Origin of the sequence: Soonwooa sp., from assembly GCF_032062245.1 — a bacterium.
Taxonomy (GTDB): domain Bacteria; phylum Bacteroidota; class Bacteroidia; order Flavobacteriales; family Weeksellaceae; genus Soonwooa.
Map to the genome: position 1 here is coordinate 1 of NZ_DAMBQF010000001.1, position 57,671 is coordinate 57,671.

At 36.0% G+C, this 57,671-nt stretch carries 53 protein-coding genes (1 of these 53 running past the window's edge); 21 read left to right on the top strand and 32 right to left on the bottom strand.

Annotation, left to right across the window (positions count from 1 at the left end):
- Window positions 1–186: 186 nt before the first annotated feature.
- Window positions 187–1,782 carry a glycosyltransferase family 39 protein gene (locus tag RT037_RS00005; RefSeq protein ID WP_313026661.1) on the bottom strand — a complete coding sequence of 532 codons (1,596 nt, stop codon included), beginning with the start codon at window positions 1,780–1,782 and terminating at the stop codon, window positions 187–189.
- 99 nt (window positions 1,783–1,881) lie between these two features.
- Between RT037_RS00005 and RT037_RS00010 the strand changes: the two genes are divergently transcribed.
- From RT037_RS00010 to RT037_RS00025, 4 genes are all read left to right on the top strand, one after another.
- Window positions 1,882–3,507, top strand: coding sequence for a leucine-rich repeat domain-containing protein (locus tag RT037_RS00010; RefSeq protein WP_313026664.1), 1,626 nt, complete (start codon window positions 1,882–1,884; stop codon window positions 3,505–3,507).
- 246 nt (window positions 3,508–3,753) lie between these two features.
- Window positions 3,754–4,932, top strand: coding sequence for a nicotinate phosphoribosyltransferase (gene pncB, locus RT037_RS00015; RefSeq protein ID WP_313026669.1), 1,179 nt, complete (start codon window positions 3,754–3,756; stop codon window positions 4,930–4,932).
- A 161-nt stretch (window positions 4,933–5,093) separates the two neighbouring features.
- A complete protein-coding gene (locus RT037_RS00020; RefSeq protein ID WP_313026673.1) occupies window positions 5,094–5,546 on the top strand; it encodes a YciI family protein in 453 nt (150 codons plus the stop codon).
- 3 nt (window positions 5,547–5,549) lie between these two features.
- Complete coding sequence (locus tag RT037_RS00025; protein WP_313026677.1) at window positions 5,550–6,128, top strand: DUF1572 family protein; 579 nt, start codon at window positions 5,550–5,552, stop codon at window positions 6,126–6,128.
- 69 nt (window positions 6,129–6,197) lie between these two features.
- On the opposite strand, the gene RT037_RS00030 is transcribed toward RT037_RS00025, so the two are convergent.
- From RT037_RS00030 to RT037_RS00075, 10 genes are all read right to left on the bottom strand, one after another.
- Window positions 6,198–6,752 (bottom strand): DUF4252 domain-containing protein, encoded by a 555-nt coding sequence (locus tag RT037_RS00030; RefSeq protein ID WP_313026682.1) that lies wholly within the window; start codon window positions 6,750–6,752, stop codon window positions 6,198–6,200.
- 66 nt (window positions 6,753–6,818) lie between these two features.
- Complete coding sequence (locus RT037_RS00035) at window positions 6,819–8,090, bottom strand: DUF4252 domain-containing protein (RefSeq protein WP_313026687.1); 1,272 nt, start codon at window positions 8,088–8,090, stop codon at window positions 6,819–6,821.
- 30 nt (window positions 8,091–8,120) lie between these two features.
- Window positions 8,121–8,864: a hypothetical protein gene (locus tag RT037_RS00040; protein ID WP_313026692.1), complete on the bottom strand. Its 744-nt coding sequence runs from the start codon at window positions 8,862–8,864 to the stop codon at window positions 8,121–8,123.
- A complete protein-coding gene (locus RT037_RS00045) occupies window positions 8,830–9,348 on the bottom strand; it encodes an RNA polymerase sigma factor (protein WP_313026697.1) in 519 nt (172 codons plus the stop codon). Before RT037_RS00045 ends, RT037_RS00040 begins: the two co-directional genes overlap by 35 nt.
- Window positions 9,349–9,459: 111 nt before the next feature.
- Entirely contained in the window at window positions 9,460–10,620 is a 1,161-nt protein-coding gene (locus RT037_RS00050; RefSeq protein WP_313026702.1) for a GlmU family protein, read from the bottom strand.
- Window positions 10,621–10,740: 120 nt separating this feature from the next.
- Window positions 10,741–10,992 (bottom strand): type B 50S ribosomal protein L31, encoded by a 252-nt coding sequence (locus RT037_RS00055; RefSeq protein WP_079667302.1) that lies wholly within the window; start codon window positions 10,990–10,992, stop codon window positions 10,741–10,743.
- 361 nt (window positions 10,993–11,353) lie between these two features.
- Window positions 11,354–12,109: an enoyl-CoA hydratase/isomerase family protein gene (locus RT037_RS00060; protein ID WP_313026710.1), complete on the bottom strand. Its 756-nt coding sequence runs from the start codon at window positions 12,107–12,109 to the stop codon at window positions 11,354–11,356.
- 168 nt (window positions 12,110–12,277) lie between these two features.
- A complete protein-coding gene (locus RT037_RS00065; protein WP_313026715.1) occupies window positions 12,278–13,024 on the bottom strand; it encodes a LytTR family DNA-binding domain-containing protein in 747 nt (248 codons plus the stop codon).
- Window positions 13,015–14,937, bottom strand: a complete 1,923-nt coding sequence (locus RT037_RS00070) for a histidine kinase (RefSeq protein ID WP_313026720.1) — start codon at window positions 14,935–14,937, stop codon at window positions 13,015–13,017. The genes RT037_RS00065 and RT037_RS00070 overlap by 10 nt, the downstream gene beginning before the upstream one ends.
- Window positions 14,938–14,999: 62 nt before the next feature.
- Window positions 15,000–15,860 (bottom strand): two-component regulator propeller domain-containing protein, encoded by an 861-nt coding sequence (locus RT037_RS00075; protein WP_409529534.1) that lies wholly within the window; start codon window positions 15,858–15,860, stop codon window positions 15,000–15,002.
- 101 nt (window positions 15,861–15,961) lie between these two features.
- Between RT037_RS00075 and RT037_RS00080 the strand changes: the two genes are divergently transcribed.
- Window positions 15,962–18,178, top strand: coding sequence for a LamG-like jellyroll fold domain-containing protein (locus RT037_RS00080; RefSeq protein ID WP_313026727.1), 2,217 nt, complete (start codon window positions 15,962–15,964; stop codon window positions 18,176–18,178).
- Between the two features lie 111 nt (window positions 18,179–18,289).
- Here RT037_RS00080 and paaZ read toward each other — a convergent pair whose 3' ends face one another.
- The 11 genes from paaZ to RT037_RS00135 all read right to left on the bottom strand — a co-directional run bounded on the left by paaZ (window position 18,290) and on the right by RT037_RS00135 (window position 31,129).
- On the bottom strand, window positions 18,290–20,338 hold the full coding sequence (gene paaZ / locus RT037_RS00085) for a phenylacetic acid degradation bifunctional protein PaaZ (protein ID WP_313026732.1): 2,049 nt from the start codon (window positions 20,336–20,338) through the stop codon (window positions 18,290–18,292).
- Window positions 20,339–20,431: 93 nt separating this feature from the next.
- Window positions 20,432–21,637, bottom strand: coding sequence for a 3-oxoadipyl-CoA thiolase (pcaF, locus tag RT037_RS00090; protein WP_312321814.1), 1,206 nt, complete (start codon window positions 21,635–21,637; stop codon window positions 20,432–20,434).
- A 43-nt stretch (window positions 21,638–21,680) separates the two neighbouring features.
- Window positions 21,681–22,835 (bottom strand): 3-hydroxyacyl-CoA dehydrogenase NAD-binding domain-containing protein, encoded by a 1,155-nt coding sequence (locus tag RT037_RS00095; protein ID WP_313026738.1) that lies wholly within the window; start codon window positions 22,833–22,835, stop codon window positions 21,681–21,683.
- A 30-nt stretch (window positions 22,836–22,865) separates the two neighbouring features.
- Window positions 22,866–23,354 (bottom strand): 1,2-phenylacetyl-CoA epoxidase subunit PaaD, encoded by a 489-nt coding sequence (paaD, locus tag RT037_RS00100; RefSeq protein WP_313026743.1) that lies wholly within the window; start codon window positions 23,352–23,354, stop codon window positions 22,866–22,868.
- A gap of 162 nt (window positions 23,355–23,516) precedes the next feature.
- Window positions 23,517–24,281, bottom strand: a complete 765-nt coding sequence (gene paaC / locus RT037_RS00105; RefSeq protein ID WP_313026748.1) for a 1,2-phenylacetyl-CoA epoxidase subunit PaaC — start codon at window positions 24,279–24,281, stop codon at window positions 23,517–23,519.
- Between the two features lie 209 nt (window positions 24,282–24,490).
- Window positions 24,491–24,778, bottom strand: coding sequence for a 1,2-phenylacetyl-CoA epoxidase subunit PaaB (gene paaB / locus RT037_RS00110; RefSeq protein ID WP_079666698.1), 288 nt, complete (start codon window positions 24,776–24,778; stop codon window positions 24,491–24,493).
- A gap of 1 nt (window position 24,779) precedes the next feature.
- Window positions 24,780–25,736, bottom strand: a complete 957-nt coding sequence (gene paaA, locus RT037_RS00115) for a 1,2-phenylacetyl-CoA epoxidase subunit PaaA (RefSeq protein ID WP_313026755.1) — start codon at window positions 25,734–25,736, stop codon at window positions 24,780–24,782.
- 269 nt (window positions 25,737–26,005) lie between these two features.
- Window positions 26,006–27,088: a 1,2-phenylacetyl-CoA epoxidase subunit PaaE gene (gene paaE / locus RT037_RS00120; protein ID WP_313026760.1), complete on the bottom strand. Its 1,083-nt coding sequence runs from the start codon at window positions 27,086–27,088 to the stop codon at window positions 26,006–26,008.
- A gap of 6 nt (window positions 27,089–27,094) precedes the next feature.
- Entirely contained in the window at window positions 27,095–27,679 is a 585-nt protein-coding gene (locus RT037_RS00125; RefSeq protein ID WP_313026764.1) for a TetR/AcrR family transcriptional regulator, read from the bottom strand.
- Window position 27,680: 1 nt separating this feature from the next.
- A complete protein-coding gene (locus RT037_RS00130; protein WP_313026769.1) occupies window positions 27,681–29,762 on the bottom strand; it encodes a thiamine pyrophosphate-dependent enzyme in 2,082 nt (693 codons plus the stop codon).
- A gap of 26 nt (window positions 29,763–29,788) precedes the next feature.
- Window positions 29,789–31,129: a phenylacetate--CoA ligase gene (locus RT037_RS00135; RefSeq protein ID WP_313026774.1), complete on the bottom strand. Its 1,341-nt coding sequence runs from the start codon at window positions 31,127–31,129 to the stop codon at window positions 29,789–29,791.
- 163 nt (window positions 31,130–31,292) lie between these two features.
- On the opposite strand from RT037_RS00135, the gene RT037_RS00140 reads away from it, so the two are divergent.
- From RT037_RS00140 to RT037_RS00180, 9 genes are all read left to right on the top strand, one after another.
- A complete protein-coding gene (locus tag RT037_RS00140; protein ID WP_313026778.1) occupies window positions 31,293–32,687 on the top strand; it encodes a hypothetical protein in 1,395 nt (464 codons plus the stop codon).
- Window positions 32,688–32,706: 19 nt separating this feature from the next.
- On the top strand, window positions 32,707–33,033 hold the full coding sequence (locus RT037_RS00145) for a nucleotide pyrophosphohydrolase (RefSeq protein WP_079666692.1): 327 nt from the start codon (window positions 32,707–32,709) through the stop codon (window positions 33,031–33,033).
- A 7-nt stretch (window positions 33,034–33,040) separates the two neighbouring features.
- Window positions 33,041–34,261, top strand: coding sequence for a 3-phosphoshikimate 1-carboxyvinyltransferase (locus RT037_RS00150; protein ID WP_313026782.1), 1,221 nt, complete (start codon window positions 33,041–33,043; stop codon window positions 34,259–34,261).
- Window positions 34,262–34,437: 176 nt separating this feature from the next.
- Window positions 34,438–35,232 (top strand): SDR family oxidoreductase, encoded by a 795-nt coding sequence (locus RT037_RS00155; protein ID WP_313026785.1) that lies wholly within the window; start codon window positions 34,438–34,440, stop codon window positions 35,230–35,232.
- A 30-nt stretch (window positions 35,233–35,262) separates the two neighbouring features.
- Window positions 35,263–36,870, top strand: coding sequence for a hypothetical protein (locus RT037_RS00160; RefSeq protein ID WP_313026788.1), 1,608 nt, complete (start codon window positions 35,263–35,265; stop codon window positions 36,868–36,870).
- A gap of 124 nt (window positions 36,871–36,994) precedes the next feature.
- Window positions 36,995–38,215, top strand: coding sequence for a LuxR C-terminal-related transcriptional regulator (locus RT037_RS00165; protein ID WP_313026791.1), 1,221 nt, complete (start codon window positions 36,995–36,997; stop codon window positions 38,213–38,215).
- 28 nt (window positions 38,216–38,243) lie between these two features.
- Entirely contained in the window at window positions 38,244–39,452 is a 1,209-nt protein-coding gene (locus RT037_RS00170; protein ID WP_313026795.1) for a response regulator transcription factor, read from the top strand.
- Window positions 39,453–39,568: 116 nt separating this feature from the next.
- Complete coding sequence (gene guaB / locus RT037_RS00175) at window positions 39,569–41,029, top strand: IMP dehydrogenase (RefSeq protein WP_312324596.1); 1,461 nt, start codon at window positions 39,569–39,571, stop codon at window positions 41,027–41,029.
- Window positions 41,030–41,211: 182 nt separating this feature from the next.
- Window positions 41,212–41,661, top strand: coding sequence for a DUF6759 domain-containing protein (locus RT037_RS00180; RefSeq protein WP_313026800.1), 450 nt, complete (start codon window positions 41,212–41,214; stop codon window positions 41,659–41,661).
- A 189-nt stretch (window positions 41,662–41,850) separates the two neighbouring features.
- Here the strand turns inward: RT037_RS00180 and RT037_RS00185 are convergent, their stop codons facing one another.
- The 7 genes from RT037_RS00185 to RT037_RS00215 all read right to left on the bottom strand — a co-directional run bounded on the left by RT037_RS00185 (window position 41,851) and on the right by RT037_RS00215 (window position 47,178).
- Window positions 41,851–42,540: a T9SS type A sorting domain-containing protein gene (locus tag RT037_RS00185; RefSeq protein ID WP_312322958.1), complete on the bottom strand. Its 690-nt coding sequence runs from the start codon at window positions 42,538–42,540 to the stop codon at window positions 41,851–41,853.
- 13 nt (window positions 42,541–42,553) lie between these two features.
- Window positions 42,554–43,153, bottom strand: a complete 600-nt coding sequence (locus tag RT037_RS00190) for a phage tail protein (RefSeq protein ID WP_312322959.1) — start codon at window positions 43,151–43,153, stop codon at window positions 42,554–42,556.
- Between the two features lie 17 nt (window positions 43,154–43,170).
- Window positions 43,171–43,650, bottom strand: coding sequence for a tail fiber protein (locus tag RT037_RS00195; RefSeq protein WP_312322960.1), 480 nt, complete (start codon window positions 43,648–43,650; stop codon window positions 43,171–43,173).
- A gap of 101 nt (window positions 43,651–43,751) precedes the next feature.
- A complete protein-coding gene (locus RT037_RS00200; RefSeq protein ID WP_312322962.1) occupies window positions 43,752–44,345 on the bottom strand; it encodes a phage tail protein in 594 nt (197 codons plus the stop codon).
- 142 nt (window positions 44,346–44,487) lie between these two features.
- Complete coding sequence (locus RT037_RS00205) at window positions 44,488–45,522, bottom strand: DUF4407 domain-containing protein (protein WP_312322963.1); 1,035 nt, start codon at window positions 45,520–45,522, stop codon at window positions 44,488–44,490.
- A gap of 192 nt (window positions 45,523–45,714) precedes the next feature.
- A complete protein-coding gene (locus tag RT037_RS00210; RefSeq protein WP_313026811.1) occupies window positions 45,715–46,659 on the bottom strand; it encodes a YihY/virulence factor BrkB family protein in 945 nt (314 codons plus the stop codon).
- A 3-nt stretch (window positions 46,660–46,662) separates the two neighbouring features.
- Window positions 46,663–47,178, bottom strand: coding sequence for a gamma carbonic anhydrase family protein (locus tag RT037_RS00215; RefSeq protein ID WP_079666678.1), 516 nt, complete (start codon window positions 47,176–47,178; stop codon window positions 46,663–46,665).
- Window positions 47,179–47,443: 265 nt separating this feature from the next.
- Between RT037_RS00215 and RT037_RS00220 the strand changes: the two genes are divergently transcribed.
- The 4 genes from RT037_RS00220 (at window position 47,444) to RT037_RS00235 (ending at window position 50,031) form a co-directional block, all read left to right on the top strand.
- Window positions 47,444–48,322 carry a NifU family protein gene (locus RT037_RS00220; RefSeq protein ID WP_313026818.1) on the top strand — a complete coding sequence of 293 codons (879 nt, stop codon included), beginning with the start codon at window positions 47,444–47,446 and terminating at the stop codon, window positions 48,320–48,322.
- A gap of 41 nt (window positions 48,323–48,363) precedes the next feature.
- Window positions 48,364–49,422 carry a ferrochelatase gene (gene hemH, locus RT037_RS00225; protein ID WP_313026823.1) on the top strand — a complete coding sequence of 353 codons (1,059 nt, stop codon included), beginning with the start codon at window positions 48,364–48,366 and terminating at the stop codon, window positions 49,420–49,422.
- A gap of 2 nt (window positions 49,423–49,424) precedes the next feature.
- Window positions 49,425–49,802, top strand: a complete 378-nt coding sequence (locus tag RT037_RS00230; protein WP_313026828.1) for a VOC family protein — start codon at window positions 49,425–49,427, stop codon at window positions 49,800–49,802.
- A gap of 88 nt (window positions 49,803–49,890) precedes the next feature.
- Window positions 49,891–50,031: a hypothetical protein gene (locus tag RT037_RS00235; protein ID WP_312322969.1), complete on the top strand. Its 141-nt coding sequence runs from the start codon at window positions 49,891–49,893 to the stop codon at window positions 50,029–50,031.
- A gap of 882 nt (window positions 50,032–50,913) precedes the next feature.
- On the opposite strand, the gene RT037_RS00240 is transcribed toward RT037_RS00235, so the two are convergent.
- Window positions 50,914–53,655 (bottom strand): pitrilysin family protein, encoded by a 2,742-nt coding sequence (locus RT037_RS00240; protein WP_313026835.1) that lies wholly within the window; start codon window positions 53,653–53,655, stop codon window positions 50,914–50,916.
- A 102-nt stretch (window positions 53,656–53,757) separates the two neighbouring features.
- Between RT037_RS00240 and ruvC the strand changes: the two genes are divergently transcribed.
- From ruvC to RT037_RS00255, 3 genes are read left to right on the top strand one after another with little or no spacing between them, the layout of a single operon-like run.
- The gene (ruvC, locus tag RT037_RS00245) at window positions 53,758–54,312 is read left to right on the top strand and encodes a crossover junction endodeoxyribonuclease RuvC (protein ID WP_312323618.1); all 555 of its coding nucleotides are present in this window, start codon (window positions 53,758–53,760) and stop codon (window positions 54,310–54,312) included.
- A gap of 12 nt (window positions 54,313–54,324) precedes the next feature.
- Window positions 54,325–56,457: a helix-turn-helix domain-containing protein gene (locus tag RT037_RS00250; protein ID WP_313026840.1), complete on the top strand. Its 2,133-nt coding sequence runs from the start codon at window positions 54,325–54,327 to the stop codon at window positions 56,455–56,457.
- Between the two features lie 8 nt (window positions 56,458–56,465).
- A complete protein-coding gene (locus RT037_RS00255) occupies window positions 56,466–56,909 on the top strand; it encodes a hypothetical protein (RefSeq protein ID WP_313026845.1) in 444 nt (147 codons plus the stop codon).
- Window positions 56,910–56,947: 38 nt separating this feature from the next.
- Here RT037_RS00255 and RT037_RS00260 read toward each other — a convergent pair whose 3' ends face one another.
- Both RT037_RS00260 and rfbD read right to left on the bottom strand, forming a co-directional pair.
- On the bottom strand, window positions 56,948–57,625 hold the full coding sequence (locus RT037_RS00260; protein WP_313026850.1) for a hypothetical protein: 678 nt from the start codon (window positions 57,623–57,625) through the stop codon (window positions 56,948–56,950).
- A 30-nt stretch (window positions 57,626–57,655) separates the two neighbouring features.
- Window positions 57,656–57,671, bottom strand: partial view of a dTDP-4-dehydrorhamnose reductase gene (gene rfbD / locus RT037_RS00265; protein ID WP_313026853.1) — the 3' portion only. The gene runs 851 nt beyond the window's last position; the window shows 16 of its 867 coding nt (coding positions 852–867); the start codon falls outside the window, past its right edge; it ends in the stop codon at window positions 57,656–57,658.

The following is a 57,671-nucleotide window of genomic DNA, read 5'->3' on the forward strand; positions in this document are numbered from 1 at the left end:
TTTTAAACCAATTTATGCTTATTTTTGAAGAAAGGCTCAGATTATAAAATCCAAGTCCTAACTTTTTAACTTACACACTTAACGGGATAGTGTCTTCAAAAAGGAAATATTTCTCTGTTTTCCTTTGCGATAAGATAATTTTATCTTAAATCAATTATTTGAAATATTGCTTATCCCGAGCTCAGATTATTTATACAACAGCTGTTGTTTTACATTTTTATTAAGTTGGAAATGCTTAATGTTTTCTAATAGTTTATCCGCCTCTTGTTTATTAATTGCATACAAAACAACTGTATCTCTTGCTGTTCCTCTGTTCTCAAAAATAGTCCAAGATGCAACTGCAATCCAATCTTTTGGCGGGTCATTTGGGAACCATCCAGGATAGATTATAGCAACTTTATATTGATTCTCTTTTGCATAGTCTTCTAAAAATTTGTGAAATTTATTATTAAATTCACTTTCTTCCAAACCTTTGTTATCAACAAAAAAATGAGTTACATCTGTAGATCCAAGCCCAACAATATCCAGCAAATCAACCTCAGAAAAATAAGAAATCGCACCAATGTCGTTTGCAATTACTTTTTGACCTTTGTAATAATCATGTAGAAAACGAGACATTTCCAATTGTTGTTCCTGAATATTTTTTGAAGCAACTCGCAATGCAAAATGAGAATAAAACACCAGATATACCCCAACTGCTACAAAACAAACGAAAGAACCGAAAAACAACTGTTGAATTCGACTCTGTTTTAATGTGATTTTCTTTGGGATTTTCAAGTATTTTCCCGATATCGAAATCACAACTACATACAACATTATCATGATGTAGTTTTCGTACCGGATTTTTATCAGTCCAAACAAGCTTTGCATCAATGCTACGGATACAACTAACCAAATAAAAACTTCGTTTTTTACAATCGCGAGCAATCCTTTGTTCTTATAATTATCAAACAGATAAAGAGCTATACAGATAAATGGAAATAAGAACAACTTGTAAAATGACACATTCATAAGAATTCCTTTTTTGAAAATCATCCAAATACTCATTAGAATATTACCATCCGGATAATTCCCTTTTATAAGGACAGAGTTGGGGAAAAAGTAACCGCCACATTGTATGGATATCAATCCAAAAACAACAATTGGAAGAAAACCAATCAATAGAACGCCTATGCCTTCTTTTATTCTTTTATTAATGATGAGAATAGCTGTAAGCGCAGTTACAAAAAACATGCTTTCAAAACGGACCATTCCCAGTAACAATATAACCAAAATCAGTTTCAAATAATCTTTTGCCGCATATCCACTTTGTTCATTCTGCTTGATATAATACAAGGCAATCACAGAAAGCATCATGTGAATTGTCTGCTCCATCCCAAGCAAAACCATCACATACAACATAGACAAGACACTGATAAACATTCCAATTTTCAATAGTTTTTCTGAGAAGAAATCTTTGAAAAACCTATAAACCCAAAACACAGTTCCATACCCCGCCAATACATTAATAATCATCGGATAATACAAATTATCTCCAAATAATTTTATAAGCAAACTTAGAATAAGCGTATAAAGTATGGATGACGATCCACTGTCAAAATCTCCGGGATTAATAGACCAAAAACCTTGTTCTCCAAAATTTTTCGCTATTGCCAAATGAATATAAACATCATCCAACGGATAAACCAGTGCGTTACCTTGAGTTATAGAAAAGCCATAAATGAAATAAAACCCAATAAAAACAGTGAAAATCAGTAAGTAATAAAATAGAATTTTTTGCATTATTTTTATTAACATTGCCAAAAATAATCATTAATTTTTAAAAAAACAGATTAACTAATTCTATTATCCATTATATTTGCGTTTTAATTTTATGAAGATTTGAAAAAAACTCTACTTTTTATACTGATTTCCAATTTTATATGGGCACAATGGAGCATTTCTAACGCACAAAGAAATGCTTTAGTAAGCTTATACGACAATACCAATGGACAAAATTGGAATCGAACTTGGGACCTATCAAAAGATCCTAGAACATGGTTTGGTATTACTGTCAAAAATGGTGATGTTGTCCAAATTTCACTCAACAACAATGCTTTAAAAGGTGTTTTCCCATCTAACTTGGCTTTGTTTACAAAACTTCAAAAATTAGACTTAGGAAATAATGAACTAAATGGTGAAGTTGCACCCAGCCTTTCTAGTCTAGCATCGTTAACGGTTTTAGACATTTCTAATAATAGATTATCAGGCGATCCCAGTACTAGAATATCAGGTTTGACAAACCTTGAAGATTTAAGTATTGGTGGTAACAATTTCGAAGTATCTGACCTTAACGCCAGTCTACAGAATTTCAGCAAATTAAAATCCCTGAATATTTCTCAGATGCAGCTAACAGAAATCCCTGCGAAGATTTCTACATTTTCTAATTTGCAACAACTTGACCTTAGCAACAACCAATTAACATCAGGTTTCGGTAGTTTAGCAAGCCTCACTTTGTTACAAGAACTTAACTTGTCTAATAACCAGCTTAATACCATTCCGGCTGAAGTTGCAACACTTATTAAACTGTTAAAACTAGACCTCAGCCATAACAATATTTCTAATTATTCTAACCTTGGTAATGCGCTAAGCCTAGAACAATTAAACATCGCAGATAACAAGCTAGAGCAAATTCCTAGTAAGATTACGACGCTTCCCAACCTTCTTAATCTTAACCTGAATCAAAATAATATTAAATCAGGATTATCAAATTTATCACAACTTAAAAATCTTCAACAGCTATCTATAGACGACAACGATCTTCGTGGTAGCTTTCCTACAGAACTTCTTAACATTCCAAGTCTTTTAATGTTATCACTTCGTGACAATCATTTGGAAGGCGAAATCCCAGCTAATATACCCGCAATTGCAGATGTTAGCAACAATAGATTTTCAAAGCAGGCTGTAGAAGCACAATTTACAAATCCTAACTTCAATTATGATAGTTTTTATTACTCGCCACAACGTTACGACGGGCCTGCAGAAGTATTGGGTGTAATTGGTCAGCCCGCAAGTCTTTATCAATCTTTAAGCGGAACAGATTACAGTTTTACATGGTATAAAAATTTGGACGAAAACATGAACATCGGGACCGAAAATCTTTTCTTTAACGAGGTCAAATCCGAAGATTATGCGACTTACACTGTCGAAGCTTTCACTTACAAAAAGATCGGCAACAATCTTATGCAATTATCACTTTTCCGTGAGCCGATTAAATTAACAGATAAATTGGGCGTTGAAGATCCATCAAGATCGATTAAGATCTTCCCAAATCCAACAACAGATTTCATCAACATACTTGCCACCAACAAAAGCATCGAAAAAGTCCTTATCTACGACCTTAGTGGCAAACAAGTTATGTCGACGACAGCTACAAGAATCAATGTTTCGCGACTGCCTTCAGGCGTTTATATGTTGAACATCAAAACCGAAAACGGCATCAAAAACTTAAAATTTATCAAACAATAATTTGAAACTACGATAATAAAATTTTTCAGGAGCATGGCAATTTGTCATGCTTTTGTCTTTTACACCCGCTGTCCGCTGTATCTTTAGGTTTGGCGCTCGGACGGCTCCGCTACGCTCCGCCGCCTCACGCCAACCCAAAGGATGCCGCTTCCATCGGGGCTAATTATTGAAGATTCCACATTCTTTTGACTAAAACTTATAACACAGAAAACGATAATTCAGTAGATTTGTATAAAACAAGCTTTTATGCAACATGTAAGACTAAAATCAATCCTAGATAACGATTTCTACAAAATAACGATGCAAAATGCCGTCGTAAAACTCTTCACCAACGAAATCGTCAAATACGAATTCATCAACCGAGGTCAACATAACTTCCCAGATAACTTTGCCGATGAACTTCGCAAAGCCGTTGACGACATGGCAAACCTAAAACTTACCAAAGAAGAAAAAGCCTATCTCCGCAAGACTTGTCCGTATCTTAGTCTTCCCTATCTGGACTTTTTAGAAGGTTATCAATACGATCCTAGCGAAGTCAAAATCGAACAAAATGGCAGCGACGTTAAAGTCAGCGTCGAAGGTTATTGGTACCGTACAATACTTTGGGAAGTTCCTATTCTAGCATTGATCAGCGAATTACATTATGAGATGAACCATTTCGAAAGACAGTCCAACCAAGAAGTCATTGATAAAACCGTCGAAAAAGGAAAGCATTTGACTGACCTTGGCGTTTCTTTCGCCGAATTTGGGACACGAAGAAGACATTCTTATCACGTTCACAATTTGGTAATGGAAGCACTTTTGCAAGACGAAAACTCAACTTTCATTGGAACATCGAATGTGCATTTCGCCATGAAATTTAATGTAAAACCAATCGGTACCCACGCCCACGAATGGTTTATGTTCCACGCGGCTGAATTCGGTTTCAAAATGGCAAATTCTTTAGCCTTAGAACATTGGATTGACGTTTATCGTGGTGATTTGGGTGTTGCATTGTCCGACACTTATACAACCGATGTGTTCTTCCAGCAGTTTGACAAAAAGTTTTCAAAACTCTTTGATGGCGTGCGTCATGACAGCGGTGATCCAATAGAATTTGCTGAGAAAACCATCGCGCATTATCAATCTTTGGGCATTAATCCGCTTTTCAAATACATTATTTTTTCGGATGGGCTTAACCTCGAAAAAGTGGACGAAATTACAAAAGCTTGTCGTGGAAAAATCGGAATTTCATTTGGGATTGGCACCAACCTTACCAACGATGTCGGCCTAAAACCTATGAACATCGTTATGAAATTAATCGGTGTACAAGCGCCCAATAAAGAATGGATACCGACTGTAAAACTGTCTGACGAAAAAGGAAAATACACGGGCGATCCAAAAATGATAGAACTTGCAAAAGAGTTTTTAAGAATCCAGGAATAATTACCCGTCATTTGCGTGAGGGCGAAGCGCATTGTCGGAGCTCGTTTTTTTTTCAAAAAAACAGCGACTGTGCGAAGACCGACCCGAAAGAGGAAATGGCGTGCGAGCGAAGCGAGCGCATAATTTCCGAATGAGGGACACGCCCAAAAATGTTAAAAGCTATGAACCAACTATTAACATTCGTATTCGGCATCTGCGCCGCAATAGGATTTGGACAGAATAAGAACTACGATAAAAAAATCGCAGATTCGCTGAGTGCAGATCAATACGGCATGCGTCCTTACGTTATCGTCATGCTGAAAACTGGTCCAACAAAAATTGACGACAAAAAGAAAATGTCAGAATTGATGCGCGGACATCTCGATAATATTGGGAAGCTTGCAAAAGATGGAAAACTGTCTGTAGCAGGACCTTTCTTTGATAAAAACGAAAGAGATTATCGCGGCATGTTTATCTTTAATGTTAAAACTATTGAAGAAGCAGATGCTTTAGTAAAAACTGATCCTGCGATTATGGCGGGTGTTTTTGCTTATGAAAGTTTCAAATGGTATGGATCAGCGGCTTTACCAATGTATCTGAAATATCACGAAAAAATTTCTAAAGAAAATCCTTAGATCATGGAAAGCAATTATCTCGAAAGCGTTAAAAAACAGTTCGAATATTACAAAAGTATTGGCGATAAAACCTTCGAGCAACTTTCGGATGACACTTTGTTTTGGCAATACAACGAAGAAAGCAACAGCATTGCAATTATCGTAAAACATCTTTGGAGAACTATGTTGTCGCGCTGGACAGATTTTTTGACAACTGATGGCGAAAAAGATAATCGCAATCGTGACTCAGAGTTTGAAAATGATATAAAATCTCGCACAGATTTATTAGAAAAATGGAATGCTGGCTGGAATTGTCTTTTTTCAGCATTGAATGACTTGACGAAAAATGACTTGGATAAAATCATCTACATTCGCAACCAGGGTCGTACGGTTTTGGAAGCCTTCAACAGACAATTGGCCCATTATCCATATCATGTTGGGCAAATTGTTTTAATAGGAAAAATGATTGCCGACAACAATTGGAAAAGTCTATCTATCCCAAAAGGAAATTCGAAAGTGTCTAATGATGAAAAATTTTCGCAACCGAAACATCAAGAACACTTCACCGAAGAAATGCTTAGAAAACTTGAAAATAATCAATAACAAAAAAACACTCGAAGATTCGAGTGTTTTTTGTTTGAAAAATATAGTTTTGAGTGAAAAATGTTTGAACTAAGATTTTTGGCTGATAAGTTTTGATTTTGAATTTTTAAAATTGATTTTCACTTTCGCATTTTGTCCTGCAGCCACCAATTTCGAAATATCATCCATTGTAAATTTGCCAGTTACATCGACAAATACGGCATCGCGATCTTGCGAGTTAACCACAATCATTAATTTTTTAATCGTATCATCTATCTGTTGCGCATTGATGTTGATAATATCACCTTCGCTGCGGATTGATGCCCATTCTTGAAACTTTTCATCATTAAGATAAGTCGTAAATTCTGACATTACTTTCGGACTCATATTCTCGGAAACCATCACTCGGATTTTAGAAACTTTCTTAACCAAATTAATAACTTCTTCGTTATCGCCTTCGTTTCGTAACTGATTTTTAAGATAAGTTTTTGCTAAAAAAGTAGGCACATTAATGCTCATGTAATTGGCTTGACCTCTATATTGTGGTGCATTAAAAAAGTCAACAGACGGCTTTTGCGAAACAATGCAAGATTGTAAACTTAGTAATGCAAAAGACAAAACGGGAAAGAATAGATATTTTTTCATGGGATAATATTTTATTTAATTTTTAAACTTAAAATCGTCTAAAAAAGTGATTGGTGAAAAGTAATATTAATTGATCTGAGTAATACTTGCACCCGTTATTTTCTTAACATCGGTCACAATATTACTAGGATTCCCTTTGTACTGAACCGACGCTGCAGAAGACACTTGTGCTGTCAAAGCATCGCTAACCGCTAGTTTTACACTACTTCCAGAAGATGCACTAACAGTCGCTTTTTTAGAAGTAAAACCAACTCCGTCCAAAGCTGCGCCGCTCGAAACGCTGTAGGCAACATTATCGCCAGAGCCGTTAAGTCTTACAAAAGAGCCACTTGATACATCGATCGCCAAAGCATTTGTTTTTAAATCCATTCTAATGTTAGATCCAGAGCTTGCTTGTAAAGCTGCTGAAGACGAAATATCAAACTTGCCATCGATACGCGATCCAGAAGTCGCTTCAACTGCTAAAGCACGATCCGTAATGGTATTCATCGCTTGGAAGCTCGCACCAGATTTCGTGACAATGCGATTCATCTTCGGAGCAGAAACAATTACCGTCAAATTTCTGATATTTAAATTTTTAACACCATTATTTCTGATGAAAACTTTTAGTACACCGTTTTCAACTTCGGTAATAATGTACTTTAGTTTATCAGGTTCTACATCTACAAAAACCGATTGATTGGCAGCTTGCGTAAATTTTACACTCACACCAGTTGATACTTCGATGCCATCAAAATTTGCAACCTTTCTTTCGCTTTTAGAATTCTCATCTGACGTCGAATTAATGCTCGAAATCGGATTAAGTGCTGTTACATTTTTAGTTTCTTGTATTAAATTAGAAACATCATCCATAGAGATTTTCCCATCCAACATCATCAAAATGGTGCTTTCATCAGTAGAAATATTTAATAACAAATCATTTAACACACCATCTTTTGCTTCTGAAGCTAAGAACTTGATTTTGTTATCACGACTATTGACAGTCATCAATTCTTCGTACTTCATCGCCTTAATCGCTGATAAAACACTATTTTTTTGGTTCTCATAATTCTGCAACGGAATTTTATTTTCCGCAGCCAACTCCGCTGGGAAAGTTGGTTTTTCCATGATCATGATATTAAGACCTTGGATTTTGCTTAACAAAGGTTTTATTTTACTCAACTCGGAGTCACCGATGTTAAGTTTGTTCAACATGCCGAACATTGGTTTAGCAATCTTTATCGTCGTGACACCTTGTGAGTCTTGATATTGCGTGAATAACTGATTCAGCTTTTCGGACTGACCATAAATATTGGTCGATAAGAAAAACAGGACGAGTAATATTGATAGTTTTTTCATTGTCTTAAAATTATAAAAATCAGTTCGTATTTACTTTACACTTTGCGCTTGGTCAACAGTCTGGCTAACATTACTTGCAAGATAGTTAAAAGCGTCTTCTGTTAGTGCCAAAGCTTCTTGCTCGTTGTATACAGGTTTTCCGTTGATCATCACGTAACTTGGGTTGTAGGCAACCTCGCTTTTGCTTGATGGTTTTGCCTGATTATTTTTTGCCGGGGAAGATGTCTCTGGTTTTGATGTCGTTGTCGCAACCTGATTCACCCTTGGGGTCTTTGTTTCAATTGTTGTAGGTTCAGAGATGTTTGCCTCTGTATCGTGCTTTGTTGGCTCTTCTATATCTTGAGAACCTAAATCTTTCGGTATAGTTTGTTCTGGTTCTGGTTCTACTGGTTCTGTATCTTGTTTAACAACGCTTTTCAAAGGTTTATTAAAATCACCATTTTCTTCATTAACAAAAAGGTAACCACCTAAAATACCCATAAACATTACTAAACTTGCTGCCATCCAATAATTCTTCAAACCGCTTCCGAATTTTGGTTTTGCTGTAACTAACGGAATAATTGGTGTCGTCTCTTCAACTTGCTTTTCTTCCGCAGCTTCTACTTTCGATAAAAAACTATCGAAATCCATCATCATCTTTTCCTGTTTCTCTTCTCTTAGAAAAGAAAAATAAGGATCGTCGCTTTCTTGTTTTAGAAGTTCTTCTTCTTCGGGCGACAGCTCCTCACCTTCAAAAAATCTATACTCCCAATCCTTGTATTTGTCGGTTTTCATACACGTGAAGTTTATTAATGGCTTCTCTCACCTTCTGACGGGCCCGCATCAGGTTAATTCTCACTGCATTTTCCTCCATTTCTAGAATCCCGGCGATCTCGGAAATGTCGTATTCCTCAACATCTTTAAGGTGGATGACCATCTTTTGTTTTTCGGGCAAATCATTGATAAACTTCAAGATTTGCTCTTTCAAATTATTGGTTTCTATTTGATAAAGTTCGGATCTTCCGTATTCTAATTGTGCGAAATTCTGTTTAACATCATGGTGCTTCAGCCGGTTGAGACACTCATTTTTCACACATCTTAATACATAAGATTTAAGATTATCTATAGAAAGTAATTCTTCTTTTTTCTGCCAAAACTTCATCAACAAGTCCATCGTTACATCTTCGGCTTCGTCGGCGCTCATAACAAACCTTTTCGCAAAACGATACATCTCATCTTTGAGTGTATATATCGATTCTTGAAATACTTCTTTAGTCATGTTATGTTTGCCGGTTTATAAGTAAGACACCTGTGATTACAAAAATATTACATTTAAAATAAAAAAAGCGTCTAAATAAATTTAAACGCTTGATTTTCAATAAAATAAAATTTAATAATTCTCGTAAATATATTTTAAAATATGTTTGTCATTTTCAGTTAAAGCTACTTTGCGACGTTCCATTACTCTCTCCGAAACTTCATAAGCTTTCTCGATTTTGAATTTTTCATCACCCTTCATGCCGCCCCAACTAAAATTCTCTACCAAATTTGGTGGAAAACCAGCTTTGAAAATATTAGCAGCAACGCCAACCACAGTTCCTGTATTTAGTTGTGTGTTAATCGCTGTTTTAGAATGATCTCCCATAATCAAACCACAGAACTGAAGTCCAGTATCTTCAAAACGTTTGGATTTGTAATTCCAAAGTTTGACAGAAGCATAATTATTTTTAAGGTTTGAAGAATTGGTGTCGGCACCAAGATTACACCATTCGCCAATCACAGAATTACCAACAAATCCGTCATGTCCTTTATTCGAAAAACCGAAAACTACAATGTTATTAACTTCGCCACCTACTTTAGAATGCGGGCCGATGGTGGTCGGTCCGTAGATTTTTGCACCAAGATTAAACTTAGAATGTTCGCACAAAGCAATTGGTCCTCGAAGGTTGCAACCTTCCATGACTTCAGCATCTTTACCGATATAGATTTTACCAGTTTTACAATTAACTGTTGCAAACTCTAGCACAGCTCCTTCTTCTATAAACAAGTCTTTTTTGTCACCTAAAAATCCACAAGTCGAAGACAACTCTTGCGACGTGCGACCTTTCGTTAACAATTCAAAATCGAAATCGATGGCTTTGTCATTATACGAAAACAAATCTGTAGGTTTTTTGAAGAACAAAATCTCTTCTGTAACATCGGTCATTTTCTCAATCTGGTTAAGAGAGAAGTTTTCCATATTGATGTTAGCCACCAAAAGTTCGTTGTCGTAGACTAGCGCTTCACCAGCTTTCAGATCTTTAATTTGTTGTAAAAGACTTTCTGATGGCAAGAAATTCGGAACAATAAAAAGGCTTTGTCCCGCAGCAGGTTTTTTATATTTTTCTTGTAGAAAATCTTCGGTGATGTAGAAAGAAGTTTCTATATCCAAAAGCTTTTTCCAGCGTTCCGAAAAGGTCAAAATCCCGACACGCATTTCTGCGACTGGTCGTGTAAAAGAAAGCGGAAGAAAATCTTCCCAATATTGTGCGTCCGAAAATACAAGTTGCATTTTTATAGAATTTAGATGTTAGATATTAGAAATCAGACTTTAAATCTTAAAGTTCAAATTTAATAAAAAAAGCTTCCGGAAAATCCGGAAGCTTTTATATTTTACGTTAATTCTCTAAAATTATTTAGCGAATTTTTTGTACTTGTTCATGAACTTATCAACACGTCCTGCAGTATCAACTAACTTAGTTTTACCTGTATAGAAAGGGTGAGAAGTAGAAGAGATTTCCATTTTGATTAATGGATATTCTTGACCTTCGTATTCGATAGTGTCTTTAGTATCAGCAGTAGATTTGCAAAGGAACATTTCATCGTTACTCATATCTTTGAAAACTACCAATCTATAATTTTCTGGGTGTATACCTTGTTTCATTTCAGAATTTTTTAAAAATTTTTGTTTAAATATGAGTTTCGGACGTAATGGCTTCCTACTACTCTGGTATTTGAGATTGCAAAATTAAACAATATTTTTTAATCTACAAATATTTCATTAAAATTATTTGGGCGTGTCCGCTTGTTTTTTTTTCCTAAACTTTGGCCATCCAAAAAAACAAGCGGGTCGCTACGTTCGCTCCTATCTTTTGTAATTGGCGCTGAGTGGGTTGGTTGATGAGCGGAGCCCAAACGCCAATTACAAAAGGATATCCGCTACCATCGCTCACGCGCGCGATTCCCTGTTACTACTATACTCTTTTGGCGCTCGCTTCGCTCGCGCCACCAAAGCATTTGTACAACTATTTCGCTTTAAACTTATTAATAGCATTAACCGTAAACTCCGACAATACCAATTGCCCACTAACCGCAGCACGTTCTGTTAAAAGAGAATCCCAACTTTCTGTACCTTTCCAGAAGATTTCTTTTAATTGGAACATCGCTTCAGGATTTGATTTCGCAAGTTTCTCGGCAAGAATTTCGATTTCAGCGTCCATTTCTTCTGTTGTCTCGTAGACATCTTGGAACATATTTTTCTCACGCGCCCACTCCGCCGAATAGAATTCGGTAGCATTGATTGCCAACTGTGCGAAAGCAGCCGTTCCGATTTTCTTTTCTACAACTGGACCGATAACAAAAGGACCAATACCAACCGCCAGTTCGCTCAACTTAACCGCAGCGTTTTCTGTTGCAAAAGTATAATCCGCAGCGCAAGCGATACCAACACCGCCGCCAACAGCTTTACCATGAATTCTTGCAATTATCAACTTTGGAGATTTGCGCATCGCGTTGATAACATTGGCGAAACCAGAGAAAAATACTTTTCCAGTTTCGAAATCTTTAATCGAGATTAACTCATCGAAAGACGCACCTGCACAAAAGGCTTTTTCTCCTCCACTTCTCAGAATAATGACTTTTACCTCATCATTTTTACTGAGGTTATTAATTTCTTCTACAAGATTCTTGAGTTGAGAACTCGGCATCGAGTTGCTTTGCGGATGGAAAAACTCGATGGTTCCAATTCCGTTTTCTATGGTTGACGTGACGTGTGCTTGCATTTTATTAAATTAAATTGACTGACTATACGTTGGTAAAGATATTGCTTTTCACATATCTGAGCAAACCTTGAAAACAGTTCGTTAAATTCTAAATTAAACCTGAGTAAAAAATGAAATTAAGCTATCCTTAGACATCATAAAAATTTCATCGATAGATTGTTAATCAACTTATCTCTTAATCAGAGCAATTTTTTCCATAATCAAATCAACTTTATCCAGAGAAACAGGAATGCAAATTTTATTATTAAATTCCAAATTTCCGCCGTTCGATTTATTATAAATAGTAACATAACTCAAATTAGCAATATATGATTTCTGAACTCTCAGAAAATTAGGATAACTGGAAAGTATGTCTTCAAAGTTTTTCAGATACCTGCTGCAAATCATTTTTTCACCATTGAGCAAAACAATTTCACAATAGGAACCTTCTCCTTTGATATATAAAATCTGATTGGTTTCCAGAAACACAATGCTATTGCCAGTTGGAACAGCTATTTTGTTCAGTTTATTCTGATTGATATTCTCTTTTAAAACTTTGATGTTTTCTGTTTTTATTTTTTGAAACCGCTTGACCGCTTCTACAAGTTCATTTGGATTAACAGGTTTCAGTAAATAATCAATCGCTGAAAATTTGAATGCTTTTATAGCATATTGACTATAAGCCGTGGTAAAGATGATGGAAAAATGGATGTCTTCTTCGTGAAAAAAATCAAACAATTCCAGTCCGCTATGACCAGGCATCTCTATATCCAGAAAAACCAAATTAGGTTTGTGTTTGTTGATTTCTTTTACTCCTTCGGCAAGCGTCTCGCATTGTTCAATGATTTTTACATCCGGGCAATATTCTTCAATCAGTAATTGCAATGCAACACGTGCTCTGATTTCGTCATCTATAATAATTGCTTTTATTTCCATCTGGCTGGTATGTTGATAATTACTTTAGGTCCTATTGACTCTTCAAATTCTAATTTGTCAAGATATTGAACTGTAATTTTATTGGTTTTATTTTTATTCAGAATTTCCAATCTTTTTGAAATAGCATTGGTTGCAAATGACATATGATTTTTTCTGTTGGTTGCATTTAATTCTACACTTTTCTTCCTGCCGATGCCGTTATCATCAATCCAAATTTCCAAAGCATTATTGTTCCTTCTGAAGTCGATGGTCAATAATTTCATTCCTTTCAAATGCAGCAATCCGTGCTTAATGGAATTTTCTACAAAAGGCTGCAAAAGCATTGTCGGAATTTTGATTAATTCTGCATCAATTTGTTCATCAACAGTGATGGTGTAATTGAAATCATTAAAAAAACGCGCTTTTTCCAGGTCGAGATAAAGTGTTATGGTTTTTATTTCTTGCTGAATGGAGATATAATTTTTCTCCGTTAATTCCAAAATCATTCTCGTTAATGAAGAAAATTTGTTGAGATAAGTAATTGCCTCTCTTTTTTCATTCGATAAGATGTAGGACTGGATTGTATTCAAAGCATTATAGAAAAAATGCGGATTCATCTGTGACTGGATTGCTGTGAGTTTTGACTCATTCAGACTATTTTCTAGAGAAATCCTGTTGACTTCGATTTGGTTTTTTTTCTGAATTTTCTTCAGTTTAGATTTATAAAGCAGGTAGAAAAAAGTCATTAAAATCAGGATGCAAAAAACAATAAAAACATAACTTTCCCAAAATGGTTTTTGAATGGAAAAATTGTAATTGATAATTTGATTTTCAGTTTTCTCAAGATTTTCAATTTTGAATTGTATCGCATAATCGCCCGCCGCAAGCGAAGAGAGTTTCAAGCTTCTTTGGTTGTCTTCCAGCACGACCCATTTACGGTTATTTATTTTATAGGAAATAGGGAATTTAGTATTCGGCAAGTAAGCCAGGACAGAAAAGTTGAAACTGAGGTTATTTTCATCAAAAGCTAAATTCTTAGATGCCGCCACTTTATCATTCACCAAGACATTATTCAGCCTAAATTTGGGTAATTTTTCATCACTTAAATTAGAATTGGATTTGATGATTAGTCCGTCTGATGTTGCTAAAATGGTTTTATCTGATAATGTTGTAATGTCGCTTACGGAAACATCCGGAGTAATAATTTGAATTTTGGTTATTTTTTTTGTCTCCAAATGGTATTGAAAAATCGCATTGTCTGTAAACAAAAACATTTTATCATCAATCAACCTGATATTTTTGATGTCATCAGTAATACCATTCGAGATATTTTCTTTAGAAATCTGATTGTTCTGATTGATTTTTAATAATTCATTTTTATTCGACAACAGGTAAATGGAATTCTTGTAATAATACATTTTTTGACAAAAAACAGATTGATTCTTGTAAAGAATTTCCGTTTGAGAATCCAGTTTTTGAGCATAAAGGCCAATGTTTGTAGCAAAATAAATGCTTTGGTTTGCAGAATTATAAGCAACGGCTTTCCCTCTGACGTTAACCAATAAACGCGCCTCACTAAAAGTTGTATTATTTTTATTGTAATACTGTAGATATAGAGCATCCCAAACCGACTTTTTTGCTGCATCCAAATAAAAAATACCACAAACACCACTTGCAGCAAACGCATAATATTTCTCATCAATTTTAACGATGTCTTTTACAGCATTGTTGATTTCGGTGGTTGATTTACCGATAATTTTAAAATTATTTGAAGTAATGAAGTAAGTATTCTTGTCTTTAAATATTTTATAAACCTCGTGATTCGACTTTCCGTTATAAATGATTTTTTCTTTAAATGTTGTACTGTTTAGTTCACTCAAAATATCATTTTCATAACCAATCGTAATTTTTTCATTATCAGAAAACAAAGTCACAGGTTTGGTTTTGCATTTCCACAAAATAGAATTGAAATTCGGAACATACAGCAGTCCGTTGTTTAGGTTAGAAATCCAAATTTGTTTTCGGCATCTTTAAATATGCTCGAGATATTATAGTTTTTAAAATAGTTGGTGAATTTAGAATCATCATATTCAAACAATCCACGTGTAGTTGCCAGCCATAGCTTATTATTTACAAAACTTAGATTTTGAATAATGCTGCCTTTTAAAACAGTTTTTTTAGTAAATAACTTGTTAGAATATTGGAAAAATTGTCCATCAGTTTTTGAAACAATGTATAAATCTTCTGCATTACTTTCAATCACCACAGATTTTGCATTCGTCAATTCAGGAGGAAGTTCTAAAGATGCTATATTTAAATCGTAATCATTTTTTAAAAGTTTGTCGGTAAAAATGTAAAAATATTTCCTTGATAAATGTGTAGCTTTCAGAGAGATATTATTAAATTTTATTTTACGAATGAGTTTTAGATTGTTCAGGTCGTAAACTTCTATCTGATTTTTCTGAATCGTAAAAAGCTTATCTTCAATAATTCCAAATTCATAATAGCCGATACTGTTTTCTTGTTTGAAAGATTTTAAATCATTATTTTCAATATAATATAGATAACCATCAAAATTGATATACCATATTCTTCCAAACTTATCCTGCAGAATGTTGGAGCCACTTTTACTTGTCTGTTTTTTTGAAAAATAGGTAGAAAACTTGGTGCCATCATATTTAGACAATCCTTCACCGGTTGCAAACCACATAAATCCATTTTTGTCCTGAAAAACATCATAAACCTCATTAGACGGTAAACCTACCGACTTATCAATAGCATAGGAATATGGGTCTTGAGCTCGAAGAACAAAACAGTTTAAAAATAGAATGCAAAAAAGTAGATAGCGCAGTTTCAAATGGTGGAATAGTTACTTTACAAATATACTTTAATAACTTTTTGTACAGTGATTTACAAATGATTTGAGAAATAAATTTCATCAACTCATAATCCTGTTTGATGAATTGGTCTCGTCAATATAAACCTGGTGAAAGTAGTTTTGATGTAGAATTAAAATTTACAGACATGAAAAAACTATTACACTTTTGTTTATTACTGATTGCAGCAAGTGGTTTTGCACAAACACCAATATACAAATGGGATTTCGACGAAAGTATGAACAATTCGGGTTCAGCTACAATTTCAACTTGGATTCCAAGTGGTTCCTCTTCCTCAGCTTATGTTTCCAATAGATTTGGAGAACCTAATAAAGCTATTCATATTCCAAATACTTTGGGATATTCCATTGATATTACAAATGGAGCAATGCCTACAGGAAATGCTTCAAGGACATTAACTTTTTGGGTTAAATTTGTCAATGATACAGACAATAAAAATTATCCTGTAGTAGGCTGGGGTAATGTCGCAAGCGGACAAGCGTTTGGGTTTTGGAGAACCGGCGTACAAAAAAGTTACTACACATATGGTACAGGAAATGATTATAATGTGCCACAGACAAATGCCCAAATACAAGCAACTAATAACGGTTGGATTCACGTTGCGATGGTTCATACGGGTTCAATGCTTTCTATTTATTATAATGGTGTATCGCAAGGAAATTTTGCAAGAGCCTTAAATACTGGCGTCCAATATTTTGGTCTTAATCGATTAGTAAATGCTTCTGCTGGTACGGGTGATGTCATACAAGTAGATGATTTAAGAATTTATAACGTGGCATTAAGCTCTACTCAAATAGGTGATATGTATAATCAAGCCACTACTGCCGCACCAACTATTACCAACCTGTCTTCTTCAAATATCGGAACTACAACTGCTACAATCAATTATACCGTTAATGCCGATAATGCGGCTACAACTACCGAAGTTCGTTATGCAGTTACTCCGGGAGGTCCTACGCAAACTCAAAACGGACCAAGCGCATCTGGTATAGCCAACACACAGCTAACACAAAATTTAACTGGATTATCTCCCAACACAACTTATGAGTATAGTGTCTGGGCAACCAATAGTTCAGGAACAAATTTTTCAGCTCCTTTAACATTTACAACCGGTTCAACAGCACCAGCTGCAATAACGGCAGTTAATTCTAACAGTATCACGGATGTTTCAGCTACAATTAATTTTAATATAAATACAAACGGAGTCGCAACACCTACAACTATTAATTACGGAACTTCTGCATCTGCTTTGACAAGTACTACTCAAGGTCCAATTGTAAATTCAAGTGTTCCAATGTCAACCAATATAGGTTTAACAGGATTAACAGCCAATACAACTTATTACTATAAAGTGCAAGCGACTAATGGTAATGGTATTTCTAATTCTACTGTAAGTAGCTTTACAACATTAGCAACTGCTCCAACACCAATTCCTATTTATCATTATAAATTTAATGGAAATTTAAATGAAGAACATGGCGGACCGGCTTTAACCATAAGTCCATTAACCATAATGCCTTATAGTTTTCCAAACAATAGTGCTTTGCTGCTTGAAAAAGATAATCTGAATAGATCACCGTTTTTCACAGCCACTTTACCTAATTTACCACAAGGAAATGCGGCAAGAACGGTTTCCGTAAGAGTTTATTATGAGTCAGGTTCGCTTTCTTCAGAAAACAATCTTTTCTCTTGGGGAACTACTGTAAATACTCAGGCTTATGGTTTTAGTCAAACGGCTTCAAATGCAAATAATTATTTTGGGGGACCAACAGATTTAACTTTTTCGATGCCAACCAATTTTGCGACTTGGTACACATTAACCTTCGTTTATGATGGAACATGGGTTAAGGTTTACAGAGACGGAAGTCTTTTGCAGCAAGGAGCAAAAAGTTTGAACACAACGGGAACAATTCTTAGAATTGGATCTACACCAGATCAATCAGCTCGTTTTTTAAATGCTAGAATTGATGATTTAAAAATCTATAATACAGCTTTAACTCAATCACAGATAATAGGCTCGATTGAAACATTAGCCAACAATGATTACAATGAAAATACTTTAAAATTCAATTTGTATCCCAATCCTGCTAATGATATCGTATCAATTTCTACGAAAAATGAATTGAAATCTGTTGAGATTTACTCTTTGGTGGGACAAAAAGTTTTAACAACAGCTCAAAAAGAATTCAATATTTCTCAATTAAATTCAGGACTATATTTAGTAAAAGTTGAAGATGTGAACGGAAATGTCTCTAACCAAAAATTAATCAAAAAATAAGGAAGATTTTCATAAAATTAAAAAAGCTTTAGCCAAGACTTATTTTAAGTTTTGGCTAAAGCCTTTATAAATATCATACAAACAAAGTGTTTAATTCAAATTGCTAATAATTTATTCTTGATTCAGTTTCTTTACCATTGTCAGAATGGTTGCAATCGCAACGGTTTCTCCCGTTTCGTCATAAACATCTACCAGCCAACGAACAATTCCTTTCGCAATATCTTCTTCGTCACGTTTTTCTTGATTAATTTTTTCTTTGCAGGTAAACTTCACGCCAATTGTCATTCCTGGATAAACTGGCTTCACAAAACGGCATTCGTCCAAGCCATAATTCAGTAAAACAGGACCTTTTCTGGCGTCAACGAATAATCCAGCAGCTTTACTCAGAATGAAATATCCGTGAGCCACACGCCCTTCGAAAATTGTCCCTTCCAAAGATGTCGCATCCATATGTGCATAGAAATTATCTCCGGAAACATTGGCAAAATTGGTGATATCAGATTCTGTAACAGTATGTTTTGCCGTGATATAAGTTTCACCGATTTTCAGTTCTTCAAAATGCTTTCTGAATGGATGAATGTTATCTTCCCATTGTTTTCCGCCGTATTGATATTGCTGAGTGATATGCGTTAACGTTGTTGGCGAACCTTGAATCGCCGTGCGTTGCATATAATGAAGAACGCCACGTTTTCCGCCCATTTCTTCGCCACCGCCAGCTCTTCCCGGACCTCCGTGAATCAACATCGGCAAAGGTGAACCGTGACCTGTACTTTCTTTGGCGCAGTCTGAATTAAGAATCAAAATTCGGCCGTGCATTGATGCGGCTCCAATAACAAAATCTCTGGCAAAATCATCATCAGCCGTCACAACCGAACAGCAAAGCGAACCTTTTCCCATTCTTGCTAACTCAATTGCTTCATCTAAATTATTATAAGGAATGATTGTGCTAACTGGGCCGAAAGCTTCAATATTATGACAATCTGTATATTTAAAAGGGTCAGAATTAAGGAATAAAATCGGAGAAATAAATGCGCCTTTATTTTTGTCCGCACCTTTAACTTCAAAATTTTCCAGATTTCCGAAAACGATTTCCTGAGTTTTGGATAATTCCTGAACTTTCTCAGAAACTTCTTTCACTTGGTCTTTATTGGCCAAAGCGCCCATTCTTACACCATCAACATTCGGATCACCGATGATAACACCAGAAAGTCTTTGTCCAAGTGCAATCTGAACATCTTCCACTAAATTTACAGGAACTAATAATCTTCTGACCGCTGTACATTTTTGTCCAGCTTTAGTTGTCATTTCGCGTGTTGCTTCTTTGATGAACAAATCAAATTCCGTTGTTCCAAGTTTTGCATCTTCGCCTAAAACCATTGCATTCAAGGAGTCTGCTTCCAGATTGAAAGGAACAGATTCTTCAACAATTTTTGGATGAGATTTCAACATTTTTCCTGTTGAAGCCGAACCTGTAAATGTCACAACATCTTCCATTGTCACATTATCCAGAATTCCGTTGGCTGAACCACAAATCAATTGCAGACTTCCTTCAGGTAAAATTTGGGAAGCAATAATTTCTTTAACGACAACTTCGGTTAGAAAACTGGTTGCTGTTGCAGGTTTTACAATTGCCGGAACGCCAGCCAAAAGATTGACCGCAATTTTCTCCAACATTCCCCAAACCGGAAAATTAAATGCATTAATATGAATTGCAACACCACGTTTCGGAGTGCAAATATGATGTCCGATGAACGTTCCTTCCTTCGAAAGCTTCACCGCATCGCCGTCGATGTAATAAGGTAAATCGGGAAATTGCCTTCTGAGTGATGCGTTAGCAAAAAGATTTCCAATTCCGCCTTCGATGTCTACCCAGGAATCTGCTTTGGTTGCGCCGGTTGCCCAACTCACTTTATAGAAAGTTTCTTTCTTTTCCAAAAGATGGAATGCGAGTTTCTTTAACATTAATCCTCTTTCCTGAAAAGTTAATTTCCGAAGAGCCGGGCCGCCAATTTTTCTGGCATAGTCCATCATTTCCGCAAAATCCAGACCTTTGGAAGTTGCTGTTGCTACCAATTCTCCATTAATCGAATTATATAAAGCCTGCCCTTCTCCCTCACCTTTTATCCATCTTCCGAGCGCATAATTTTCTAGTTGATTCATTTTTTTTGTATTTATGTATTTATGAAAATGTACAAAGTAGAATGTGTCGTTAAATGTACTTTTTAATTTGTACATTCTACTTTTTACAACTAATTAAACCTTCTCAATTACCACCGCAAAACCTTGTCCCAAACCTACACACATTGTTGCCAGCGCATATTTTTTATTTTGATTATGAAGTTCATACATTGCAGAATTCAGGATTCTTGCGCCACTCATTCCTAGTGGATGACCTAATGCGATTGCACCTCCGTTTGGATTGATTCTCGAATCGTCATCCGCCAAGCCCCAAGCTCTGATACAGGCTAAACTTTGTGCTGCAAAAGCTTCGTTTAATTCAATAATATCAATATCATTAAAAGTAAGACCTGCTTTTTGCAAAGCCAATTCTGCGGCTTTAACAGGACCAATTCCCATGATTCGTGGCTCTACACCAGCAACAGCGCTTGATACAATTCTTGCTTTTGGTGTTAAACCAAATTCTTTAATTGCTTGTTCTGAAGCAAGAAGATTAGCTGCCGCACCATCATTTAATCCTGAAGCGTTACCAGCAGTTACAGTTCCATCTTTTTTGAAAGCCGTTCTCAGTTTTGATAAACCTTCAACTGTTGTATCGTTTTTAGGAAATTCGTCTTTGTCAAAAATTATATCTTCACCTTTTCTTTGAGGAATATTAACGCCGACAATTTCTTTAGACAATCTTCCGTTTTCCTGAGCAACTTTAGCTTTCTGCTGAGAATTATAGGCAAACAAATCCTGGTCTTCACGCGAAATTTGGTCACGCTCAGCAAGATTTTCTGCCGTCTCGCCCATGGCATCAGCACCATACATTTCTTTCATTTTTGGGTTGATAAAACGCCATCCGAAAGTTGTATCATATATTTTTGAATCGCCACCAAAAGGCGTTTCTGTTTTTGAAATCACCAATGGACCACGTGTCATATTTTCGACACCGCCAGAAATCATCAAGTCGGCATCGCCAACCTGAATTGCTCTTGCTGCATTAATCGCCGCTGACAAACCGGAAGCGCAAAGTCTATTCACCGTTTCGCCGGGAACGTGATAATCCAAACCGGAAAGCAAAGCTGACATACGAGCGACATTTCTGTTGTCCTCACCTGCTTGATTGGCACAACCTAACACGACATCATAAATTCTTTTTTGGTCGATATTCGTGTTACGCTCCAAAAGTTTTTTAATAACAAAAGCCGCCATATCATCTGGACGTATGCTAGCTAAACTTCCTTTAAGTTTTCCGATTGGTGTACGAACACCGTCTACTATATATACTTGGTTCATTTTTTTTGATATTAGATTTTACAATTAATATTTTTTTCTATCGTTAATAAAAAGTTTTGTTTTCTTTGGCTAAACGACGGATAATTGGACTACAACGGTAGCGATCTTCATGATAGAAGTTATAAAGTTCATCCAATTCTTTTTCTAAATTTTGAAGTCCAAATTCGTCTGCCCAAGCTAATAGTCCTTTCGGGTAATTAACGCCTTTAGTCATTGCAACATCGATATCTTCAACTGAAGCAATATTTAAGAAATAGGCATCTGCTGCTTCATTCATCAACATTATTAAAACTCTTTTAAAAATTTTTTCTAAAAGTTTAGGATTTGTATCTAGTTCTGGCTGTGTCGCATTTTCTGAATAGTCATAAAAACCTCTACCCGACTTTCTTCCATAAAATCCAGCTTCGAATAATCGTTTTTGAGTAAACGATGGTTTAAATTTTGGATCATAGAAAAACTCCTTGAAAACACTTTCTGTAACACGATAGTTAACGTCATGTCCTATAAAATCCATCAACAGGAAAGGTCCCATTCGGAAACCTCCCAAACTTGTCATGGCATAATCAATCGTCGCACAATCTGCAACGCCTTCTTCTAAAATTCTGATTGCTTCTCCATAGAAAGGTCTTGCCACACGATTCACGATAAATCCTGGTGTATCTTTCGCAATAGCAGGAAGTTTTTTCCAGTTTTCAACTAAAGATTTCGTTTGTGTAACTATAGCAGGATTGGTTTGTACAGCAGGAATAATTTCAACCAAAGCCATCAAAGGTGCTGGATTAAAAAAGTGAATTCCGATAACACGATTTGGTTTTTGGCAAGACGCTGCAATAGAAGCCATTGACAACGAAGACGTGTTACTTGCCAAAATACAATCTTCAGATACTAAATTTTCTAATTTTTGAAACAAATCTTTTTTGATATCTAAATCTTCGATAATTGCTTCTATAATTAATTCCGAATGCGAAAGTTCATCCAATTTATTAACTAATCGAATTTTACTAAAATAAAGTTCAGAATCTTGCAAAGAAATTTTTCCTTTGTCAGCCAGTTTTTGAAAGGTTGCTTCTAGATTAGCGCCAGCTTTCTCTAACGCAATCGGATTGCTATCGTACAGACAAATATCATTGCCCGCCATTGCGACAACTTGAGCAATTCCGCTTCCCATTGCGCCACTTCCTACAATTCCTATTTTCATTTACTTTTTAATATTAGAATTTCATTTTTATTAATGACATTTAAAATAGTCAAAAGGTTCGCGGCAGTCTTCGCATTGATATAATGCTTTGCAAGCCGTCGATCCAAATTGACTTATCAATTTTGTATGACTTGATCCGCAATGTGGACAAGGCACCTCATCGGGCTTTGCAAACAAATCGTCTTGATTTGTTTTAGAATAAACTGGTGGCGCAATGCCATAAGCTTTTAGTTTTTCTTTTGCCTCCGCTGTCATCCAATCAGTCGTCCAAGCCGGACTTAATCGATTGGTTAATTTTACATTCTTGATACCTTTTTCAATAAGTTTTAATCGAATTGACTTATTGATCATTGATGTTGCTGGACAACCTGAATATGTTGGCGTTACAACAACTTCGACATCATCATCTTTGATAAGAACTTCTCTGACAATGCCAAGTTCCAAAATGTTAAGCACAGGAACTTCTGGATCCTGTACTTCACTTAAAAACCGCCAAATTTGTTCTTCTTTAAACTGCATTTCTTGCTGCTATTTCGACGGTTTGTAATCGTCGTTATTAATTTTAGCCATCGGTTAAAACCCAATGCTATGATAATTCGTACCTTCGGGACTATACAAGTTGAAGCATATTTTCAAATGTAAAGATTAGTATTAGGAGAACTACGAAGTGGCTCAACTAATTTACCATTCCATATTAGGGTAAGTGCGTTGCATATATTGCATTTCTGCAAATATGTAACCTAAAGCCTCGGTATGTTTACCGTCTTTACCACCAATTAATTTTCTTGATTTTGAAAAATCAACAGTCAACGTCGCTTCTTCTAAAACCTGATTAACACGAGTTATCCATTTATCTTTAAAAGTTGTGATGTCTGGCATTTCACCTGAAGCTATCAAAGACCTTTCCCAATTAGTTGGAATGAACATTTCGTCGGTATAATCAACAAAATCAAGAATTGATTTTTGAATTTTATCATGACTTTCTTCAGTGCCATCACCTAAACGGATTACCCATTCTGAGCTCCATTTTGTATGGTAAGTTGCTTCCTTCAAAGATTTTTCAGCGATGGCTGCAATTTCTGAATTTGAAGATTTCTTCAGTTCATTTAACAACAAAACATTATAGATATCGAAGTAAAACTGTCTTGCAATGGTATCTCCGAAATGTCCGTTTGGACGTTCGGTGATTAAAAGATTTTTGAAATCTCTTTCGTTGCGTAAAAATGCTAAATCGTCTTCAGTTTTGCCTTCACCTTGTAGATTAGCCGCTAACTCATAATAATGAGATGCTTCTCCTAAAAGATCCAAAGCAATATTTGACAATGCAATATCTTGTTCTAAAACAGGTCCTTTGCCACACCATTCTGACAAACGTTGCCCAAGAATCATGCTGGTATCTGCCAAATGAAGAAGATAGTTGAGCTGGTTGTTTTCTTTATTTTCCATTTTACTTGAAACGCTAAAATGCGCAAGTTTTAATTTTAAATTTGTTGATGGACTTTATAATTAAGTCCAATTGGGCTAAAAATTTTATCTTCCTCCGAAAATTAAAATCGGAACCCGAATCTGCAGCCCGGCCTGAGTGGAGCTCTTTTTGTGTAGCGTAGCGAAACAAAAAAGCGGGAACGGAGGACGGAAAAGCTGCCCAAATTGTTTTACATATTTTTGATTTCTTCAGGAACGTGGTAGAAGGTCGGATGTCTGTATACCTTGTCCTCCGAAGGCTCATAAAATGCACCTGCATCGTCGGGACTAGAAGCGGTGATAAATTTGGACTCAACAACCCAAATACTAACACCCTCCAAACGTCTGGTGTAAACATCTCTGGCATTTTGAATTGCCATTTCTGCATCGGCAGCATGAAGGCTACCAACATGTTTGTGATCTAGTCCTTGGCGGCTTCTGATGAAGACTTCCCAAAGTGGCCATTCGTTATTTTGCATCTTAACTTATTTTTTTCTGTTGTTCTTTTTGTTTTCTTTTTTCGTGGTAAGCTGTTGCCGCGTCTCGTACCCAAGCGCCTTCGTCGAAAGCTTTGCGACGTACTTCGAGTCTTTCTTTGTTGCACATTCCGTTGCCTTTAACGACATTCCAGAATTCTTCCCAATCGATTTCTCCGAATTCGTAGTGTCCAGTTTCTTCGTTGAACTTTAAATCTGGATCAGGAATTGTCAATCCTAAATATTCGGCTTGTGGCACCGTCATATCTACAAATCGTTGTCTTAACTCATCGTTTGAGAAACGTTTAATTCTCCAGTTCATAGAAGCTTCGGTGTTTCCTGATTCGGCATCACGAGGTCCAAACATCATCAAGGTTGGCCACCACCAACGGTTGAATGCGTCTTGTGCCATTTCTTTTTGTTCCGGTGAGCCTTGAGCCAACTTCATCATCAACTCGTAACCTTGACGTTGGTGGAAACTTTCTTCTTTACAAATCCTAACCATCGCCCTTGCATAAGGGCCATAAGATGCTCTACACAATGGCACTTGGTTAAGAATTGCCGCACCGTCTACCAACCAACCAATTGCACCCATATCTGCCCAAGTTAATGTTGGATAATTGAAGATACTTGAATATTTTGCTTTCCCTGAATGTAGGTCACGAAGTGTTTCGTCACGTGTTACGCCTAAAGTTTCGGCTGCACAATAAAGGTATAAACCATGTCCGCCTTCATCTTGAACTTTTGCTAAAAGGATTTTTTTACGTTTCAAGCTTGGTGCTCTGGTAATCCAATTGGCTTCCGGCAACATCCCAACAATCTCGGAATGTGCGTGTTGAGAAATCTGACGAATAAGCGTCTTTCTATAAGCTTCCGGCATCCAATCTTTTGGCTCGATGCGGATTTCGTTATCGATTTTGTTTTGGAAGTGTTGTTCCAAGTTGATTTCTGTTGTTTCCATAATTTTTATTTTTTAATGGAATTATTTTTTTTAAAATCTTTTATAAAATAGGATTTGTGCTATTCTATATCGACTAATAATTTTCATTTTTTGTGAATAGATTTTCGGTCTATTCTGTTATTAACCGCCTCGACGGGGGCTAGGTTTTTCTGCATTATGTTGTCGCAGCCCGACTTGAGCGGAGCTCATTTTTTTTGCGTTGGACTAAGCCTTGGCAAAAAATAGCGGGAGCGGAAGGCGGAAATGCTGCCCCAATAATGAATCTATAATTACTTGATGTCAAAATTAACAATAACTTCCTCTGAACGTGGATGCGCCTGACAAGATAGGATAAATCCTGCATCCAACTCATCTTGCTCCAAAGAATAATTGATGTCCATTTCGACTTCGCCTTTCTCCAACTTGCATTTACAAGTCGCGCAAACACCGCCTTTACAAGCGTATGGCAGATCTGCACCGTTTTGTAATGCGGCATCCAAAATGGTCTGCCCGTGATAAGCCAAATCCATATTAAGTGCCGATGCGTCCAGCTTAACGGTTACTTTGCTGTATTTATCGTCTGCTCTGTTAACCGCTTGTGCATGTTCTTTTTTCTTCTCCTCTGCTGTTGCACTGTAAAACAATTCAAAATGAATCTTTTTGGGCTCTAGACCTGCGTCTTGCAATGTATCGCGAACGTCAAGAATCATATCTTCTGGACCGCAAAGGAAAACCTCATCAATGGTGTCAACAGGGACAATATGCTCTAAAAAAAGCTTGGCTTTTTCTGCTGTGATACGTCCTGCCAACAAATCGGCGTCGGCAATCTCGCGGCTCAAAATATGGTAAACACTAAGTCTATCCATAAAGATATTCTTAAGTGCTTCGATGTCTTCTTTAAAGATAATGTGGGCTTTATTTCGGTTGCCGTAGATTAAAACAAAGTTGCTGTTGGGCTCGTTTTTCAGAACGGATTTTACAATCGACATCACTGGAGTGATGCCACTTCCTGCCGCAAAGGCAACATAAGTTTTTTTATTGTAAGGTTTTAGTTCTGTAAAGAAAGTCCCTTGTGGCGTCATTACTTCTACCACGTCGCCTTCTTTTGCAACATCGTTAATATAGCTCGAAAATACGCCATCTGTGATCTTCTTCACCGCAACTTTTAGTTCATCTTCGCATGGACTTGCACAAATTGAGTAGGAACGTCTAATCTCTTGGCCGTTGTTAATTTGTTTGAATGTTAAATATTGTCCTTGCGTAAATCTAAATTGCTCTTTTAAGTCCTCTGGCACGTCAAAACTTACCGAAACACAGTCTGGCGTTTCGCGTTTGATTTTTTTTATTTTGAGAGGATGAAAAGTTGTTGACATTATCTATTAAATATTTATTCCGTTAAGTAAAATTGTTGAAAGTTCTTCTTGTAATTCTTCCGCCGAAATATCTCGGCTTGGCTTGTACCAAAGCTCGATCCAGCGTAAAGATGACAAGATTGTGAACAGAGCTACGGAAACATTCATGGTTTTGAATTCTCCTGACTTCATGCCTTCTTCAAGGACAAAAGCAAAACTTCTTTCGTAGGATTTTCTGATGCTTTTGTATTCTTCCTTCTTCTGATCGCGAAGATACTTCCAATCGTTATTTGCCACCGAAACTGCGGCTGCATCGTGAATCATCAAGTCGATATGGACTTTGATAATTTGTTTTAATTTATCTTGAAAACTAGCTTCTGTGTCTGCAATTTCTGAAAGGTGTGTCGTGTAAGCGTCAGCTATTTTAAAACAAATCAATTCTAAAATTTCGTCTTTAGATTTGATATGGTTGTACATCGACGCGGCTTCCATACCTACTTTTTCAGCAATGTCGCGCATGCCTGTCCCTCCAAAACCACGATCTTTAAAAAGCTTCGAAGCTTCGGTAAGGATAAGTTCTCTTTTATTTACTTTAGTTCTTAATGGCGCCATTTTAATATTTTAAAAGCTGATCGATTTGTATTTTTAATTTCTCAGCATTTGGAAGCATGGTTTCTTCTAAAACAGAGTTAAGTGGAATGGCTGGCATATTCTCAGCGCCAACCACTTTAACAGGCGCATCCAAATCGCGGAAACATGTATCCGAAATTCTTGCTGCAATGCTTTGCGCAAAGCTATTCTGTACTGGTTCTTCTGTTAAAACGATACAACGATTATGCTTTTTAACACTTTCAAAAATTCTTTTTTCGTCAAGCGGTGCCAAAGTTCTTAAATCGATAATTTCTACACGACCTTCAAAATCTTTAGCAGCATTGCTCGCCCAATAAACACCCATTCCGTAAGTGATAATCGTCAATGTTGATCGCTCTTTTTGAGAATCTGCTAACAAGACTTCTCTAGCTTTCCCAAATGGAATGATATAATCTTCGTCTGGCTCAATTGTTTTTGCTTCTTCAGTTCCTGCAATTTTTGACCAATAAAGTCCTTTATGTTCCAACATCACTACTGGATTTGGATCGTAATAAGCCGACTTCATCAAACCTTTAAGATCTGCTCCTGTCGATGGATAAGCGATTTTAATTCCTTTAATATTCGTTAAAACACTTTCCACAGAACTTGAATGGTAAGGTCCACCACTTCCGTAAGCGCCAATCGGAACTCTCAAAATCATGGATACTGGCCATTTTCCGTTTGATAAATAACAACTTCTTGCTACTTCGGTAAACAATTGATTAAGACCTGGCCAAATATAATCAGCAAACTGAACCTCAACAATTGGTTTTAGCCCAACAGCACTCATACCAACCGTTGATCCAATAATAAATGCTTCTTGGATTGGTGTATTGAAAACTCTTTTGTCGCCAAATTGTCCCGCCAAAGTAATCGCTTCACGGAAAACACCACCCAAACGTGCTCCAACATCTTGTCCGTACAACAAAGATTCGGGATGTTTGTCCATAATTTCGCGAATGGCGAACAAAGCGCAATCCACCATTACGGTTGGCACTTTGCCTTCTGGCACACGAATTCCTTTTTCTTCGGTAATTGGTGTTGGCACAAAATCGTGGGTGAACAAATCTTCTGGTCGAGGATCTTCCGCTTGCAAAGCTCTTTGGTAATCGGCTTTAACAAGGTTTAAAACCTCATTTTCTATTGTTGAAACTTCAGAATCGTCGATTCCGAATTCTGATAATTTTTCTCTAAGTTTTGGAAGTGGATCTCTTGTCGCTGCTTCTTCCAAATCGTCACGGTACCATTCTTTTCTAACCCCAGAAGTATGGTGATTTAGTAAAGGAACCTTCGCATGAATCAACATTGGGCGACGTTCTTCACGAATAATGCGGATGCATTCTTTAACTGTTTCGTAAGATTTAATAAAATCTGTTCCGTCAATTGTTCTCGCCTTTATACCTTCAAAACCTTGAATGTACTTTGACATATCTTGCGCACGAATTTCTGAAGCATGCGCAGAAATATCCCACTCGTTATCTTGAACCAAATATAAAATCGGAAGTTGTTTCAAAGCTGCCATTTGAAAAGCCTCTGCTACTTCACCTTCAGTACAACTTGCGTCTCCAAGAGAACAAACTGCAATTGGTTTATCATCGAAATCTTCTGCAAGACCTAATTCTTCTTTATATTTTAAACCCATCGCAACACCAGTTGTTGGGATCGCTTGCATACCTGTCGCACTACTCTGATGTGGAATTTTCGGCATGTCATCGCGTCTCAAACTCGGATGCGAATAATAAGTTCTACCACCAGAAAATGGATCATCACGCTTTGCTAAGAGTTGAAGCATCAACTCGTAAGGCGTAATTCCGATGCCTAAAAGGATGCTATCATCACGATAATAAGCACTCAAAAAATCTTGTGGTAAAAGTTGTAAGCCTACTGCTAATTGTATCGCTTCGTGACCACGAGACGTCGCATGCACATATTTAGAAGCCACACGTTTTTCTTCCTCATACAATTCGGTAAGACTTTTAGCAGTAAACATCAATCGATAAGCATTCTTCAGAAAATCTTCCAAATTGCTTTCGTTAATATTTTTTTTAGGTTGGGTTAATTCCATTTTTACTTTTTACTAAACTTATTAAATTAGATATTTCGGTTGTCGACAATACGGTTAAGTTTTCCGCCTTCGCTTCTTGGCAAGTCACCAATATTACAAAGACAAACTTCCATTGACAATCCGATGCAATCTTTTATTTTCTTCTCAAGCGTTTTTTTAACTTGTAAAAGTTGTTCGCTTGAGCTTTTATTTTCATCTGAAATTTTAAAAATATCGCAACTTTTCAAAAAAGCGTCTTCAATTTCTACAGAGACTTTCACGCTATCCATTGCCGATTTTCGTGTTAATTCGATTTGATAATTAGCAGAAGCAAAATCATAAGCTTCCAAAACATCTGCAATCTGAGTATGGAAAAAATTAACACCTCTAATAATCATCATATCATCGGCACGACCAACGATTGGTCCCATTTTCACTAAAGTTCGAGACTTAGAATGTTCATAAGTGAGATTCGTAATGTCGCCCGTCCAATATCTGATAATCGGCATCGCCTCTTTAGTTAAAGTCGTTAAAACCAAAACACCATATTCGCCTTCAGCCACTGGTTCGCCAGTTTTTTCGTCAACAATTTCTGGATAGAAAAGATCTTCCCAGATATAACTTCCTGTTCCGCGTTCTTCAACTGATTCTTGCGCCACACCAGGGCCAATAATTTCGCTTAAACCGTAAATATTAGTCGCTTTCACATTAAGACCTGCTTCGATTCTTTTTCTTAAACTTTCCGACCAAGGCTCAGAACCTAGAATCGCATATTTAAGGTTAAGTGTTTTAATATCGATATTTCGTCTTTTGATCTCTTCAATAATACTTAAAAGATAAGATGGTGTTGCTGCAATGGCTTCTGGTTGAAAATCTTGAAGCAACATAATTTGACGTTCGGTTCCCCCACCAGAAATCGGAATAACATTCATTCCTAATTTTTCGGCGCTGTAATGAAGACCAAGACCTCCCGTGAAAAGTCCGTAACTGTATGCATTTTGCAACTTCATACCAGCTTCGCAGCCTGCAGCCGCCAAAGATCTTGCGACAACTTCAGAAAACAATTCGATGTCATTTTTTGTATAACCAACAACGGTAGGCTTTCCTGTTGTTCCGCTAGAACAATGCAATCTTGCTACTTTTTCTTGAGGTACAGCAAACAATCCGAATGGATAATTGTCGCGTAAATCGTGTTTTTTGGTGAAAGGAAGTTTTTGTAAATCTTCCAAAGATCTAATCCCCGAAATGTCAATCCCAAATGCGTCATACTTACTTTTATAAAACTCAACATTCTTATAAACATATTGAACAATATTTTGCAAAGATTCCGTCTGAAGTGCTCTCAGCTTATCTTTTGTTAAAGTTTCTGCATTGGGATTAAATATCATTTTCGAGATTAATATTTTGTGATTGGTCGTTTACAAATATAAAAAAATAATCGACACTAACAAACGTTAGTTAGTGATTTTAATCAATATTTAGGATTAAGTTCAATTTAGATTGATGGAAAAAAAAAATTATTGTAGTTTTGAAACACTTTAAAAAAATTTGATGAAACTACGAGTACTTTTAGGATTAGCTTTTTGGTGTGCTTTGTTTTTATTCTCTTGTAAAAATGACGATATCGTTTTTGATACGCCAGCACAATCGTTGAAATTTTCGACAGACACTGTGTTTTGCGACACCGTTTATAACCAAATGCGTTCCGAAACTTATGCTGTAAAAGTCTATAATAACGACAACAAAGATGTGCAAATCCCGAGAATTTCTCTAGAAGGTGGCAATGCTTCTCTTTATCGTATTAATGTTGATGGAAAATCTGGAACCGATTTCAAAAATGTTCCTTTAAGAAAAAATGATAGTCTTTTTGTTTTCGTAGAAATTGCGCCGACTGCCAATGCTCCAGAAGCAATCGCAGAAGACAAAGTGGTTTTCGAAACCTCAGCTGGACAACAAAAAGTAACACTTTTCTCAGTAGTTCAAGATGCTGAATATTTTATCCAATCGGACACTAATCCAAATATTATATCTGACGACACGACTTGGAAAAACGATAAAGCGAAAATTATTTTTGGTGATTTAACACTTGCTGAAGGCAAAAAACTTACGGTTGAAAAAGGAACTAAAGTCTATTTCCACAAGAAGAGTGGACTTAACATTTCTAAAAATGCCATACTTGATGTACAAGGTGAATATCAAAACGAAGTAACTTTCCGTGGTGATAGAAACGATACACGATACGACACGCTACCTGCTAACTGGAACGGAATACGCATGGAAGCTGCCTCTACACTTAATATGAACTACGCCAAAGTCTACGGCGGAACGGTTGGTCTGCAACTAAAAGATAATATTGCAACAATTAAAAATAGCATCATCCACACTTTCCAAAGTTTCGGCATCTATGCGATCGGTGCAAATTTGAAAACCAACAATTTGGTGATGAATAACTGCGGCGAAGCAGATTTAGCAATCTTTAAAGGTGGTACTTACAATTTGACATACAGCACTTTTGCAAATTATTGGGACTTAAATGGAAGTCTTTCCGGCTTGAGCATCTACGCAACCAACTCTTGGAAAGACGGCGATAACGAGTATAAAGAACCGCTTATTTTCAACATGACTAACTCGATTGCTTATAACAATTTGTCAAATGCAGTTCTTTTTGCTCCAACGACTGGACAAGTCTTTAATTATAACATTAAAAACTCTTTGTTAAAATATGATGATAAAGCAGGTTTCGCTTTTGAAAACAATAACAACATCCAAAATTCTATCAAAAACGTGGAACCAAAATTCGCTAACTATTATATTCACAAAATGAATTTAAGAGTTAAAGAAGGTTCTGGCGCAATCGGAAAAGGCACGCGTCTTGTGGCTGGCGAAAAAGATATTACAGGTAAAGACAGAAAGAGTCCATCAACAATTGGAGCTTACGAATTTTAATAGATTTTTTTAAAAAAAAATGGAAATCACAAAACTTCAACAAGAAGTCGATGCTTGGATAAAAACGGTTGGCGTTAGATATTTTAACGAGTTGACCAATATGGCGATGTTGACCGAAGAAGTTGGCGAAGTAGCAAGAATTATTGCCCGTCGTTATGGTGAACAAAGTGAAAAAGAATCTGACAAATCCAAAGATTTGGGTGAAGAATTGGCCGATGTTCTCTTTGTAACTTTATGTCTAGCTAACCAAACTGGCGTGGACTTGCAATCTGCTTTCGATAAAAAAATGAAACTAAAAACCGAGCGTGATGCAGAAAGGCATGCTCAAAATGAAAAACTAAAATAAAGCTTTTATGCTATTAAAAAAGTCCCAACTGATAGACGGACAACAGATACAAATTACCGGTTCGAAAAGTATTTCGAACCGTCTTTTGATTTTGGCCGGTCTGTATAATCATATCGACATTCTCAATTTATCAAATTCGCAGGACACGCAACTCCTAGAGGCTGCGCTTAACCAAACTGGCGATGTTATCGACATCCATCATGCGGGAACAGCGATGCGATTTTTAACGTCTTATCTGGCGATACAAGAAGGAAGAACGGTGACTTTGACGGGTTCGGACAGAATGAAACAACGCCCGATTAAAGATTTGGTTTCGGCTTTAAAATCTTTAGGTGCTGATATTGAATATTTGGAAAATGATGGTTTTCCGCCTTTAAAGATTGTTGGTAAAAAACTTTCTAAAAACGAAGTTGAAATTCCTGCTAATATTTCGAGTCAGTTTATTACATCTTTGATGTTGATTGGTGCTAAACTAGAAAATGGTCTTAACATCAATCTGGTTGGCGAAATCACTTCTCGTCCTTATCTGGAAATGACTTTACATATTCTGCATAATCTTGGTATTGAAGCTAAACTTGACGGTCAACAAATTAAAATCGAAGCGCATACAGAAAGCCTAAGAACACAACATTACGAAGTGGAAAGCGATTGGTCATCTGCATCTTATTATTATTCTTTAGCAGCGGTTGGTCGAAAAGTTATTAATCTAAAAAGTTTTAAAACATTGTCTTTGCAGGGCGACAGCGTTATAAAAGAATTGTATTGGAAATTTTTCGGGATTGATACATTATCAGATTTTGCGGAAAACAGCATTGCATTAATGCCCGATCCGCATCATGAGTTAACAGAATTTATCAGCGTTGACATGAATGATTGTCCAGACATTGCACAAACTTTGTGTGTGACAGCAACGCTTTTGAAGATTCCGTTTTCGATAACTGGTCTGCAAACGCTAAAGGTCAAAGAAACGGATCGATTGGTTGCGCTTCAAAAAGAATTAAAAAAATTGGGGGCAACAACCATCATCACCAACGATAGAATCGAATCTGTCAACTTTGGTCAAGCCGACGCACACATCCAAGTCGAAACTTATAATGATCATCGTATGGCAATGGCTTTTGCACCAGCGGCTTTGCTTTACGATCTTGAGATCTTGGACGACCAAGTGGTTGAAAAATCTTATCCCGAATTTTGGACAGATTTTAAAAAAGTGACCGAACAATTATAATCAAACAAAGGTAAAAATAGTTATCGCTAGCCCCGATGGAAGCGGCATCCTTTTGTGTGGGAGTGAGGCGGCGGAGCGTAGCAGAGCCGACCGAGCGACCAACAAAAGATATAGCGAACAGCGGGTCCATATTGTCATAGAACGACAAAATGGTCTTGCTCCTAAAAATTAATAAAATGTCAAAAGTATACATCATCACGGGAAGTTCGACTGGAATCGGTTTTGCGCTTGCAGAATATTTTGGTAAAAAAGGAAATAAAGTCTACGGTCTTAGCCGGAAAACGACCGATAGTCCACATTTTATGTGCCTACCAACGGATGTCACTAAGAATGATGACGTTAAAAATGCAGTTGGGAAAATTCTTGAAAAAGAAGGCAAAATCGATGTTCTCATCAACAATGCTGGAATGGGAATGGTAGGCGCTGTAGAAGATTCTGGCCAAGATGAGATTTTAAAACTTTTTAACCTAAATCTTGTTGGAACTGTGCAAATGATAAGTGCAGTGATGCCAACAATGCGTGCCCAAAAATCGGGACAAATTATTAACATTTCGAGTATTGGAAGCGAAATGGGTTTGCCTTTCCGAGGATTTTATTCGGCATCCAAAGCGGCAGTCGACAAAGTTACGGAAGCGATGCGCTATGAGGTTGAGCAATGGAACGTAAATGTCTGCTCGCTTCACCTTGGCGACATTAAAACCAATATCGCTGACAACCGCATCAAAACCAATGTTTCTGCACCATATCAAGGGATTTTTGAAAAAGTTTATTCTTTGATGAACGCGCATGTTGACAAAGGTAATGAACCTTTGGAAGTTGCCACCTACATCGATCAACTTCTACAAAAATCAAGCTGGAAAGCGCATTATTATTTTGGTGCTTTTGGACAAAAAATTGGTGTTCCGTTGAAATGGATTTTGCCACAAAACTTGTACGAACATCTGATGAAGAAATACAATAATCTAAAGTAATTTCTGTTAAACTAATGTTGGTCGTTGTTAATGCCGAAATCTCTACTCTATATCATTGCGATTTTTTGGACTGTGTTTTTGCAAGCACAGCAACGGGATTTTTGGCTGATTGACAAAGACACGCAAACGAAAAACATCGTAAAAGATTCGGCAGCGGCAGTTAAGTTTTTGGACAGTCTCGCGCAAACCTCTTACTTTTTTGCAAAATTACACTCGGTAGAAAATAAAGACCAACACACCGAAATCTATTATGACAAAGGTCCCAACTTTAACCAAGCGCAAGTTAAATTTTCGGATAGTTTGCAAAAAGAATTCAATTATCCTAAGGAGATTTATGTCAAAAATTTGGATTCTTTAAAGCTAAAAATTAATCAAAGATATAGAGACAAAGGTTTTGCATTTAATCGTGTTAGAACAAAATTTATTGAGATTAAAAACGATAAGCCAACGATAGAAATTTCGGTGGTACCTGCGCAACAGCGACGCATCAATTCTTTTGTTGTTCGCGGTTACGAGCGCGTCCCCAAACGTTTTGTTAAAAATCTAGAAAAAGCCTATCTCGGGAAAGTGTACGATGATAAAAACCTTGTCGCCATCAACAAAGATCTACAAGGTCACACTTTTGTAAGTTTGGAAAAACCGCCGCAAACTTTGTTCACGAAAGATTCTACACAAATTTATCTTTTTCTTCAAAAAAAACGTGTCAACAATTTTGATGGAATGTTAGGTTTTGGAAACGATAAAACCGAGAAATTCACTTTTAACGGAACAATTAATATTGCGCTTCGTAATATGTTCAACGGTTTTGAAAGCATTAGTCTTTACTGGCAACGTAATCCTGACAAAGGTCAAACTTTTGATTTGCAAACCGATATTCCGTACACTTTTAAGTCGAATGTCGGCGTTAATGTTGGCGTTAATATCTATCGACAAGATTCGACTTTTGCAACGGTGAAATTCCGTCCTGCATTGTATTTACATTTATCACAGAATCAAAAAATTGGACTTCGAGGGATTTTTGAATCGTCAGCCGTTCTAGATTCTCTGTATACGCAAGCTCAAGATTTCACTAAAAAAGGTATTGGTGTTTGGTATCAATATCAATCTGGAAGCGACATTCCGTTGTTTATTTACAATACAAATATCCGAGCAGAAGTTGATTTTATTAAAAGTAATTACGATAAAACCAATCTCTCGGTTAACCAAATGCGTTACTTTGTTTCAGGCGAACATAATTTTCATCTAAAAGGAAATCATTATCTGAATCTTCGTGGTGAATCTGCTTTGTTATCGGCAAAAAACGATTTGTCCGTCAACGAACTTTTTAGATTTGGTGGTTGGAATTCGATGCGAGGTTTTAACGAATTAAGTTTGGTCAGCGACTTCTATGCCTTTGGTGGCGCCGAATATCGTTATCTCGTCAACGATCAAGCGTTCTTCGACGTTTTCGCACAGTATGGTACAATGTCTAACAAAAGTCTGAATGCCAGTCCAAGTCTTTACAGTTTGGGATTGGGTTTTAATTTCTTCTTGCCCGTTGGTTTGATGAGTTTCCAAATCTCGAACGGAAATCAATTCGGAAATCCTTTTAAATTTTCTGAAACCAAAATCCATTGGGGAATTGTGAGTCGATTTTAGAATTCATAGTTCATTAATTTGGATTATTACAGTTTTAAAAATATTTTATTATTTTAGCGAATAATTTCACAATTCTGGAATTATCCCCGTGTTCAAAAACTAAACTAATCCGAGAATTTACTAAATGAATAAATTTCTATTCGTTTTAATATTTTTTTGTCTCTATCTCAACACGAAAGCGCAACAGATAAATTCTGAAGCGCTTAATAAGGAGATTTCACAACTTAACGACGCCTACAAATACGAAGAGTCTATCATTAAACTTGAAGAAATCCTTCACAATAAAAAATCCCAAAACTACGAACGTTACAATGCTTACCTTCAAAAAGCTTTAACTTTTAAAAGACTTTACAATTATCCAGAAGTTTTAGAAAACCTAGATTTAGCTTTTGAGGAAGCGAAAGATACAGACTTTGTTGAAGAAGCAGAAGTTCGTGTTTTAACGGAAAAGATGTTTGTAGAATTCGACTTACGAAACTTCGATAAAGCCGAAAAACTTATTAAAGATTTATCCAAAAAAAATATTGATTTGCTAGATGCCGAGACGCAAGCTTTCTACCTAAGTGCGGTCGCTGTCCTACAAATCATCAATAAAAATTACAATGCCGCACAGTTGACTTTGGAGGATGCGATTGGCATTTTGGAACGGAAAAGCCCAAAACATCTTCCACTTATATACACCAAAATCATTGGACTTTCAGAACATCTTCAAGATAGAAACCTAGCGCAAAACGCCTTTGATAAAGGGATCTATTATGCTGAAAAATACAATATGGATATCTACAAAATATCTTTATATTACACGATGAGCCATTTTTTTCTGACTTTCGAAGATTATAAAAATGCTTATCTCTACGAGAATCAGGGTGTCGAAATCTCAGCTAGATATAATGCTGCATTTCAAAATGGAAAATTATCTGTTCTCGAAAGAAACCTTTTGAACAAAAGAAAAAATATAGAACTCGATTACCAAAAAAAAATTAAATACATCCTCGCTTTTGCATCCGCTATTTTGCTAGCTTTTTTAGTGGTTGTTGTTAAGTTATATCAATCTAACAGAGAAAAAAATAAGCTTATCCTTCGCGAAAACAACCGTATTCGCACCGAACTCGAAAAACTTACAAGTGAAGTGAATGAGCAAGGTGAAGACAAAATAAATCTTGCCAATTACAACCTTACAGATCGACAAATAGATATTGTGAACCTTGTAAAACTCGGAAAAACAAATAAAGAAATTGGCGAAAAACTTTACATTTCTGAAAATACAGTTAAATATCACCTCAAAATTATATACAGCAATCTCGGTATCGAAAACCGCTGGAATCTTCGTGAAAGTTTACAATAGAGCCTTTCATACTTTTTTTTTTAATTAGATGAAAACTTTATATATCCTTATTCTATTAGTCTTTAGTTGTTTTATTTCTGCCCAAAATGGGAATCTGAAAAAATTCAATGACGAAATATATGTCCTTAATAACAAGCATGAGTACGAACAAAGTATTATAAAAATCTATGAAGTTCTTTACAATCCAAAGTCTTCACATTACGAAAAATACAATGCTTATCTACAAAAATCTTTGACATATAAAAGGATATACAACTTTAACGAAGCTTATGGCAACCTCAACTACGCGTTAGAAGAAGGCTTAAAAACCGATAAAGTAAAAGAAGTAAATTCTAAGATCGCTATTGAAAAATTCTTTATCATTTTCGACTTACAACGATTTGAGAAAATTCGGGAAATGATAAATGATAACAAAAACATCGACTTATCATTAATCGATGAAGAAACAAAAGGTCTTTATCTTTCTGCCTTAGCCATTATTGAAATTATCGATGGTAACTACGATGATGCCAATGACAAAATTAATAATGCAATTAGTATTTACGAAAAAGTAAGTCCTAAAGATTTACCCAATATTTATGGTAAGAAAATGTTTCTGTATCAAAAACTCAATCAACCAGAAAAAGTTGAAGAAGCTTTTCGAAAAGCAATGTATTATGCAGAAAAATATAAAACAGATCTATATATAAAGAATCTAGCTATCAATATGTGGGAATTTTACACCCATCAAAACAACCTCGAAAAAGCAAAATATTATCGCGAAATTGCGGACAATCTCAAAGAAGACGACAATACTTTAATCAATATTAATAGCCTAAAACTTATCGAACTCGAAAAGAAACTAACATCCGACTACCTAAGAAAAGAATACGAAGCACAACAAAAGAAACAACTATTAGTAATTGTTGGATTTGTAATTGTTCTCGGCATTTTAGGCTATTTAGGAATTACTTTATTTAAAAATAAAAAAAAACGTCTTGAAGTTGAATCTGAGAATTTAGAAATCAGAAAAAAACTAGATGAGATTTTATTTAATTCAAAAAATGAAACCGAAGATTCTGACTTTAAAAATACCAATCTCACCGATAGACAACTTGAAATTATCGAACTTGTAAAACTCGGCAAAACCAATAAAGAAATCGGTGCTGAGCTATATATTTCGGAGAATACGGTTAAATATCACCTCAAGATAATCTACAATACTTTGGGAATAGAGAACCGTCGGGACTTGCGCTAAAAGAATTAACAAATTGATTTTCAAGCAATAGAAAAGACAAAAATTAAATTTAGTTAATATCAATTTCCTGATTTTCAGAATTCATTAAAAAGCTTTAATTTTGCAAGAAAGTAAAAATGTCTATTCATAACAAAATTGTTGAACAAGCCATCACTTTTGATGATGTTCTTCTCATCCCTTCTTACTCAGAAGTTTTACCGAATCAGGTATCTTTAAAATCTAGACTTACAGACAAAATCACGCTTAATGCGCCAATCGTTTCTGCAGCGATGGATACAGTTACAGAAGCAGATTTAGCAATTGCTTTGGCAAGAGTTGGTGGTTTAGGATTTATTCACAAAAACATGACAATTGCTGAACAAGCTGCACAAGTTAATCGTGTAAAACGTTCAGAAAACGGCATGATTTCCGATCCCGTAACCTTGTCAAAAGATCATACTTTGGGACAAGCCAAAGACTTGATGTCTAAATACAAAATCTCTGGACTTCCAGTTGTTGATGCTGACGGAATCTTAGTTGGTATTATCACAAACCGTGATGTTAAATATCAGGAAAACCTTGATATGAAAGTCGCTGAGATTATGACAATCGAAAATCTGATCACCTCTGACAAAGACACTAACTTAGAAAAAGCTAAAGAGATTCTTCTTAAAAATCGTGTTGAAAAACTACCGATCGTTGACAAGAAAAATAAATTGGTTGGATTGATTACTATTAAAGATATCGACAACCAAATGGAATATCCTAATGCTAACAAAGACGAAAACGGGCGACTAATCGTTGGAGCGGGTGTTGGCGTTGGCGAAGACACGATGGATCGCGTTAAAGCACTAGTTGCTGCAGGCGTTGACATTGTGGCGATTGACTCTGCCCATGGACATTCTAAAGGTGTTCTTGATAAAATTTCTGAAATTAAAAAAGCTTATCCTAACCTAGACATCGTTGGCGGAAACATCGTAACTGCCGAAGCTGCAAAAGATTTGATAAAAGCTGGCGCTAATGTTCTTAAAGTTGGTGTTGGTCCAGGATCGATTTGTACAACACGTGTTGTAGCGGGTGTCGGCGTACCTCAACTTTCTGCAATATATAACGTTTACGAATATGCTAAAAAGAAAAATGTTGCGGTTATTGCTGATGGCGGTATCAAACTTTCTGGCGACATCGTAAAAGCGATTGCTAGTGGAGCAAGTGCTGTGATGTTGGGTTCTCTTTTGGCTGGTACCGAAGAAGCGCCAGGCGAAGAAATCATCTTCCAAGGTAGAACTTTCAAATCTTATCAAGGTATGGGAAGTCTTTCTGCGATGAAGCGTGGTGGTAAAGAGCGCTACTTCCAAAGTGAAGCTAAAAAATTCGTTCCAGAAGGTATCGAAGGACGTGTACCTTACAAAGGAAAATTGGAGGATGTTATTTTCCAATTGACCGGTGGACTACGTGCTGGCATGGGTTATTGCGGTGCTAAAGATATTGAAACACTTCAAAAAGATTCTAAAATGGTGATGATTACAGGAAGCGGTCTTAAAGAATCGCATCCACACGATGTTATCATCACACAAGAAGCACCTAACTATTCTTTATAAAATTAAAGATTTATATAAAACTATCAAGCTGTCCTTTGTGGCAGCTTTTTTTAGGACTAAACTTTTTTTTTTAAATGAAATTTGATTTAAAATAAAACATATTTCTGTAATTTTAAATTTCATAATTTTTTTAGAGAATTTACTTTTAAAAACTCTAGAAATTAAAATTATTTTTAAAATTCATGTTTAAAATAAAAAACTATTTTCTTGTAGTATTACTGTTGTCATTAGTCGGATGTGACGTGATTCCGTCAGGTGCTATCTATCGTCCAAATTCAGGTACAACTTCCTCTACCAACGAAAGTCGCGAGTTTGCTGATCTTATCGCGAAAGATCAAATCAATAAAAATGACGAAACTGCGAAAGTCCTCACCTACCTACTCAACGACGCCGATCCAAAACAAAAGCAAACTGCCGCTGTCATTACCAATACTTCGAATTGCAATATTATTGTCCGTCTAACACAATCTGGAGGAAACAAAATTTACCATCTTCCAGTTTCTAAAAACAGTAAAAACCAATTTATCATCGATAAAGGAAATTACACTTTGAGATCAAATGTTTGTTCAGCTAAATATTATTCGCAGAAAAGTGTAACAGATGCTCTTATTTTGACTTTGGGCACCAATTAATTTTTTAATTATTTTTTGAATTAAATATTGACTTCCGAGATAAAACATTAAGATGTCGGATCTATATTCATAGCGTCAATTCTTGTAAAATTCTGCAAGATTTTGTATCGAGAATTCAGAAAACTTAGCAATGCAAAAATCCGACTCAGCTAACCAAGTCGGATTTTCTTTTTTTAAAAATAGAAGTTTCTATTCTTTAATAAATTTAATTTCGTGATTTTTAGAATCTTTTGTTTCAATTTTTATGATGTACAAACCTTTTGAAAGTTTTGAAACATTAATGTTTAATTTAGACTTTTCCGAAACGACTAATCTTCCTGCAGTATCATAAATCGATATTGAATTTAATTGTTCATCAGCAATAATATTCAAGACGTCTTTAACTGGATTAGGGTAAATGTTAAATTTATTTTTATTAAAATCTGATAAAGCCAATGTTGAAGTATGGACATCTCCGGTCATTGTAGAATTAGCGCCAGACATGCTTCCGCCACATTCACCTTGGGTTATCGCAGTATTTTCTACCCATTCTCCTGTAGTATTGCTTGGTGGATTAACAGCTGAAGAGCTTCCGGTAGCGTTATAAAAAACAACATAAGGATCTACAAAATCACCATCACCTTGGTCAGCCAGAAACTCCCATCTCGTATTGGTATTATTCCACTGGATTTTGAATTCGCAAATCCCAAATCCTCCGCAAGGTTGATCGCCAGTAACAGGCGTTGTAATATAGATACCTTTACCGTAAGTATCTGTGCCGGTTTTAGTCAAAACATAATCTTGGTTATTAAATAGATTGTAACAACCTTTATAGTTAATTGTTTGTGCCTTAGATAATCCAAAGCTCAAGCACAAAGACAGTAGTATTGTAGTTTTCATAATCTTAGTGTTTTTAGTTTTGTGATGGATAAATACCTTCTGTAGCAATAATACACTTAAAAGTAATGTAGGGCTGAATGTTATCATGTGGCTCATTACCTCCCGCAGTTTTAACAGAAAGATTACTCATGGATGCTAAGGTCCCACTTGTCGCATACTTTTTATCCAGAACTTGACTATCAGACGGCAAAGCATTAGTAGGAAGATTTTGACTACCTACACCACTAACAGCAGTAATTTGATGATTATGCATCGGCATTTGATTTATTGTTAAAGTTTCCTTTTCTGTGCCAGCAGATTGTCCTATTACATAATTAGCACCATTGGTAGTAGAAGTACCATCGCCAATCAACACTCGACTTCGTACATTAGGCAATGCAAAGGTCGTCACACCATCGCCACCATAAGTTGTTCCTATCAAACTATATAAAGCATCGTTTTCCGCTATTGACATTAGTTGACCGTTACAGTCTGCCCAACCCACTGGCGCAAAAGTAAATGCGACATATAGCATTTGTCCCAGATAAGCATCACCTCCGCCTTGTGCTTTTAGTTTAGTATTACCTGCTATAAAAGCAAGCAAAATACCTAGTATTAAAAATTTATTTTTCATGGTTTAGTTATTTGAAATTAATTACGTGACGGATAAATACCTTGTATTGCGATAATACATTTTAATGTCGTATAAGGCTGCATATTGTTATGTGGTTGAGAAGCTCCTGAACCTGACAACGTATTATTTGACATTGTTGTATCTGCAGTCGCATGCGAGTACTCGGGATCGCCAGCTAAAGTATTTGCCATACGATTACCAATGGGATTAGACGTATCTCCTGCAACTTTTACAGCAGTTAAAATATGATTATGCGTGGGCAGTTCATTGGAAGTTAAGGTCACCCAAGGAACCCCAACTTGTGTACCAACTACATAGTTAGGACCATCTCCCATTATGGTACGTCCTCTCATATCGGGTAAAGCAAAATTGGACATACCATTGCCACCAAATTGTGTACCCAGCAAACTAAATAAAGCAGTATTTTGGCTAATGTTCAACAATCTTCCATCACAAGGCGCCCAACCTCTTGGCGTAAAATTATAGGGAACCCACATGATTTGGCCAATCAGGGGCAGGTATTGCGAAAAGCCTTTGACACCTATCATTAACAACGCAATGATAGATAGTTTTTTAAATTTATTCATGGTAAAAGTTTTTATGGTCTTGCTGGAAAAACACCTTGCATAGCTATAATGCATTTTAAAGCCAAAGAAGGCATACGATTCTCGTGTGCTTGATTGCCTCCAACGGCACTAACAGCAGTAGATTTCATAATAACCTCATCAGCAGCAAGTGTAGATGTTGAATATTCTTTGTCAAGCGTCTTTGTCTTTGCAGGATAAGCAGCATTTGGTTTATTCTTATTAGCCACTTCTGCCGTACCCATCAGTTGATGTGTATGTGTTGGCATTTCTGCGATGGAAAGTGTGACACTTTCTGTGCCACCTGTTTGTCCTATATAATAATCACTAAGACCTGCGCCTTGTCCATCATCAATAATCACGCGCCCTTGTGCATTAGGCAATGCAAAATTAGTCACACCATTTCCTCCATAAGTTGTCCCTAGTAAAGAAAACAATGCTGTATTCTGAGAGATTTGTAAAAGAGAGCCATCGCAATCATGCCAACCTCGAGGTGCGAAATTGTATGGTACAAACATAATCTGTCCGATAAATGGTGTCTCTTGCGCAGAAAGATTCGCGCTAAGACTCCCCAATACAATGAGGAGCGTACTTGCAATAAGTTTCATAGAAATTAGTTTTCTCAAAAATATAGAATTAATCAAATACGAAAAAAGATTTTTTTCATATTTAACATTTAGATAAAATAAAAGCTCAAAAAAAATAGATTCCAATAAATGAAATCTATTTTAAAACATCTAATATTTAAGTTTATTCTTGTTTACCTAAATCCCGTTCGAAAACCTTCAGGCGATGTTCAGTACTCATATCACTTTTTGCAATTTTTTCTTTTGCATAAACTTTAAAAGAATGTTCGGTTTTTTCTAAAAGATAATCATAAGGACCAACATTGGAAATTAGCTTAATCAAAACTGGAGAAATCTCGAGACAGATAAACATTCCCATGATAAAACTCACTGCTAGAGCAATGATTGCCGAGTTTTTGCCCAACTCGTCCAAAGCTTGTAATCGCGCCGCAAAACCATTAAATTTATCTTCAAAAGTTTCGGTGCTTTTTCTTTCAGTCTCTAGGTTGGTATAGACTTTTGACACTTCTTTGTCGAGATATTCCAAACGTGGCGCAACTTGTTTTTGATAATTTTCTAAATCTTGTCGACGTTGCTCTTTCAGTTCGGCTTTACGTTTAGCATTTGGTCCATAACCTTCTTTACCGCTGGTAAGTCCAGTTTTAGTACCGAGAATCTCTTTTTCCAATTCTACCGCAGCCGAATCATACGAAACTCTATAAGCTGCAATTTTATCATTAATCTGTTTTTTCTCAGCATCAAAAGGCTCAGATTGTTGAAGAATACGACTCTTCATCTCGGCTTGTAATTGTTTTTTATTCCGTTGAATAATCGTGTTAAGTTGCTTGTTAACTTCTTTTTCAAAAATCTTAAGTTCCAAAGGTTTTGCAATGATAATTCCTAGAAAAGTCGCCAAAGCCAAACGCGGCAAAGTCATCAACAATTGATGCCACCAACCGACTGTTTTCTTAATCGATGACACGATATATCGGTCGAGATTAAAAATCATCAAACCCCACAAAAGTCCAAATCCTGCAGCAATCCAATAGTCATCAAAAACCGTAAATATAGCATAGCCAGCAGACAAAGTTGCAAAAATTGCGGTAAACAAAACGATACCACCAATACCTGCAAATTTATTCCATTCCGAGGGCGTTTTTTTCAAAATATGAACATTCGCACCCGAACAAAGTATTAGAAAATGTTGTAATACATTCATTTTAAAAAGTTATTATTTAGTTTGACTATTTGTCACCTCAAATCTCATTTTGTTACAAATAGTAATAGGCTTAACCAAGTAGCGAAAAATATGCCAAGGCTTTTAATCCTATTTTAAATTTTAAAATGAATTTCAACAAAGATTCGCAAAGCTTATTTAATAAAGAAAAAATTAAATTTGAAAAGAAATATATTAAGATTTAGATTCTTCAATTGGAATAATAATACTGTTTTCCTGGTCGCGCAATCGTTTTTCGGCATTCCATTTTGCGAACTTTGAAGGCTTTATATAATGTCCTTTTTTGTAAGCGTAGACTTTTGTAAACTCTGCACCAAAAAAGATGATTTGACAACTATAATTAACCCACATCATAATAAGAATGACCGTCCCAGCAGCGCCAAAAACAGAAGTTGGCTTAGACAAATCAAAATATAAACTCAGCAACATTTTCCCGATATTGAATAACAAAGCGGTTACCACAGCGCCCATCCAAACAGACTTCCAAGAGATTTCGACGTCGGGCAAAACTTTAAACATAAAAGCGAATAACAGCGTAACTACCAAAAAGCCTAACACAAAATTAGAAATTTGCATCAAAATGTAGGTTTCAATTCCAAAATAACTAGTTATAAGATTATTAGCTAGTCCCAAAAGTGAGGATAAAACCATACTTATCAAAAGCAAAAACGTGATAACGAGAATCATTCCCAGAGAATTGGCGCGGTCCAACAAGAATTTTTGCCAAGCACGTTTGGGTGCTGATTCGATGTCCCAAAGTTGATTAAGTGACGCCTGCATTTGGAAAAACAATGTCGTTGCACCAAAAATTAAAGTACCGACACCCAAAGTTTTCATCCAGATATTTTGTTTATCAATGACAGCGCTAGTAATAATACTTTCGATACTAGAAGCAACATCTTTCCCCATGATTCCACGGAACTGAGCGGTAATTTCGCCACGAATAGCTTCTTCACCATAAAAATTTCCCGCTACCCAAATCACAATAATTAGCAATCCGGGAAGCGAGAAAATCGCATAATAAGCAATACTCGCACTGTCTTTGCTCGCAGACGACTTCATCCACTCGCTAAAGCTTTCTTTAAGAACACTCCAGAAGTCCGAGATTATTTTCAGCATATTTTATTCTTTATACCAACCCGAATATTTCATATAGTTGTTGGCAATTCTGTTGATTTCGCCTTCTATTAACTGTTGCGAAACATCTTTCACTTTTTTAGCAGGAACGCCAGCCCAGATTTCGCCTTCGCCGATGTGTGTATTAGCAGTAACAACCGCACCTGCTGCCACAATCGAATTACTTTCTACCACACAATCGTCCATTACAATTGCGCCCATCCCAATTAGGACATTATCTTTCAATGTACAGCCGTGCACAATCGCATTATGGCCGATGGATACATTGTTTCCAATTTCAGTCGCACTTTTTTGATACGTGCAATGCACCATCGCGTTGTCCTGAATATTAACTTTGTTACCTATTTTTATGGAATTAACATCTCCACGAATCACCGCGTTGTACCAAACACTACAATCGCTTCCCATTTCCACATCACCAATTACTGTTGCTGTCTCAGCCAACCACGTGTTCTCCCCCATTTTGGGCGTTTTTCCTAGAAGTTCTCTAACTATTGCCATTATTTAATTTAATTTTTTTTAGAAGCTATTCCCGCTTTCCGCTGTATCTTTTGTGGTGGCGACCTCGCTTCGCACGGCCGCCACCACAAAAGGATGCCGCTACAATCGGGGCTAAAATTTTGTGCTTCGATAAGCCATAAGTCTGATAGAAAATTCAAATAACCTCTAAAGTCCTATTCCTCAAGCCAACACAGAATTCTTAAGCATTCTTACATTTTTTTCTTCCACTAAATTACGATATTTTTGCATAAGAAAAATCCAGTCTATGAGACAAATTTTAATAGAACCAACAGAAAATCCTAAAGTCCTAAAGTTTGTAGCAGATTACAACCTTATTCCAGGCTCTTTAGAACTCGATAGAGATTCCGACATTTCGGAAATCCCATTAGCGCAAGAATTGTTCAACTATCCTTTTGTTAACCGTATTTTTATCACGGCTAACTTTATCGCAGTTGCCAAAGAAGACAGCGTAGAATGGGAACATGTAGCCGAAAATCTTAAAAACGTTATCGAAGACGAACTTCTTGCAAACCCAAGAATTTACCTTCAAAAGAAAAAAGAATTGTACCAGATCTATTCTGAAATGACGCCCAACCCAAATGTTATGAAATTCGTTTCTAACAAAATGCTTATGGATGGCTTTTTAGAATGCAAAAATGTACAGGACGCAGAGTTTGTTCCTTTAGCAAAAGCGCTTTTCGACGAATTTGATTTTGTAAAAGAAGTTTTCATTAGTGACAACTTTGTTGCCGTGACTAAAGACAACCAATACGAGTGGCATCAGATTATGACGCAAGTGCGTTCTAAAGTTGCAGATTATCTACAAGGCGGCGGCGAAATTTCTAATGTAGAACCGCATCCACACGAAAATCCAGTACAGAAAATTCTTGATAGAGATTATACGGACAACGAGCAAAAAATCAGCGACATCCTTATGGAATACGTTGCGCCAGCTGTAGAAAATGATGGTGGAAAAATCTCACTTATGGAATATGATGAAGATAGCAAAACAGCAAAAATGCTTCTTCAAGGTGCTTGTAGCGGATGTCCTTCTTCAACAGCAACGCTTAAAAACGGTATCGAAAATATTTTAAAACAATTTGTTCCTGATTTAGTGGATAAAGTTGAAGCGGTTAACGGCTAAAATTTAAAATAAATTCAAAAAACTTTTTAATACAAAAAAAATTGATTACCAATAATATACCTCCAAAAAACACAAACAAAAAAGGGATTTTACTTGTTAATTTAGGTTCTCCTAAGTCAACTTCTGTCGCAGATGTCAAAGACTATCTCGACGAATTCTTGATGGACGAACGTGTTATCGATTATCGCTGGATTGGCCGTGCGCTTTTGGTACAAGGTATTATCCTGAAAACGCGTCCTGCAAAGTCTGCCGAAGCCTACAAAACGGTTTGGACGGAGCAAGGTTCTCCACTTATTGTTATTACAGAACAGATAAAAACCAAACTTCAAAAATTGGTTGATGTTCCTGTAGAAATCGGAATGCGTTACGCAGAACCAAGCATCGAAACGGGCATTCAAAAACTGGTTGATCAAGGTATTTCGGAGATTGTTTTGTTTCCGCTATATCCGCAATATGCGATGAGCACAACAGAAACGGTAATCGAAAAAGCAGAAAGCGTTCGCAAGAAATTTTTCCCGAATGTAAAAATCAATTATGTTCAGCCTTTTTATAATCGTGAAATCTACATTCACTGTTTAGCGGAAAGCATCAAGGAAAAACTACCAGAACACTTCGACGCACTTCAGTTTTCCTATCACGGCGTTCCCGAAAGACATATTTACAAAACCGACCCGACTAAAACCTGTAACTTAAACGATTGCTGCCAAAGAGAAAACAATCCGAGTCATCAGTTTTGTTACCGTCATCAATGTTTTAAAACCACGGAATTAGTTTTAGAAAAATTGAATTTACCGAGAGAAAAAGCGTTGGTAACTTTTCAATCCCGTTTAGGAAAAGATAAATGGATTGAACCTTATACCGATGAAACTTTGGAAAATCTGCCGAAAAAAGGGGTTAAGAATTTAGCCATTGTTTGTCCAGCTTTTGTGTCCGATTGTTTGGAAACTTTGGAAGAAATTTCGGTGGAAGGCAAAGAAGAATTTTTGCATGCTGGTGGCGAAAGTTTCCATTACATACCTTGTCTTAACGACGAAGACCAATGGATTAATGTTGTCAAAACTTTGTGCGAAGAAAAACTTAACCAATTTTATTTAGTTTAAAAATGATATTTCGCGTCGCTAGACATACCTCGAATATTGAAAAACTAAGCCACTTCTACTCTAGCATTTTAGGTTTTGAAGTTTTGGGAAGTTTTAAAAATCATGATAATTACGACGGTGTATTTTTAGGAAAGCGAAATGAAAACTGGCATCTAGAATTCACGCAAAGCAACGAAGCTTCAAAAGCTGTTTTTGACGACGATGACATTTTGGTTTTTTATCCAACTTCACAATCAGAATATGATCAAATTTTAGAAAATCTAAAAAAACATCAAGTTCCGATTTTTGAACCAAAAAATTCGTATTGGAAAGTCAACGGAAAATGTTTTGAAGATTGTGACCGCCACAAAATCATAGTTTCTCATTTAAAAATACAATAACAAAAACCTCAGAAATTCTGAGGTTTTTTTGTTAGTTAAATTCCCTTCAAAACAAATATATTATCTTCGGAAAGCTAAAAACATTTTTATGAGAAAAATTCTGTTACTGATTTTGTTAAACGTTTTCACTTGTGTTGTCGCTCAAAATCGATATTCCATTTTTGGTCATAACGGCATTTTCGGGATCGTTGACAAGACAAATTTCACAGAATTTTTAGCGCCAAGTTAATAACTTGTAGATTTCTTTTTCACTGATTATTTAGCGATGTAAAAAGACAGTCAATTTGATTTCTATTCAAAATATAACGCCGAAAAATTTAGGTTAACATACCAAGAACAGGATGAAATAAAATTTAATAATCGAAACTATTATCATTATCAAGATGCTAGTGTTTCTTATTTAATTCCAGATTTAGTTGCTGAAAAAATCAAACGTCCAAAAAAGTACAAAGCGATTATAGAACATAAAACTACTTTATTTGGTAGTTTAGAAAATAGTTTTGATATCGACGATTTTAAAAACCAACAAGTCAGCAAATCCATTAAGGCAATTTATTATCACGCTGGGACTTTCAATAACAAATTAAATTCTAAAACCGAAGACCTTATTGTGTTTTATGGTAATGCGACAATCGAAGTTTATGATGGTCAACAAATGCTTTTAAAAGCTTATAAATCCAAAGAAAAATCTAAGGAAACTGTTTAAAAATTATCAGTAAAGATTTTGAATATGTACCTACGCCAGAAATAGTTTATAGAGCAGATGTTGCCAATCCTGATTGGGCTTCTGAAAGTTTACAAAACCGAACCAAAATCTGGTTAAGCAAAGACAAACGAAGATACTTTAGCATAGCAGGACGTTGCGAAATCTATTACGCTGACGGTAAAAACTGGATTTCGATACAGTCATATTCACAGCAACAGACTTTCAAATTTGAAGTGGATTTTGAAAATAAAAAATTTAATATTCCTCAAAAAAATATTGATGCTTTGGATTTGAAATTTGATTGAAATTGTCATTCAAAACATGCAACATTTAATCATAAAAAAATCAATAAAAACAGTCCAAGTAAATAACTCGGACTTTGTTTAAATATTATTTGGTTTAAAACTATTTCTTGTTAAAATCTCCAACAAAGATTGACGTCAATTTATCTTCAGAAATGTATTTTCTAAGAACAGCATTAACTTGATCTAATTTGAGTGCAGAAACTTGTGCTTCCAACTTGTCATAATCGTCTAATGGCACACCAAATTGCAATTGTGTGTTCACTAAATTCATCAAAGTTCCGTCATTGCCCAAACCTGTTTTACGAGAGTTAAGCCAAGATGTGAGATTAAATTTCATCTCTTCTTGCGTGAAACCTCCTTCAAGAGCTGTTGCAATTTCTTCTTTCAAAGCCTTGTTAACAGCCTCTTTTTTAGTCGGATTGTAGAAGGCATACCAAGACCAAGATGCCACATCGTTGTTAGCTGGGACGTTCATAAAAGAACCCGCACCATAACTGATACCTTCTTTCTCACGAAGACGCATTGGGATACGCGCAGACAAGAAGCCTCCACTACCAAGAATCTCGTTAGCCATCACCATCGCTGGATAATCTGGGCTATTACGATCCATTGTAAAGTTGATACGCCCAAATGCTGCACCATTCTCTTTATCGGGCGTAATGATTTCTTTATCTAATTTTTTAGTTGAAAATAATTCAGGTTTTATGTATTCATATTTCGATTTAGAATTCCATTTGGCAAAAGTATTTTCTAGCAATGCCCCAGTCGTTTTTGCATCCAAATCTCCAACAACAGAACCTACGCCATTATTGCTACCAAGCATCGAATTGTAGAAATCTACCAATTGTTGACGTGTTATTTTCTTGTTATTTTCAATTTGCTCTTTAATAGATGGCGTGTAATAGATACTTTCTTTAGAATAAGGCGAAGCAACACGCTCGATTTCATTAAATGCAATAGCTTGCGGATCGTTAAGCGAGCCTTCTAGATACGTATTATATTCGTTAACCGTTTTTACCAATTCAGCTTCTGGGAAGGTTGATTCCGTTAAAATCTCTTTAACCAAGTTCATCACTTTTGGCAAATTTTCTTTGTAAGTGCTGACATTTACAACTAAATTTTGACCTCCAAATCCGAAATAAAGATTAGTTTTCCACTCGTCCAACATATCTTGTATTTGCTCTTTGGTATGCGATTTAGTCCCAGTTTTAAGAACTTCAGCCATTAAAGAAGCCACATCAGATTTTCCTGTTAAATCTTTAGCATTCCCGATTGGAAAACGGAAATTGGCAACCACTTTCCCACCTTTTATTTCTTTTTTAATCAAAGCATACTTCATCCCGTTGCTCAACTTAGACTCTGTAAGATTTGCTTTTAAATTTTTGATAGATGCTTCAAAAGGTGCTGCTTCTTTCTCGATAGCACGACCTTTATAATCTTTAGTCAAAGTTGCAATCTGCGCATCCGAAAACTCTATATTTTTAACTCGAACTTCATCTTTAGTTGGGATAAAGGCTCCAACTGTTCGGTTGTTGCTTCTAAAATATTTTTCTGCAACACGCTGAATGTCCGCTTTAGTTAAATTTTCAATAGTATCACGATAAAGCATTTCAAGTTTGTAGTTACCAGCACCAATAATTTCCGTTAAATTAATAGCATAATTAATCGTGTTGTTTTTGGTATTTTCCAACTGTTTCAGAAGTTTCGCTTTTGCACGCTTAACATCATCATCTGTAAATTTAATTGTTGAAACTTTATCTAATTCTTTTCTAAAATCTTCCTGCGTTGCTTTAACATCTTTATCATTCGGAACTTCTAACCCGAAATACATATAACTAGCATCACGAACTGTTGGCTGCCACGCGTATACAGAAGCCGCTTTGTGCGTATCGATAAAAGCTTTGTACAAATATCCTGATGGATCTGAAGTCAAAATTTCGCTTAGCGCATCCAAAGCTGCATAATCTTTGTCAGCAAATGGCGCAGTGTGATAAAGAGCACCAATAACTTTGCTGTCACCGGAACGCTTCAATTCTACAAAACGTTCGCCATCTTGTGCAGGTTCAACCGTGTAAGTCAAGTCGATAACTCGTGAAGGTTTGGGGATGGGCGCAAAATATTGAGAAACATAATCTAGTGCTTTTTTCTCATCAAACTTACCAGCAACAATTAAGGTTGCATTGTCTGGTTGATAGAATTTTTCATAAAACTTTCTAAGTGTTGGCGCTTTTACACGTTCGATATCTTCCTTGCTTCCAATTGTCGAATTTCCGTAATTGTGCCATAAATATGCAGTTGACACGATTCTTTCTTGCAGCACTCTTCCAGGATTATTCTCACCGATTTCGAATTCGTTTCTAACAACAGAAAACTCTTTATCAAGATCCGATTGCAAAATCGTAGCATTTATCATTCTGTCAGCTTCCATCTCCAAAGCCCAACGAAGATTATCGTCACTCGAAGGGAAAACTTCGTAATAATTGGTTCTGTCGTACCAAGTTGTACCATTAGCAGCGCCACCTTTATCAGATAATTGTTTTTTAATATCACCTAATTTTTTGGTACTTTTAAAAAGCATGTGTTCTAGCAAATGCGCCATACCTTTTTCACCATAACCTTCGTGACGCGAGCCAACATTATAGACGATGTTAACCACCATGTTACTCTGTGAAGCATCTGGAACCAAAAGAACTTTGAGTCCATTTTTTAAAGTATATTCTTTGATTCCTTCTGTATTGCTAACAAAAACTGGAGCTTCTGTCATGTTTTTTTGCGCATAGATAGCGATTGGCGCAACACAAAAACTAAATGAAAATGCTGAGGCAAGTAAAAGTTTTTTCATAGATATTTTGTTAATTTTTTGTGATTCTAAATGTACTATTTTATTTGACGCAAAATTTTTAATATTCAAATTTTTAAAAAATCTTGACGTAACTTTGTAAGGATGCAAACGGAAAAAATCATTTTAGGAATTGACCCAGGAACAGCCGTGATGGGATTTGGACTTATCACTATTAAAAGTGGCAAAATGTCTCTTCTCGCAATCCACGAATTAATTCTTAAAAAATACGATACTCACGAAATAAAACTAAAACACATCTTTGACCGAACTCTTTCGTTGATAGACGAATATCATCCTGACGAAGTCGCTTTGGAAGCACCTTTCTTTGGTAAAAACGTGCAAAGTATGTTAAAACTTGGCCGCGCACAAGGTGTTGCAATGGCAGCAAGTCTGTATCGCGATGTCCCAATTGTGGAATATTCTCCCAAAAAAGTTAAAATGGCAATTACTGGAAACGGTAACGCCAGCAAAGAACAAGTTGCAGGAATGTTGCAAAAACTTTTAAACTTAAAAGAATTCCCGACCAAATATCTGGATGCGTCCGATGGATTGGCGGTTGCCGTTTGTCATCATTTTAATTCTGGAAGTATTTCTACCGAAAAATCTTATACTGGTTGGGATAGCTTTATTAAACATAATCCTAATCGAATTAAATAATCCTAAAAACTTATGGAACAAAACGAGGCTTTATTTGATTTGATTGAGCATACCAATCGTAGTATTTTTTTGACAGGAAAAGCAGGAACTGGTAAGACCACTTTCCTCAATAATTTTGTTAAAAAAACTCAGAAAAAACACATCATTATTGCGCCAACTGGCATCGCTGCAATTAATGCTGGCGGTGTAACCATACATTCGATGTTTGGGTTACCCTTGAGGACTTTTATCCCAACAACGGAACGTATCGACCAAAATATAGCGAATAATATTGCGGATCTTATGCCGCACTTTAAATACCGAAAAGATAAACTAAAACTCCTTCGTGAGATCGAAGTTATCATTATTGATGAAGTGTCGATGTTGCGTGCTGACGTTTTGGACATGATGGATTTTGCGCTGCGACATATCCGACGAAATCCTATGAAATTCGGAGGTGTACAGATGTTATTTATTGGTGACCTTTACCAGTTGCCGCCTGTTGTTAGAGACGAATATCTGTTAAATCAATATTACAAATCGCCGTTTTTCTTTCATGCAAAAGCTTTAGAAGATTATCCAATTATTACGATAGAACTTCGAAAAGTCTATCGACAAACGGATGAAAAATTCTTAGAAATATTAAATGCAATCAGAAATGGTGATGTCGAAAATATTGATTTTAATGAATTAAATTCTCGTTACGATCCAGACTTTGAAGCCGATGAAGAGGCTTACGTCTATCTGTGCTCGCACAATAGACAAGCGAATGAAATTAATCAGCGAAAATTAAAAGAACTAGGTAATTCTTCACATTATTTTGATGCCGAAATTGTTGGCGATTTTAAAGAAAGTCAATATCCGAATGAAGAAACTTTGGAACTAAAAGTTGGTTCGCAAATTATGTTTATCCGAAATGACACGTCACCAGACAAGCGTTACTACAACGGAAAACTGGCCGAAATCACCTACATCAACGGTGACGAAATAAGCGTTGTCATGGAAGGCAGCGAAGAAGAATTCATCATTAAACCTGAAATTTGGGAACAAAAACGATACGGACTCGATGCTGAAAAAAACATTACAGAGGAAGTTTTGGGAAGCTTCAAACAATATCCGATTCGGTTGGCTTGGGCGGTTACCATCCATAAAAGCCAAGGTTTGACATTTGACCGATTGATTATCGATGCAGGAAAAAGTTTTGCTTCTGGTCAAGTCTACGTTGCCTTGTCACGTTGCCGAACTTTGGAAGGTATTGTTTTGAAATCTAGAATTACACCTGAAGTTATTTTCAAAGATCATCGCGTTGCAGAATTCCAATCGACAACCAATGCGAATGATAAAATGGAAGCCATTTTGGAAGCTGAAAAATACGATTACAGCATCGAAAAAGTTATCCGAAGATTGGACTGTACTTGGTTTACGCAGACTTTAGAAATCTGGTACAACAGCGGAAAAGACAGTCGTTATCTCGATCGTGAGCAGAAGAAAAATTTGTATTTAACATTAAAACCAGAAATCAATAATCTGCAACAGATTTTTGTTAAGTTCGAAAAGATTTTAAAACAATTAACTTATAAGTTTATCAATCAGGAAAGCGATTGGCAGCAAGTTGAAGAAAAAGCAAAAGGCGCTGTTAATTTCTTTTTCACGAATGTTAATGATAAAATTTTTATCCCATTAAAAGATTTTTACGCAACTACAAAAGGAGTCAAAGGTCTAAAGGCTTACAATGAAGATTTTAAAATTTGGATTGATGATTTACAAGACTATTTAAAAGACATCAAAGACGCGAAGCTTCTTAACGTTGAATTATTCGACAAAAAAAATGATGTTGAAATCTCAGCAACGATCAAAAAAATCCCGACGCATATTATAAGTTTCCAAATGTTTCAAGATGGGAAAACCTTGGGCGAAATTGCTAAAGAACGAGGTTTGGTTGTATCGACGGTTTATGGCCATTTAGCCAAATTTGCTGAACAAGGCGTTTTGGACAAGAAAGATCTTTTGAGAATTTATCCAAAAGAAAAAATCGCAAATTTCGAAAAAGCATTTAAAGAAAATGCACAAGAAACACTTAACGATTGGAAAAGTGTTTTGCCATCAGATTTTGAATTCAATGAAATAAGGTTATTATGGAATTATTTTCTTAATTTGAAGCCATAATTAAAACTATGGAGCAACTCGACATTTTTGATTCTTTTGACAACGAAAACCTTAGACGACGCGCACTTCTTCCTTTTTGGATAAAAGTCTTTACGTGGATTTTTTTAATTGCTGGGATTGTCGCATTATGTATTCCGATTTTTGGGATTTTCAGTTCAAAAATAGATTTGTCGATTTATGGCATCACGACCAACCAAGTTTGGACTTTTGATGGTATTGCAATTTTAATTATTTTCCTATTTAAAGCTTTGGTCGCTTTTGGGCTTTGGTTTGAGAAAGATTGGGCGATTAATTTAGGAATTGTGGATGCTATTTTTGGAATTGCATTTTGTCTTTTTGCCATGTTTATTCAGCATTCGACTTGGGACAATATTGACATTAATATACGATTAGAAATTTTGGTTTTAGTCCCTTATTTAATAAAACTTTGGAAACTGAAATCCATTTGGTAACATAATAAAAAAACATCTCAGTTGAGATGTTTTTTGTTTTATTTCTGTTCTGTATAGATCGTGGTTAAAAAATCACCGTAAGAACGTTCTAATCCAATAATATCGCTGGTTTTAATATTAATTCCGCCGTAGATACTTTTATTTTCTTTCACTTTAAAATTCGAGATTTGGAAGTATTGCGCTGGATGTTCTTCCTTGCCTGTAACTTTTATTCCACTTCCCAAAAACTGTCGAGTCGAGACAGTAATTTCTTCGCCAGCATTAAAACTTTTTTTGATAAAATGTCTTTCTTTAAGCTCTAACTTATCTTTATTAATACTGATTTTTTGATCCTTATTAGACGACGCCACCAAATAAATTGTATTGAATTCTTTGGGGATATCGTTGGCTGCAACATAGTACAAACTCAACATATAATGGTTGGAGTTGAAAGCTTCGTCCTCCAGTCCATCAGGTTTTCTCCACGAAAAAGTGTTGGCTCCGATTTGTTTTGCTTTTTTGTAAATCGCATCGAAAACAGCAACATCATCGTTAGAAAAACCATTCACTAAAATTTCTCCAAGATAGTCGCCTTTGGTTATTTCTGGATTTATTTTGTAAAGAAACTTATCGGTGTTCTCATGAGTTTTTGCAACGTTGCTCAGGATTACATTTTGTGCAAAAGTCATCACACCAAACAAAAAAAAACCGAAAGAAATTATTTTTTTAATATTCATTATTGATTTCTAAACTTGAAAAACCAAGTTTTATTTTAAACTTTTT

Excerpts from the sequence above, each read along its gene's own strand:
- RT037_RS00160 (WP_313026788.1), top strand. The coding sequence starts at position 35,263 with ATGCCGAAATCTCTACTCTATATCATTGCGATTTTTTGGACTGTGTTT.
- RT037_RS00205 (WP_312322963.1), bottom strand. The coding sequence starts at position 45,522 with ATGAATGTATTACAACATTTTCTAATACTTTGTTCGGGTGCGAATGTT.
- RT037_RS00200 (WP_312322962.1), bottom strand. The coding sequence starts at position 44,345 with ATGAAACTTATTGCAAGTACGCTCCTCATTGTATTGGGGAGTCTTAGC.
- RT037_RS00020 (WP_313026673.1), top strand. The coding sequence starts at position 5,094 with ATGAACCAACTATTAACATTCGTATTCGGCATCTGCGCCGCAATAGGA.
- RT037_RS00135 (WP_313026774.1), bottom strand. The coding sequence starts at position 31,129 with ATGATATTTAATCCCAATGCAGAAACTTTAACAAAAGATAAGCTGAGA.
- RT037_RS00230 (WP_313026828.1), top strand. The coding sequence starts at position 49,425 with ATGATATTTCGCGTCGCTAGACATACCTCGAATATTGAAAAACTAAGC.
- RT037_RS00260 (WP_313026850.1), bottom strand. The coding sequence starts at position 57,625 with ATGAATATTAAAAAAATAATTTCTTTCGGTTTTTTTTTGTTTGGTGTG.
- RT037_RS00040 (WP_313026692.1), bottom strand. The coding sequence starts at position 8,864 with ATGAAAACCGACAAATACAAGGATTGGGAGTATAGATTTTTTGAAGGT.
- RT037_RS00215 (WP_079666678.1), bottom strand. The coding sequence starts at position 47,178 with ATGGCAATAGTTAGAGAACTTCTAGGAAAAACGCCCAAAATGGGGGAG.
- RT037_RS00005 (WP_313026661.1), bottom strand. The coding sequence starts at position 1,782 with ATGCAAAAAATTCTATTTTATTACTTACTGATTTTCACTGTTTTTATT.
- RT037_RS00210 (WP_313026811.1), bottom strand. The coding sequence starts at position 46,659 with ATGCTGAAAATAATCTCGGACTTCTGGAGTGTTCTTAAAGAAAGCTTT.
- RT037_RS00060 (WP_313026710.1), bottom strand. The coding sequence starts at position 12,109 with ATGCAAGCACACGTCACGTCAACCATAGAAAACGGAATTGGAACCATC.
- RT037_RS00150 (WP_313026782.1), top strand. The coding sequence starts at position 33,041 with ATGCTATTAAAAAAGTCCCAACTGATAGACGGACAACAGATACAAATT.
- RT037_RS00195 (WP_312322960.1), bottom strand. The coding sequence starts at position 43,650 with ATGTGGGTTCCCTATAATTTTACGCCAAGAGGTTGGGCGCCTTGTGAT.
- paaA (WP_313026755.1), bottom strand. The coding sequence starts at position 25,736 with ATGGAAACAACAGAAATCAACTTGGAACAACACTTCCAAAACAAAATC.
- RT037_RS00155 (WP_313026785.1), top strand. The coding sequence starts at position 34,438 with ATGTCAAAAGTATACATCATCACGGGAAGTTCGACTGGAATCGGTTTT.
- RT037_RS00240 (WP_313026835.1), bottom strand. The coding sequence starts at position 53,655 with ATGAAAAAACTTTTACTTGCCTCAGCATTTTCATTTAGTTTTTGTGTT.
- RT037_RS00030 (WP_313026682.1), bottom strand. The coding sequence starts at position 6,752 with ATGAAAAAATATCTATTCTTTCCCGTTTTGTCTTTTGCATTACTAAGT.
- RT037_RS00145 (WP_079666692.1), top strand. The coding sequence starts at position 32,707 with ATGGAAATCACAAAACTTCAACAAGAAGTCGATGCTTGGATAAAAACG.
- RT037_RS00220 (WP_313026818.1), top strand. The coding sequence starts at position 47,444 with ATGAGACAAATTTTAATAGAACCAACAGAAAATCCTAAAGTCCTAAAG.
- RT037_RS00045 (WP_313026697.1), bottom strand. The coding sequence starts at position 9,348 with ATGACTAAAGAAGTATTTCAAGAATCGATATATACACTCAAAGATGAG.
- RT037_RS00080 (WP_313026727.1), top strand. The coding sequence starts at position 15,962 with ATGAATTGGTCTCGTCAATATAAACCTGGTGAAAGTAGTTTTGATGTA.
- paaC (WP_313026748.1), bottom strand. The coding sequence starts at position 24,281 with ATGGAAAATAAAGAAAACAACCAGCTCAACTATCTTCTTCATTTGGCA.
- RT037_RS00130 (WP_313026769.1), bottom strand. The coding sequence starts at position 29,762 with ATGGAATTAACCCAACCTAAAAAAAATATTAACGAAAGCAATTTGGAA.
- RT037_RS00025 (WP_313026677.1), top strand. The coding sequence starts at position 5,550 with ATGGAAAGCAATTATCTCGAAAGCGTTAAAAAACAGTTCGAATATTAC.
- RT037_RS00055 (WP_079667302.1), bottom strand. The coding sequence starts at position 10,992 with ATGAAACAAGGTATACACCCAGAAAATTATAGATTGGTAGTTTTCAAA.
- pncB (WP_313026669.1), top strand. The coding sequence starts at position 3,754 with ATGCAACATGTAAGACTAAAATCAATCCTAGATAACGATTTCTACAAA.
- paaZ (WP_313026732.1), bottom strand. The coding sequence starts at position 20,338 with ATGAATCAACTAGAAAATTATGCGCTCGGAAGATGGATAAAAGGTGAG.
- RT037_RS00095 (WP_313026738.1), bottom strand. The coding sequence starts at position 22,835 with ATGAAAATAGGAATTGTAGGAAGTGGCGCAATGGGAAGCGGAATTGCT.
- RT037_RS00065 (WP_313026715.1), bottom strand. The coding sequence starts at position 13,024 with ATGGAAATAAAAGCAATTATTATAGATGACGAAATCAGAGCACGTGTT.
- RT037_RS00255 (WP_313026845.1), top strand. The coding sequence starts at position 56,466 with ATGGAGCAACTCGACATTTTTGATTCTTTTGACAACGAAAACCTTAGA.
- paaD (WP_313026743.1), bottom strand. The coding sequence starts at position 23,354 with ATGCAGTTTAAAGAAGAACAAATTTGGCGGTTTTTAAGTGAAGTACAG.
- RT037_RS00190 (WP_312322959.1), bottom strand. The coding sequence starts at position 43,153 with ATGAAAAATAAATTTTTAATACTAGGTATTTTGCTTGCTTTTATAGCA.
- RT037_RS00170 (WP_313026795.1), top strand. The coding sequence starts at position 38,244 with ATGAAAACTTTATATATCCTTATTCTATTAGTCTTTAGTTGTTTTATT.
- pcaF (WP_312321814.1), bottom strand. The coding sequence starts at position 21,637 with ATGAACCAAGTATATATAGTAGACGGTGTTCGTACACCAATCGGAAAA.
- paaB (WP_079666698.1), bottom strand. The coding sequence starts at position 24,778 with ATGCAAAATAACGAATGGCCACTTTGGGAAGTCTTCATCAGAAGCCGC.
- RT037_RS00125 (WP_313026764.1), bottom strand. The coding sequence starts at position 27,679 with ATGGCGCCATTAAGAACTAAAGTAAATAAAAGAGAACTTATCCTTACC.
- RT037_RS00235 (WP_312322969.1), top strand. The coding sequence starts at position 49,891 with ATGAGAAAAATTCTGTTACTGATTTTGTTAAACGTTTTCACTTGTGTT.
- RT037_RS00050 (WP_313026702.1), bottom strand. The coding sequence starts at position 10,620 with ATGCAACTTGTATTTTCGGACGCACAATATTGGGAAGATTTTCTTCCG.
- RT037_RS00180 (WP_313026800.1), top strand. The coding sequence starts at position 41,212 with ATGTTTAAAATAAAAAACTATTTTCTTGTAGTATTACTGTTGTCATTA.
- ruvC (WP_312323618.1), top strand. The coding sequence starts at position 53,758 with ATGCAAACGGAAAAAATCATTTTAGGAATTGACCCAGGAACAGCCGTG.
- RT037_RS00250 (WP_313026840.1), top strand. The coding sequence starts at position 54,325 with ATGGAACAAAACGAGGCTTTATTTGATTTGATTGAGCATACCAATCGT.
- paaE (WP_313026760.1), bottom strand. The coding sequence starts at position 27,088 with ATGTCAACAACTTTTCATCCTCTCAAAATAAAAAAAATCAAACGCGAA.
- guaB (WP_312324596.1), top strand. The coding sequence starts at position 39,569 with ATGTCTATTCATAACAAAATTGTTGAACAAGCCATCACTTTTGATGAT.
- RT037_RS00140 (WP_313026778.1), top strand. The coding sequence starts at position 31,293 with ATGAAACTACGAGTACTTTTAGGATTAGCTTTTTGGTGTGCTTTGTTT.
- RT037_RS00165 (WP_313026791.1), top strand. The coding sequence starts at position 36,995 with ATGAATAAATTTCTATTCGTTTTAATATTTTTTTGTCTCTATCTCAAC.
- RT037_RS00035 (WP_313026687.1), bottom strand. The coding sequence starts at position 8,090 with ATGAAAAAACTATCAATATTACTCGTCCTGTTTTTCTTATCGACCAAT.
- RT037_RS00185 (WP_312322958.1), bottom strand. The coding sequence starts at position 42,540 with ATGAAAACTACAATACTACTGTCTTTGTGCTTGAGCTTTGGATTATCT.